General features: G+C 64.3%; 57 protein-coding genes, 1 pseudogene and 1 riboswitch (2 of these 59 running past the window's edge). Of the genes and pseudogenes, 21 read left to right on the top strand and 37 right to left on the bottom strand.

Features of this window, described 5'->3' with window-relative positions:
• Positions 1–457, bottom strand: the 5' portion of a protein-coding gene (locus tag AC4FWB_RS05140; RefSeq protein ID WP_491024714.1) for a hypothetical protein. It extends 284 nt beyond the left edge of the window; 457 of the gene's 741 nt are visible here — the first part of the coding sequence; its start codon is at positions 455–457; its stop codon lies beyond the left edge, outside the window.
• 128 nt (positions 458–585) lie between these two features.
• On the opposite strand from AC4FWB_RS05140, the gene thrC reads away from it, so the two are divergent.
• Genes thrC through AC4FWB_RS05160 form a run of 4 tightly spaced genes read left to right on the top strand, consistent with a single transcriptional unit; the run spans position 586 to position 6795 of the window.
• Positions 586–1983, top strand: coding sequence for a threonine synthase (gene thrC, locus AC4FWB_RS05145; RefSeq protein WP_491024715.1), 1398 nt, complete (start codon positions 586–588; stop codon positions 1981–1983).
• Positions 1984–1997: 14 nt separating this feature from the next.
• A complete protein-coding gene (locus AC4FWB_RS05150; RefSeq protein WP_491024716.1) occupies positions 1998–3290 on the top strand; it encodes a M16 family metallopeptidase in 1293 nt (430 codons plus the stop codon).
• 16 nt (positions 3291–3306) lie between these two features.
• Complete coding sequence (locus tag AC4FWB_RS05155; protein WP_491024718.1) at positions 3307–3903, top strand: GNAT family N-acetyltransferase; 597 nt, start codon at positions 3307–3309, stop codon at positions 3901–3903.
• Between the two features lie 3 nt (positions 3904–3906).
• On the top strand, positions 3907–6795 hold the full coding sequence (locus tag AC4FWB_RS05160; RefSeq protein WP_491024719.1) for an EAL domain-containing protein: 2889 nt from the start codon (positions 3907–3909) through the stop codon (positions 6793–6795).
• Between the two features lie 307 nt (positions 6796–7102).
• On the opposite strand, the gene AC4FWB_RS05165 is transcribed toward AC4FWB_RS05160, so the two are convergent.
• The gene (locus tag AC4FWB_RS05165; RefSeq protein ID WP_320220216.1) at positions 7103–7708 is read right to left on the bottom strand and encodes a YqgE/AlgH family protein; all 606 of its coding nucleotides are present in this window, start codon (positions 7706–7708) and stop codon (positions 7103–7105) included.
• Positions 7709–7835: 127 nt separating this feature from the next.
• On the opposite strand from AC4FWB_RS05165, the gene AC4FWB_RS05170 reads away from it, so the two are divergent.
• From AC4FWB_RS05170 to AC4FWB_RS05180, 3 genes are all read left to right on the top strand, one after another.
• The gene (locus tag AC4FWB_RS05170) at positions 7836–8642 is read left to right on the top strand and encodes a protein-disulfide reductase DsbD domain-containing protein (protein ID WP_491024721.1); all 807 of its coding nucleotides are present in this window, start codon (positions 7836–7838) and stop codon (positions 8640–8642) included.
• Between the two features lie 79 nt (positions 8643–8721).
• Positions 8722–9204, top strand: coding sequence for a peroxiredoxin (locus tag AC4FWB_RS05175; RefSeq protein WP_491024722.1), 483 nt, complete (start codon positions 8722–8724; stop codon positions 9202–9204).
• Complete coding sequence (locus tag AC4FWB_RS05180; protein ID WP_491024723.1) at positions 9204–9680, top strand: DUF2938 domain-containing protein; 477 nt, start codon at positions 9204–9206, stop codon at positions 9678–9680. The genes AC4FWB_RS05175 and AC4FWB_RS05180 overlap by 1 nt, the downstream gene beginning before the upstream one ends.
• 211 nt (positions 9681–9891) lie before the next feature.
• On the opposite strand, the gene rnhA is transcribed toward AC4FWB_RS05180, so the two are convergent.
• From rnhA to coxB, 11 genes are all read right to left on the bottom strand, one after another.
• Complete coding sequence (rnhA, locus tag AC4FWB_RS05185) at positions 9892–10422, bottom strand: ribonuclease HI (RefSeq protein ID WP_491024724.1); 531 nt, start codon at positions 10420–10422, stop codon at positions 9892–9894.
• Positions 10419–11381 carry a homoserine kinase gene (locus AC4FWB_RS05190; RefSeq protein WP_491024725.1) on the bottom strand — a complete coding sequence of 321 codons (963 nt, stop codon included), beginning with the start codon at positions 11379–11381 and terminating at the stop codon, positions 10419–10421. The genes rnhA and AC4FWB_RS05190 overlap by 4 nt, the downstream gene beginning before the upstream one ends.
• A gap of 6 nt (positions 11382–11387) precedes the next feature.
• A complete protein-coding gene (gene ispH, locus AC4FWB_RS05195; protein ID WP_491024726.1) occupies positions 11388–12392 on the bottom strand; it encodes a 4-hydroxy-3-methylbut-2-enyl diphosphate reductase in 1005 nt (334 codons plus the stop codon).
• Between the two features lie 74 nt (positions 12393–12466).
• Positions 12467–13222, bottom strand: a complete 756-nt coding sequence (locus tag AC4FWB_RS05200; RefSeq protein ID WP_491024727.1) for an SURF1 family protein — start codon at positions 13220–13222, stop codon at positions 12467–12469.
• Positions 13219–13635 (bottom strand): DUF983 domain-containing protein, encoded by a 417-nt coding sequence (locus AC4FWB_RS05205; RefSeq protein WP_491024728.1) that lies wholly within the window; start codon positions 13633–13635, stop codon positions 13219–13221. Before AC4FWB_RS05205 ends, AC4FWB_RS05200 begins: the two co-directional genes overlap by 4 nt.
• Positions 13636–13720: 85 nt before the next feature.
• The gene (locus AC4FWB_RS05210) at positions 13721–14602 is read right to left on the bottom strand and encodes a cytochrome c oxidase subunit 3 (RefSeq protein ID WP_491024729.1); all 882 of its coding nucleotides are present in this window, start codon (positions 14600–14602) and stop codon (positions 13721–13723) included.
• 1 nt (position 14603) lies between these two features.
• On the bottom strand, positions 14604–15239 hold the full coding sequence (locus tag AC4FWB_RS05215) for a cytochrome c oxidase assembly protein (RefSeq protein WP_491024730.1): 636 nt from the start codon (positions 15237–15239) through the stop codon (positions 14604–14606).
• A gap of 7 nt (positions 15240–15246) precedes the next feature.
• Entirely contained in the window at positions 15247–15429 is a 183-nt protein-coding gene (locus tag AC4FWB_RS05220; RefSeq protein WP_126101449.1) for a cytochrome c oxidase system small membrane protein, read from the bottom strand.
• Positions 15426–16370, bottom strand: coding sequence for a heme o synthase (locus tag AC4FWB_RS05225; RefSeq protein ID WP_491024732.1), 945 nt, complete (start codon positions 16368–16370; stop codon positions 15426–15428). The genes AC4FWB_RS05220 and AC4FWB_RS05225 overlap by 4 nt, the downstream gene beginning before the upstream one ends.
• A 70-nt stretch (positions 16371–16440) precedes the next feature.
• Positions 16441–18090 (bottom strand): cytochrome c oxidase subunit I, encoded by a 1650-nt coding sequence (gene ctaD, locus AC4FWB_RS05230; RefSeq protein WP_491024734.1) that lies wholly within the window; start codon positions 18088–18090, stop codon positions 16441–16443.
• A gap of 38 nt (positions 18091–18128) precedes the next feature.
• A complete protein-coding gene (coxB, locus tag AC4FWB_RS05235) occupies positions 18129–19013 on the bottom strand; it encodes a cytochrome c oxidase subunit II (protein WP_491024735.1) in 885 nt (294 codons plus the stop codon).
• A 327-nt stretch (positions 19014–19340) separates the two neighbouring features.
• On the opposite strand from coxB, the gene AC4FWB_RS05240 reads away from it, so the two are divergent.
• The 4 genes and pseudogenes from AC4FWB_RS05240 (at position 19341) to AC4FWB_RS05255 (ending at position 22442) form a co-directional block, all read left to right on the top strand.
• Positions 19341–19883, top strand: coding sequence for an invasion associated locus B family protein (locus AC4FWB_RS05240; RefSeq protein ID WP_491024736.1), 543 nt, complete (start codon positions 19341–19343; stop codon positions 19881–19883).
• Positions 19884–20015: 132 nt separating this feature from the next.
• Positions 20016–21428 carry a metalloprotease TldD gene (gene tldD, locus AC4FWB_RS05245; protein ID WP_491024854.1) on the top strand — a complete coding sequence of 471 codons (1413 nt, stop codon included), beginning with the start codon at positions 20016–20018 and terminating at the stop codon, positions 21426–21428.
• A gap of 43 nt (positions 21429–21471) precedes the next feature.
• Positions 21472–21639, top strand: a pseudogene (locus AC4FWB_RS05250) (AbrB/MazE/SpoVT family DNA-binding domain-containing protein); the annotation flags it as partial.
• A gap of 191 nt (positions 21640–21830) precedes the next feature.
• Positions 21831–22442 carry a transglutaminase-like cysteine peptidase gene (locus AC4FWB_RS05255; protein ID WP_491024738.1) on the top strand — a complete coding sequence of 204 codons (612 nt, stop codon included), beginning with the start codon at positions 21831–21833 and terminating at the stop codon, positions 22440–22442.
• Positions 22443–22669: 227 nt separating this feature from the next.
• Here the strand turns inward: AC4FWB_RS05255 and AC4FWB_RS05260 are convergent, their stop codons facing one another.
• From AC4FWB_RS05260 to AC4FWB_RS05270, 3 genes are all read right to left on the bottom strand, one after another.
• Positions 22670–25459: a caspase family protein gene (locus AC4FWB_RS05260; RefSeq protein WP_491024740.1), complete on the bottom strand. Its 2790-nt coding sequence runs from the start codon at positions 25457–25459 to the stop codon at positions 22670–22672.
• Between the two features lie 145 nt (positions 25460–25604).
• Positions 25605–26846 (bottom strand): class I SAM-dependent RNA methyltransferase, encoded by a 1242-nt coding sequence (locus AC4FWB_RS05265; protein ID WP_491024741.1) that lies wholly within the window; start codon positions 26844–26846, stop codon positions 25605–25607.
• Positions 26843–27616, bottom strand: a complete 774-nt coding sequence (locus AC4FWB_RS05270; RefSeq protein WP_491024743.1) for a TlyA family RNA methyltransferase — start codon at positions 27614–27616, stop codon at positions 26843–26845. The genes AC4FWB_RS05265 and AC4FWB_RS05270 overlap by 4 nt, the downstream gene beginning before the upstream one ends.
• 105 nt (positions 27617–27721) lie before the next feature.
• On the opposite strand from AC4FWB_RS05270, the gene AC4FWB_RS05275 reads away from it, so the two are divergent.
• Positions 27722–28123, top strand: a complete 402-nt coding sequence (locus AC4FWB_RS05275; RefSeq protein ID WP_491024744.1) for a GFA family protein — start codon at positions 27722–27724, stop codon at positions 28121–28123.
• Positions 28124–28181: 58 nt separating this feature from the next.
• Here the strand turns inward: AC4FWB_RS05275 and AC4FWB_RS05280 are convergent, their stop codons facing one another.
• From AC4FWB_RS05280 to AC4FWB_RS05305, 6 genes are all read right to left on the bottom strand, one after another.
• Positions 28182–28457 carry a hypothetical protein gene (locus AC4FWB_RS05280; protein WP_491024745.1) on the bottom strand — a complete coding sequence of 92 codons (276 nt, stop codon included), beginning with the start codon at positions 28455–28457 and terminating at the stop codon, positions 28182–28184.
• 153 nt (positions 28458–28610) lie between these two features.
• Positions 28611–30524, bottom strand: coding sequence for a 1-deoxy-D-xylulose-5-phosphate synthase (gene dxs, locus AC4FWB_RS05285; RefSeq protein ID WP_491024747.1), 1914 nt, complete (start codon positions 30522–30524; stop codon positions 28611–28613).
• Between the two features lie 231 nt (positions 30525–30755).
• Positions 30756–31676, bottom strand: a complete 921-nt coding sequence (locus tag AC4FWB_RS05290; RefSeq protein WP_491024748.1) for a pirin family protein — start codon at positions 31674–31676, stop codon at positions 30756–30758.
• A gap of 10 nt (positions 31677–31686) precedes the next feature.
• Positions 31687–31953 (bottom strand): DUF2277 domain-containing protein, encoded by a 267-nt coding sequence (locus AC4FWB_RS05295; RefSeq protein WP_491024750.1) that lies wholly within the window; start codon positions 31951–31953, stop codon positions 31687–31689.
• Positions 31954–32053: 100 nt separating this feature from the next.
• Positions 32054–32305, bottom strand: coding sequence for an exodeoxyribonuclease VII small subunit (locus AC4FWB_RS05300; RefSeq protein ID WP_292302855.1), 252 nt, complete (start codon positions 32303–32305; stop codon positions 32054–32056).
• A 3-nt stretch (positions 32306–32308) separates the two neighbouring features.
• Positions 32309–33235 (bottom strand): histone deacetylase family protein, encoded by a 927-nt coding sequence (locus AC4FWB_RS05305; protein WP_491024752.1) that lies wholly within the window; start codon positions 33233–33235, stop codon positions 32309–32311.
• 114 nt (positions 33236–33349) lie between these two features.
• Positions 33350–33529: riboswitch (cobalamin riboswitch) on the top strand.
• A gap of 41 nt (positions 33530–33570) precedes the next feature.
• On the opposite strand from AC4FWB_RS05305, the gene bluB reads away from it, so the two are divergent.
• Entirely contained in the window at positions 33571–34308 is a 738-nt protein-coding gene (bluB, locus tag AC4FWB_RS05310) for a 5,6-dimethylbenzimidazole synthase (RefSeq protein ID WP_491024753.1), read from the top strand.
• Between the two features lie 33 nt (positions 34309–34341).
• On the opposite strand, the gene AC4FWB_RS05315 is transcribed toward bluB, so the two are convergent.
• Complete coding sequence (locus AC4FWB_RS05315; protein WP_491024754.1) at positions 34342–35322, bottom strand: hypothetical protein; 981 nt, start codon at positions 35320–35322, stop codon at positions 34342–34344.
• A 117-nt stretch (positions 35323–35439) separates the two neighbouring features.
• Positions 35440–36048 carry a TetR/AcrR family transcriptional regulator gene (locus AC4FWB_RS05320; protein ID WP_491024755.1) on the bottom strand — a complete coding sequence of 203 codons (609 nt, stop codon included), beginning with the start codon at positions 36046–36048 and terminating at the stop codon, positions 35440–35442.
• A gap of 121 nt (positions 36049–36169) precedes the next feature.
• Between AC4FWB_RS05320 and AC4FWB_RS05325 the strand changes: the two genes are divergently transcribed.
• Complete coding sequence (locus AC4FWB_RS05325; protein WP_491024757.1) at positions 36170–37390, top strand: MFS transporter; 1221 nt, start codon at positions 36170–36172, stop codon at positions 37388–37390.
• A 192-nt stretch (positions 37391–37582) separates the two neighbouring features.
• On the opposite strand, the gene ribB is transcribed toward AC4FWB_RS05325, so the two are convergent.
• Positions 37583–38683: a 3,4-dihydroxy-2-butanone-4-phosphate synthase gene (ribB, locus tag AC4FWB_RS05330; RefSeq protein WP_491024758.1), complete on the bottom strand. Its 1101-nt coding sequence runs from the start codon at positions 38681–38683 to the stop codon at positions 37583–37585.
• A 92-nt stretch (positions 38684–38775) separates the two neighbouring features.
• Positions 38776–39885: a chorismate synthase gene (gene aroC / locus AC4FWB_RS05335; protein ID WP_491024759.1), complete on the bottom strand. Its 1110-nt coding sequence runs from the start codon at positions 39883–39885 to the stop codon at positions 38776–38778.
• A gap of 200 nt (positions 39886–40085) precedes the next feature.
• On the opposite strand from aroC, the gene AC4FWB_RS05340 reads away from it, so the two are divergent.
• Entirely contained in the window at positions 40086–40340 is a 255-nt protein-coding gene (locus tag AC4FWB_RS05340) for a DUF1344 domain-containing protein (protein WP_491024761.1), read from the top strand.
• Between the two features lie 274 nt (positions 40341–40614).
• On the opposite strand, the gene AC4FWB_RS05345 is transcribed toward AC4FWB_RS05340, so the two are convergent.
• From AC4FWB_RS05345 to AC4FWB_RS05360, 4 genes are all read right to left on the bottom strand, one after another.
• Entirely contained in the window at positions 40615–41202 is a 588-nt protein-coding gene (locus AC4FWB_RS05345) for a histidine phosphatase family protein (RefSeq protein ID WP_491024762.1), read from the bottom strand.
• Positions 41203–41257: 55 nt separating this feature from the next.
• Complete coding sequence (gene fabI / locus AC4FWB_RS05350; RefSeq protein WP_491024763.1) at positions 41258–42076, bottom strand: enoyl-ACP reductase FabI; 819 nt, start codon at positions 42074–42076, stop codon at positions 41258–41260.
• A 108-nt stretch (positions 42077–42184) separates the two neighbouring features.
• Complete coding sequence (locus AC4FWB_RS05355) at positions 42185–43117, bottom strand: DnaJ C-terminal domain-containing protein (protein ID WP_491024764.1); 933 nt, start codon at positions 43115–43117, stop codon at positions 42185–42187.
• Between the two features lie 119 nt (positions 43118–43236).
• Positions 43237–43701, bottom strand: a complete 465-nt coding sequence (locus AC4FWB_RS05360) for an RT0821/Lpp0805 family surface protein (protein WP_491024765.1) — start codon at positions 43699–43701, stop codon at positions 43237–43239.
• A 40-nt stretch (positions 43702–43741) separates the two neighbouring features.
• Here AC4FWB_RS05360 and pdxH point away from each other — a divergent pair, with 40 nt between their 5' ends.
• The gene (gene pdxH, locus AC4FWB_RS05365; protein WP_491024766.1) at positions 43742–44359 is read left to right on the top strand and encodes a pyridoxamine 5'-phosphate oxidase; all 618 of its coding nucleotides are present in this window, start codon (positions 43742–43744) and stop codon (positions 44357–44359) included.
• On the opposite strand, the gene AC4FWB_RS05370 is transcribed toward pdxH, so the two are convergent.
• The 6 genes from AC4FWB_RS05370 to AC4FWB_RS05395 all read right to left on the bottom strand — a co-directional run bounded on the left by AC4FWB_RS05370 (position 44356) and on the right by AC4FWB_RS05395 (position 50174).
• Positions 44356–44925 carry a hypothetical protein gene (locus AC4FWB_RS05370; protein ID WP_491024767.1) on the bottom strand — a complete coding sequence of 190 codons (570 nt, stop codon included), beginning with the start codon at positions 44923–44925 and terminating at the stop codon, positions 44356–44358. The two genes, pdxH and AC4FWB_RS05370, sit on opposite strands and share 4 nt — an antisense overlap.
• A gap of 11 nt (positions 44926–44936) precedes the next feature.
• On the bottom strand, positions 44937–45515 hold the full coding sequence (locus AC4FWB_RS05375) for a hypothetical protein (protein ID WP_491024768.1): 579 nt from the start codon (positions 45513–45515) through the stop codon (positions 44937–44939).
• A complete protein-coding gene (locus tag AC4FWB_RS05380) occupies positions 45512–46105 on the bottom strand; it encodes a hypothetical protein (protein WP_491024769.1) in 594 nt (197 codons plus the stop codon). Before AC4FWB_RS05380 ends, AC4FWB_RS05375 begins: the two co-directional genes overlap by 4 nt.
• Positions 46098–47423 carry a hypothetical protein gene (locus tag AC4FWB_RS05385; protein WP_491024771.1) on the bottom strand — a complete coding sequence of 442 codons (1326 nt, stop codon included), beginning with the start codon at positions 47421–47423 and terminating at the stop codon, positions 46098–46100. The genes AC4FWB_RS05380 and AC4FWB_RS05385 overlap by 8 nt, the downstream gene beginning before the upstream one ends.
• 207 nt (positions 47424–47630) lie before the next feature.
• On the bottom strand, positions 47631–48386 hold the full coding sequence (locus AC4FWB_RS05390) for a crotonase/enoyl-CoA hydratase family protein (protein ID WP_491024772.1): 756 nt from the start codon (positions 48384–48386) through the stop codon (positions 47631–47633).
• 18 nt (positions 48387–48404) lie between these two features.
• Positions 48405–50174, bottom strand: a complete 1770-nt coding sequence (locus tag AC4FWB_RS05395; RefSeq protein ID WP_491024773.1) for an acyl-CoA dehydrogenase family protein — start codon at positions 50172–50174, stop codon at positions 48405–48407.
• Between the two features lie 439 nt (positions 50175–50613).
• Here AC4FWB_RS05395 and AC4FWB_RS05400 point away from each other — a divergent pair, with 439 nt between their 5' ends.
• The 3 genes from AC4FWB_RS05400 (at position 50614) to AC4FWB_RS05410 (ending at position 52312) form a co-directional block, all read left to right on the top strand.
• Positions 50614–50850 (top strand): hypothetical protein, encoded by a 237-nt coding sequence (locus AC4FWB_RS05400; RefSeq protein WP_491024774.1) that lies wholly within the window; start codon positions 50614–50616, stop codon positions 50848–50850.
• Positions 50851–50871: 21 nt separating this feature from the next.
• Complete coding sequence (locus AC4FWB_RS05405; RefSeq protein ID WP_491024855.1) at positions 50872–51033, top strand: type II toxin -antitoxin system TacA 1-like antitoxin; 162 nt, start codon at positions 50872–50874, stop codon at positions 51031–51033.
• Between the two features lie 118 nt (positions 51034–51151).
• The gene (locus AC4FWB_RS05410; protein WP_491024775.1) at positions 51152–52312 is read left to right on the top strand and encodes a glycoside hydrolase family 25 protein; all 1161 of its coding nucleotides are present in this window, start codon (positions 51152–51154) and stop codon (positions 52310–52312) included.
• A gap of 3 nt (positions 52313–52315) precedes the next feature.
• Here the strand turns inward: AC4FWB_RS05410 and AC4FWB_RS05415 are convergent, their stop codons facing one another.
• Complete coding sequence (locus AC4FWB_RS05415) at positions 52316–53158, bottom strand: AraC family ligand binding domain-containing protein (RefSeq protein WP_491024776.1); 843 nt, start codon at positions 53156–53158, stop codon at positions 52316–52318.
• Positions 53159–53405: 247 nt separating this feature from the next.
• Here AC4FWB_RS05415 and AC4FWB_RS05420 point away from each other — a divergent pair, with 247 nt between their 5' ends.
• Positions 53406–54872: an alpha-glucosidase/alpha-galactosidase gene (locus AC4FWB_RS05420; protein ID WP_491024777.1), complete on the top strand. Its 1467-nt coding sequence runs from the start codon at positions 53406–53408 to the stop codon at positions 54870–54872.
• A 104-nt stretch (positions 54873–54976) separates the two neighbouring features.
• On the top strand, positions 54977–55560 hold the start of the coding sequence (locus tag AC4FWB_RS05425; RefSeq protein ID WP_491024778.1) for an ABC transporter substrate-binding protein. Its footprint extends 1495 nt past the window's final position; only the first 584 of its 2079 coding nucleotides appear in the window; the start codon lies at positions 54977–54979; the stop codon falls past the right edge of the window.

Here is a 55560-nt window from a genome sequence, read left to right on the forward strand (position 1 = left end):
CCTTGCCGGCGACCGCGATCTTCATCGTCAGCTGGCCGTTCTCGTGTGTGCAGTCGCGCGTCAGGTCGGTAATCGAAGCCTGGTAGATGATCTTGGCCGGATCGCGATTGGGATCGACCGGAGCGCCGTCGGGCCCGGTCTGCGCGGCCGCGGCGGCTGCCGCATCGGCGCCCTCGGTCGCATCGCCCTTCTTTTTCTTCGGCTTCGCGGTCGCGCCCTTGGCATAGGTATTGAAGTAGGCGGTGCCGTCGCGCAGCGTCACCTTCGGGCAGTAGGCGCGCAACTGGCTTGCCAGCACCTTGGGGTCCTGCGGCGGCGGCGGCGCGGTCGGATCCTTCTTGCCGAAGCCGAGGTTCAGGATACCGTTGTCGCTCGATTGGCAGCCGGCGGCGGCAAGCATAAAGCCGGCAAGCGCCAGACCCGCGACAAGACGACGGTTGACCGAATAAAACGTCATAAACTGCACTTCCCTCTCACAAAGCCGGTGACGTATATCAACGCCGCGGCGAAAATGCGACTGAGCCGGCTCGGAAAATTAACCAATTTGCCGTGGATGATGCGGCCGGCAACGATAGGCCTTTGACGATGCAATATGTGAGTACCCGCGGGGATGCGCCCGTGCTTGGATTTTCCGACGCGGTGCTGGCCGGGCTGGCGCGCGACGGCGGGCTTTACGTGCCGCGCGAGTGGCCGCAGTTCTCGGCTGCCGACATCCGCGCCATGCGCGGCCTTGCCTATCCCGACCTTGCCATCCGCGTCCTGACGCCCTTCCTCGACGGCGAGATTGCCGCCCCCGTGTTCGAGCGGCTGGTGCGCGAGGCCTATGCGACTTTCCGGCACGATGCGGTGTGCCCGCTGGTGCAGACCGACGCCAACGGCTTTGTCCTCGAGCTCTTCCACGGCCCGACGCTGGCCTTCAAGGACGTGGCAATGCAGCTGCTGGCGCGGCTGATGGACCATGTGCTCGCCGAACGGGGCCAACGCGCGACCATCGTCGGCGCCACCTCGGGCGACACCGGGGGTGCTGCCATAGACGCCTTCGCGGGGCGCGACCGCACCGACATCTTCATCCTTTTCCCCAACGGCAAGGTCTCGCCGGTGCAGCAGCGGCAGATGACGACGTCGGCTGCTGCGAACGTCCATGCGCTGTCGATCGAAGGCAATTTCGACGATTGCCAGGGCCTGGTGAAGGATATGTTCAACGACCACGCCTTCCGCGACCGTGTGTCGCTGTCTGGCGTCAATTCGATCAACTGGGCCCGCATCATGGCCCAGATCGTCTATTACTTCTCCTCGGCGCTGTCGCTCGGCGCGCCCGAGCGGCCGGTGTCCTTCACCGTGCCGACCGGCAATTTCGGCGATATTTTCGCCGGATACGCCGCCAAGCGCATGGGGCTGCCGGTTGAGCGGCTGATCATCGCCACCAACGACAACGACATATTGGCGCGCACACTATCGAGCGGCGAATACCGAACCAAGGGCGTGTTCGCCACCACCTCGCCGTCGATGGACATCCAGGTGTCGTCGAACTTCGAGCGCCTGCTGTTCGAGGCAGCTGGCCGCGATGCCGCCACGGTCAGGCGCTACATGAACGGGCTGAAGCAATCCGGCGCCTTCACCATCGAAGCGGGCGAAATGTCGCGCATCCGCGCCGAGTTCGACGCCGGCCGCGCCAGCGTCGACGAGGTCGCCGCAACCATCCGCAAGACGCTTGAAAAAAGCAGCTATCTGCTCGATCCGCACACGGCGGCGGCCGTGCATGTGGCGGCCGCCCACGCCCCCGGCTCTGTCCCCATGATCGTGCTCGGCACCGCGCATCCGGCGAAGTTTCCGGCAGCGGTCGAGGCCGCCAGCGGCATTGTCCCGGCCCTGCCCTCGTGGCTGGGCGACTTGATGACAGCCGACGAAAAGTACACCATACTTCCATCCGAGCTGAAAATGGTGGAAGATTACGTGAGCCGCCACACGCGGGCGGCCCGTTAGGGAGTAGTTGCCATATGGGTGTTGAGGTAAGCCGTCTGTCGAACGGCCTGACAGTCGCCACCGAAACCCTTCCAAGTCTCGAATCCGTTGCCCTTGGTGCCTGGGTGAAGTCGGGCGCCCGCAATGAACGCGATGAAGAGCATGGCATGGCCCATCTGCTCGAGCATATGGCGTTCAAGGGAACGAAGCGGCGCAGCGCCTTCGAGATCGCCTCGGAAATCGAGAATGTCGGCGGCGAGATCAACGCCGCCACCAGCGTCGAAACGACGTCCTACTACGCCAGGGTGCTCTCCGACGACGTGCCGCTGGCCGTCGATATCCTGGCCGACATCCTGCAGGAATCGGAATTCGACCCCGAGGAACTGGAGCGCGAGCAGCATGTGATCCTGCAGGAGATCGGCGCCGCGCACGATACGCCCGACGACATCGTCTTCGACCGCTTCACCGAAACCGCCTTCCGCCATCAGACCATCGGCCGCTCGATCCTCGGCACGCCGGAGACGGTCAAATCCTTCACCTCCAAGCAGTTGCACGATTTCATCGAACGGCAATATGGCGCCGAGCGGATGGTGATCGTGGCCGCCGGCGACATCAAGCACGACAATTTCGTGCGCGAGGTCGAAAAGCAGCTCGGCGGCTTTCGCGCCAAGGCCGACAGCAGCATTCCGCAATATGCCCAATATGTCGGCGGCGACTTCCGTGAGGACCGCGACCTGATGGACGCGCAGATCGTGCTCGGCTTCGAAGGCCGCGCCTACCATGTGCGCGACTTCTACGCCTCGCAGGTGCTGTCGATGATCCTCGGCGGCGGCATGTCGTCGCGGCTGTTCCAGGAGGTGCGCGAGAAGCGCGGCCTGTGCTATTCGGTCTATGCCTTCCACTGGGGCTTTTCCGACACCGGCATTTTCGGCGTGCACGCCGCGACCGGGCAGAGCGATATCGCCAAGCTGGTGCCGGTGATCATCGACGAATTGCAGAAGGCCGGCGAAAGCATCCAGCAGGAAGAGCTCGACCGGGCGCGCGCGCAATATCGCGCCGGCCTGATCATGTCGGCCGAGAGCCCTGCAAGCCGCGCCTCGCAGATCGCAAGGCAATTGCTTCTGTTCGGGCGGCCGATCGCCAAGGAGGAGTTGATGGAGCGGCTGGCGGCGCTGACCGTCGAGCGGCTGACCGATCTCTCCTCGCGGCTGTTCTCGACCAAACCGACGCTGACGGCGGTCGGCCCCGTGGGCACGCTGGCGCCCTACGAGGCGATCCTCGAATCGCTTGCGGGCCCGCAGACGACGGCCCGCAGGCTCGCCGTCTAACCTCCGTTCAAGAGCCGTGTTCGCGCTCCCTTTCTTTCGCCGCGACCTGCCGGCACTGAAGGGCGAAAAGGTCACGCTGCGCGTGCCGCTGACCAATGACTACCGCGAATGGTCGACGCTGCGCGGCGAAAGCAGGGCCTTCCTGGAGCCATGGGAGCCGCGCTGGCAGCCGGACGAGCTCGACCGCACCGCCTGGCGGCTGCGCATCAGCCGCTACCGCGAGGACTATGCGCAAGGCACGGCCATCGCCTTCTTCATCTTCGAGAAGTCGAGCGGCAAGCTCGCCGGCGGCATCACGCTCGGCAATATCCGCCACGGCGTCGCGCAAAGCGGCCATATCGGCTACTGGATCGGCGAGCGCTTCGGCGGCCGCGGCCTGATGACCGACGCGGTCAAGCTGGTGTCGCGTTTTGCCTTCGATACGCTGAGGTTGCACCGGATCGAGGCTGCCTGTATTCCCGACAACGCCCGATCGATCCGCGTGCTTGAAAAAGCCGGATTCCGGCGCGAAGGACTTTTGCGATCCTATCTCAGGATCAACGGCGTCTGGCAGGATCACTACCTCTACGCCCGGATCGCGGACGATCCGCCGGGTGATGGAACGAAGGGCTGATATGTGACGAATTTTTCGCGAATCGCGTCGCTGTTCGCCCTCATCCTGACGGCTGTCGTCACGCTCTCGGCAGTAGCACCCGCGCTTGCCGTCGAGCCGATCAAGATTGCCCGCGACGACAAGGCGCTCGACCTTTCGGGCGCCGTCGAGATCTACCGGAACCAGGGCGAAAACTTCCAGGTCTCGACCGCGCCCGGCCCCGACGGCATCGTGCGGCGCATCGAGGTCGAGGCCAATGACGCGCGTTCGACCGGCGACTGGGCGGTGTTCGCGCTCGCCAACACCACCGACCAGCAGCTCGACCGGTTGATTGTCGCGCCGCATTTCCGCCTGGTAAATTCCGGCATCTTCTGGCCGGACCTCGGCTCGACCCGGATCGCGGCGATCACCCCTAGCGAAGGCTTCGCGCTAGATCGCCAGACCAGCCCCGACGCCGACGTTTTCCGGGTGACGCTGAACCCCGGAACGGTCGTCACCTTCATCGCCGAGCTTGCCTCGCCGAAGCTGCCGCAAGTCTATCTGTGGGATCCCGAATCCTACAAGGACTCGGTCAATTCCTACACGCTGTTCCGCGGCATCGTCATCGGCATCGCCGGCCTGCTGGCGCTGTTTCTGACCATCCTTTTCGTGGTCAAGGGAACCTCGATGTTCCCCGCCACCGCCGCGCTCGCCTGGGCGGTGCTTGCCTATATCTGCGTCGATTTCGGCTTCCTCAACAAGGTCATCGAGATCTCGCCCGGAAACGAACAGATGTGGCGGGCCGGCACCGAGGTGGCCTTGGCCGCGACCTTCGTGGTGTTCCTGTTCGCCTATCTCAACCTCAACCGATGGCATGGCCATTTCAGCTATGGCGCGCTGGTCTGGATCCTCGGGCTGCTCTTGATTGCCGGTGTGGCAATCGTCGACCCGGCGGTCGCCGCCGGCATCGCCCGCATCTCCTTCGCCGCCACCGCGCTCACCGGCCTCGGCCTCATCATCTTCCTCGGTATTCGCGGCTATGACCGCGCCATCATGCTGGTGCCGAGTTGGGTGATGGTGCTCCTATGGCTATGCGGGTCGTGGATGGCGATCACCGGCATGCTGGACAACGACATCGCCCAGCCGGCGCTGGGCGGCGGCCTGATCCTGATCATTCTGCTCATCGGCTTCACCGTCATGCAGCACGCCTTTGCCGGCGGCGCGCTGCACCAGGGCCTGTTCTCCGACCTCGAGCGCCAGGCGCTCGCCGTCGCCGGATCGGGTGACATCGTGTGGGACTGGGATGTGCTGCGCGACCGCGTGGTGACCAAGCCCGACATCAGCCTGCAGCTCGGCCTCGCGCCAAACAGCCTGTCGGGTGCGGCGCGCAACTGGCTGCCGGTGCTGCATGCCGACGACCGCGACACCTTCCGCACCACGCTCGACGTGGTGCTGGAGCACCGCCGCGGCCGGGTAGCGCAGAATTTCCGTCTGCGCGGCGCCGACGGCCACTATCACTGGTTCTCGCTCAGAGCGCGGCCGGTGATCGGCTCGGATGGCGAAGTGATCCGCTGCGTCGGCACCATGGTCGACGTGACCGAGCAGAAGAAGTCCGAGGAGAGGCTGCTGCACGACGCCGTGCACGACAATCTGACGGGCCTGCCGAACCGCGAGCTGTTCATGAACCGGCTGGAGGCGATCATCTCGATCGCCCGCACCGAGGACAAGGTGCGCCCGACCGTGTTCGTCATCGACATCGACCGCTTCAAGCAGGTCAATGACGGCCTCGGCATCTCGGCCGGCGACACCATTCTGCTCACCATCGCGCGCCGGCTGCACCGTTTGCTCAAGCCCAAGGATTCGCTGTCGCGCTTTGCCGGCGACCAGTTCGCGCTGATGCTGCTCTCCGAGCAGGATCCGGCCCGCATCGCCGCCATGGCCGACGCCGTGAAACATGCCATCAACAACCCGATCACCTTCGCCAAGCGCGAGATCGTGCTCACCGCCTCGATCGGCCTGATCACCTGGACGACGGCGCAGACCTCGTCAGAGGACATGGTCAAGGACGCCGAGCTCGCCATGCACCAGGCCAAGCGCTTCGGCGGCGACAGGATCGAGCCGTTCCGGCCGGCCTTCCGCACCGTCGGCACCGACCGGCTGCAGTTCGAATCCGATCTTCGCCGCGCCATCGAGCGGCGCGAGTTCACGCTTGCCTACCAGCCGATCGTGCGGCTGGAGGACGGCAGCGTTGCCGGCTTCGAGGCCTTGCTGCGCTGGGATCATCCGCGACGCGGCATGATCCCGCCAGGAGACTTCATCCCGGTGGCCGAGAATTGCGGGCTGATCGTGCAGCTCGGCCTGTTCGCCATGCAGCAGGCGGCCGAGGATCTGGCGGCCTGGCAGAAGCAGATCGGCGACGCGCCGCTGTCGGTCTCGGTCAATCTGTCCAGCCGGCAGCTCATCCGCCGCGATCTGGTCAGCGATGTCCGCTCGGTCATCGCGCGCGCCAATCTCAAGCCGCGCTGCTTCCGGCTCGAGCTCACCGAATCTCTGGTGATGGACAATCCCGAGCAGACCGCGCATGTGCTGACCAAGCTCAAGCAACTCGGCATCGGACTGTCGCTCGACGATTTCGGCACCGGCTATTCCTCGCTCTCCTATCTGACGCGCTTCCCCTTCGATACGATCAAGATCGACAAGAGCTTCGTCGACGACGACACGCCGAAGCGGGCGGTGCTGCTCAAATCCATGGTCAACATGGCGCATGAGCTCGGCCTGTCGGTCGTCGCCGAAGGCATCTCCGACGAGAGCGACGCGCTGGAGCTGCGCCAGATGGGCTGCGAATATGTCCAGAGCTTCATGTTCGGCGCGCCGATGCCCGGCGACCAGGTGCTGAAGACCTTGAGGGAGCAGTACCCGCTGACGCAGGCCTGATCAGGTACGCCTGATGAGGCCTGTCGTCCTGGTGGAGTAGCAGAGCCCTCGGCAATTGGCCGTGACATCCATCGCGTCGTCATCCTCGGGCTTGACCCGAGGATCCATTCCGTGACGCTAAGGCGTTGAAAGCGGTGCAGAATTCTGCTCCGTTGCGCTTCACTTGAAGGTCACGGAATGAATCCTAGGGTCTCCGCGACGGAGCTTCGCTCCTGCTTCGCCCTAGGATGACGAAGGCTTGGGCGTCTCAGCTAACCTTCAACGTCTGCGAGGCTCCATGCCACGGCCCTTCGCTGTGCACCTGTCCCTAAGCGTGGCCGGCGGCGGCGCTCAAATGGGCGAGATCGATGCCGATCGAAGCGAGGATACGGTCGTATTTGCGCTCGATGTCGGCGTCGAACAAAAGCTCGGTCGTGGCCGGACAGGTCAGCCAGCCATTCTCGGCGATCTCGCTTTCGAGCTGGCCTGCGCCCCAGCCGGAATAGCCGAGCGCCATCAGCGCGTGACGCGGCCCGCGGCCCGTCGAGATGGCACGCAAGATGTCGACCGTGGCGGTCAGGCAGATGTCGTCGGAGACGCTGAGCGAGGATTCCACGCGATAGTCGCCGGAATGCAGCACGAAGCCGCGGCTGCGATCGACCGGCCCGCCATTGCGCACGACGAAGTCGCGGGCATGCGCCGGCAGGCGGATCGCCTCCTGCTCGTTCATTATGCCAAGCTGCACCAGAAGGTCAGGGAACAGCATCTGCTGCGTCTGGTTGATGATCAGGCCCATCGCGCCCTCGTCGCTATGGGCGCAAATGTAGATGACAGAGCGCGTGAAACGGTCGTCCTTCATGCCGGGCATGGCAATCAGGAACTGGTCGTCGAGAAAGCCGCGGCCGGCCCTCTTCTTGTGGCGCAATAGGTCCATGAGGCTGAGCGTAACGCGTTTCCGCCGCGCCGAAAAGATGGTGAGGCTGCCGGATGTCACGCAAATATGATACCGGCAGCAGCATGAAATCATTGCGCGGCCAAGAACGGGCGATCAAATCAGCGCCATGCGATACCTGAACATTGTGGCGCTCGGCGCCGTCATCGGCCTGGGTGCGGGCTTGCCTGCAGAGGCATCGTCCTCGGCCTGGTACAACAGCGAAGGCGGCAAGGTGCGGCTGGTGACCAGCGGCAAGCCGGACGAGGCGGGCAAGATCCACGGCGTGCTTGACATTGTGCTCAAACCCGGCTGGAAAACCTATTGGCGCGATCCTGGCGATTCCGGCGTGCCGCCGCAACTCGACGTCTCGGCCAGCACCAACATCGCCAACGCGCGGCTGTCGTTTCCGCCGCCGCAGCGCCACGACGACGGCTACGGCAAATGGGCCGGCTACGATCGTCCCGTGTCGCTGCCGGTGACCTTCACGCTGTCGTCGCCCGACCAGCCGGCGACCATCGATGCCAACGTCTTCCTCGGCATATGCGAGACGATCTGCATTCCGGTGCAGACGCGGCTCAGCGTCGATCCGGCGTCCGATCCGGACAACGCCACGGACGCGGCGCTGGTGAAGACGGCGCTTGCAACGCTTCCCTCGCCCGCGCGGCCGGATTTCGGCGTCCGCGTGCTGCCCGGCGACCACGAAACCCTTGTCGTCGAGGCGCATTCGCCGGGCGATCCGGATTCCGTCGATTTCTTCATCGCCGGCGAGCGCGACTACATGTTCGGCGCGCCGGCGCGCAGCGAGAAGGACGGCAAGGTCGTCTTCACCGTGCCGATCCTCGACCGGCCGTCGGCGACGCCCACGGATGGCGGGCTCTACTACACGCTGACCAGCGCCGAGGGTTCGGTCGACGGGGTGCTGCCTTTCCCTTGATCCAGGCTTGCTGAACGGTTGCGGGAAGTCGCTCAGTCCGATACGCACAGATCCTTCCAATCTCCCAAGCGAGGAACCCATGACCATTTCGGTTGGCGAAAAACTGCCCGAGGCGACCTTCAAGATCATGACCGCCGACGGCGCGAAGCCGATCAAAGGCGCCGAAATCTTTGCCGGAAAGAAGGTCGTGCTGTTCGGCGTTCCCGGCGCCTTCACGCCGACCTGCAGCAACAACCACCTGCCGGGCTATCTCGAGAACCACGACGCCATCCTGGCGCGCGGCGTCGACACCATTGCGGTCGTCTCGGTCAACGACGTCCATGTTATGGGCGCCTGGGCGCGCTTCACCGGCGGCGAAGGCAAGATCCTCTTTCTGGCCGATGGCAGCGGCGACTTCGCCAAATCGGTCGGGCTCGACAACGACCTTTCCGCAAACGGCATGGGGCTGCGCTCGAAGCGCTTTTCGATGATTGTCGACGACGGCAAGGTCGTGGCGCTCAATGTCGAAACCAAGCCGGGCGTCGACGAGAGCGGCGCGGCCAAGATCCTCGAGCAGCTCTGATGCTCGATATCGTCTGGCGTGCGGTGACGATCGGCATCGGCGCCACGGTGTTCATGGACGTCTGGGCAATCGTCCTCAACAAGGCGTTCGGCCTGCCCCGGCCGAATTGGGGTCTGGTCGGCCGCTGGGTCCGGCACCTGCCCGAGAAGGTGTTCCACGACGACATCGGCCAGGCCGCGCCCTATGCGCATGAGAAGGCGCTGGGCTGGGCGTTCCATTATCTCGTCGGCATCCTCTACGGCGTCATCCTGGTCGTGCTCGCGGGAGCGGGCTGGCTGGCGGCGCCGACCTTCCTGCCGGCCTTCATCCTCGGCATCGTCACCGTCGGCGCCGGCTGGTTCCTGCTGGCGCCCGGCATGGGCGCCGGCTGGGCGGCATCCAAACTGCCCAACCCGATGCTGGTCCGCGCGCTCAACCTCGTGTCGCACACGGTGTTCGCGCTCGGCCTGTTTTCCACGGCGCTGATGATCCGCTGAGCGGATAAACGGGCAGCTCGGTTTCACGAGCTAACAGCCCTTCGGCTCCGCTTCCGTCAGTTTCTTCCGAGCTTCCCTTCGGAGGGCGTGAAAATCTAAGCGCTCTGGTTTACCGCTCGCCTTGCCCTCATCCCAGAGTCGCCGCAGCTGGCGAAGGTCTTCTTGATCCAGTTCGCGCTTACCAAACCAACTTGGCATCGGTGCGTACATGTCAGTAGCTCTGCGTCGACCGTCGGGGCGCTGGCTTCCTGGCCGGAGCGCCTTCGGGCTTCGGTGCAGCAACTGGCGCCGGCCTCGCCGACTTCGGCTTGAACGGCGCCATGCCTTGCCGCGCCAGTTCGTCGGCGCGCTCGTTCTCCGGGTGGCCGGCATGGCCCTTCACCCAGTGCCAGATGACCTTGTGGCGCTTGTTGGCCTCGTCGAGCGCCTGCCAGAGCTCGCCGTTCTTGACCGGCTTCTTGTCGCCGGTCTTCCAGCCGTTCTTCTTCCAGCCATGGATCCATTTGGAGATGCCGTCCATGACGTATTTGCTGTCGGTGTAGAGGTCGACCGTGCAGGGTTCTTTCAGCGCATTCAGCGCGGTGATTGCCGCAAGCAATTCCATGCGGTTGTTGGTGGTCTCCGCCTCGCCGCCCGACAGCTCCTTGGTGACGCCGTTGTAGCGCAGCACGGCGCCCCAGCCGCCAGGCCCCGGATTTCCGGAGCAGGCGCCGTCGGTGAATATCTCGACCTCTTTGCTCATGTCAGTCCGTATTCGGAAGGAGATTTGATCGCGCGGTGGAAGCGCATGCGGCGGATATATTCGGTCGGATCGCGCTTCATCACCAGCCCGCCATTGGGAATGGTCAGCCAATCGTACAGCCTGGTCAGCATGAAGCGCAGCGCCGAGCCGCGCGCCAGCATCGGCAGCGCCGCCCTTTCCTCGCTCTCCAGCGGCCGCACCGACTGGTAACCGGCAAGCAGCGCCGTGCCCTTGGTGAGGTTGAAGGAAAAATCCTTCTCGAAGCACCAGGCGTTGAGGCAGGTGGCGACATCATAGGCATAGAGGTCGTCGCAGGCGAAATAGAAGTCGATCAGGCCGGAGAGCTTCTCGCCGAGGAAGAAGACATTGTCCGGGAAGAGATCGGCATGGATGATGCCTTGCGGCAAGCCGGCCGGCCAGTTGCGCTCGAAGTCGGCGAAGTCGGCGTCGACCTCTGCCGCCAGCCCCGGCTCGACCTCGTCGGCGCGGTCGCGCGATGCGGCCCAGAGCTTGCGCCAGCCTTCGATGGCAAGCGCGTTCGGGCGCTTCATCGGGAAATCCCGGCCGGCGAGATGGAGCGCGGCCAGCGCCTTGCCGACCTCGGCGCAATGCGCGGCCGTCGGGCGCCTGAGCGACAGGCCCTCGAGGAAGGTGATGATGACGGCGGGGCGCCCGGCGAGCGTGCCGATGACGGTGCCGTCATGCGCGGTGACCGGAAGCGGGCAGGAAATGCCTTTCCGCGCAAGATGACCCATCAGGCCGAGGAAAAAGGGCAGATCGGCCTTGTCGACGCGCTTCTCGTAGAGCGTCAGGATGTAGGAGCCGGTGGAGGCGTGGACAAGGAAATTCGAGTTCTCGGTGCCCTCGGCGATGCCCTTGTAGGACAGGAGCTCACCCACCGGATAGGCTTTGAGAAACGTGCTGAGCTCGTTTTCGTTGACGTCGGTGTAGACAGCCATTTGGGTTTACGAGGCTCCGTTGACGAAGGCCATATCGGCCGCCGTCAGTTCGACATCGCGCAACACCCGCATCACCGGAAAATCCTCCGTTTCCGTGGCCGTGATGGCCAGATCGATGGTGACGTCGAAGCGCTGCCGGAACGCGTCGATGATCTCGTCGACGATGATTTCCGGCGCCGAAGCGCCGGCCGACAGACCCAGCGTCGAGATCTCGCCGATCTCATCCCACGGAATTTCGGAAGCCCGCTGCACGAGAAGCGACATCGCGGCACCCGCACGCTCCGCCACTTCGACAAGGCGCCGCGAGTTGGACGAGTTCGGCGCGCCGACGACGAGGAAGAGGTCGGCGCCGGCGGCCGTTTCCTTCACCGCCTCCTGGCGGTTGGTGGTGGCATAGCAGATCGATTCGGCCGCCGCCGCGTGAAGCTCCGGGAACCGCTGCTCGAGCGCCCGGATGATGCCGGCGGTGTCCTCGACCGACAGCGTCGTCTGGGTGACGAAGCCAAGCGCCGCCGGATCCGCCGGCACGAAGGTTGCTGCGTCCGCCTCGGTCTCGATCAGGGTGACCGCACCCTCCGGCAGCTGGCCCATCGTGCCGATCACTTCCGGGTGGCCGGCATGACCGATCAAAAGCACGTGGCGGCCGAGCCGCTGGTGGCGCATCGCCTGCTTGTGCACTTTCGACACCAGCGGACAGGTAGCGTCGAGATAGAAGAGGTTGCGCGCCTCGGCGTCGGCCGGCACCGATTTCGGCACGCCATGCGCGGAAAAGACGACCGGCGACTGGCGATGCTCGGGCGGGATCTCCGAGAGCTCCTCGATGAACACCGCGCCCAGGCTCTGCAGCCCCTCGACGACGTAGCGGTTATGCACGATCTCGTGGCGGACATAGACCGGCGCGCCGTATTTCTTCAGCGCCAGCACGACGATCTGGATGGCGCGGTCGACGCCGGCGCAGAAGCCGCGCGGCTGGCAGAGCCTGATGGTCAGCGGTGGCTTTTTCTGAATCATGAGCACTAGCCGGATGTTTCGAACCTGACGGCGAAATGATGTGCGCACCCCTGCCCTGTCAAGAGCGGGGGCGTTCACCCGTCTTTCGCCGGGCGGCGGAGCCTGAGGATCAGCACGGCGGCAAGGGCGGCTGCAAGGCCGTACCAGGTGACGGCATATTGCAGGTGGTTGTTCGGCAAATCGATGATGGTGACGCCGCCGACTGGCAGGCCGCCGGGATTCGGCGTCTTGTCGGCGTCGATGAAGAACGGCACCAGCACGGCGCCGGCTGGCAGGCCCGCGGTTGAGGCCATGACGTCGCGGTCCTTCCAGTAGAAGATGTTCTTGGCGACATCGTTGTCGGGCAGCATCATCGAGGGCTTGCCCGGCAGCGGATTGCGGGCGAGCCCGGTCACCGTCACCTTGCCGGCGACATCGCCCTGCCGGCGCTTGGCCGGATCCTTGAGGTCGTAAGGAACGAAGCCGCGATTGACGAGCACGAAACGGCCGTCATCGAGCTGCAAGGGCGTGTAGACGTTGAAGCCGGTGTCGCCTTCCCAGGTCGAGAAGAAATGCCGCTCACCCTGGTGCAGGAAGGTGCCCGTCACCGTCACCGGCGTGTAATCGACATCGTGGGAGGCGGCGAACTCTCTCTCGACATCGGCCAGCGGCAGGGGCGCCGCATGGGTGCGCCGGTCGATGGTGCCGAGCAGGCCTTCCTTCCAGTGAAGGCGCTGCACCTGCCAGGTGCCGAGACCGAGGAGAATGGCGAACAGGACAAGGCCGAGCCCAAGCAGCAATGCGTTGCGCGGCCGCGAACGGCCGGCTGCCAAACTGGTCGCGTCGCTCATTGGCCGCTGTCCAGCCTGCCTTCCGCGGCTTTCTTCGAATATTGCAGAGTGATCAGCACGCCCTTGATCAGGCGCAACGCCGTCAGGCACAGCACCAGCGCCAGCGGTATCCACAAGATGAAATGCAGCCAGAGCGGCGGGCTCAGCGTCACCTCCATCCACAGCGCCAGGCCGACGACGATGAAGCCGATGATCAGGATGACGAAGACGGCCGGGCCGTCGCCGGCATCGGCAAAGGAATAGTCGAGGCCGCAATTGTAGCAGCGCTTGCCGACGGTGAGGAAGCCGGAGAACAGCTTGCCCTCGCCGCAGCGCGGGCAACGGCCGTGCAGTCCGGCCGAAACCGGGTCGATGGGCGGCCAGATCGCCCTGTCTTTGATCGCCCTGTCTTCGATGGCCTTGTCTTCGCTCATGTCCGCACCGTAGCCCCTTTCACTCAAAAAGATAAGGCGGCCACGTCGCCGCAGCCGCCCTTTTGGAATTCCGAAAGCCGTTGATTTAGTGGGCTTCGATCAACGCGCCGTTCGACGCCCAGACATAGATGCAGCTGAACAGGAACAGCCAGACCACGTCGACGAAGTGCCAGTACCAGGCGGCCGCCTCGAAGCCGAAATGCTGCTTCGGGGTGAAGTCGCCGCGTATCGCGCGCACCAGGCAGACGAACAGGAAGATGGTGCCGATGATGACATGGAAGCCGTGGAAGCCGGTCGCCATGAAGAAGGTGGCGCCGTAGATGGAATCCTTGAACGCGAACGGCGCGTGCATGTACTCGTAGGCCTGCACCATGGTGAACAGCATGCCGAGGCCGACGGTCAGCACCAGGCCGTTGATCAGGCCCTTGCGGTCGCCATGGATGAGCGAGTGGTGCGCCCAGGTCACCGTCGTGCCCGACAGGAGCAGGATGATGGTGTTGTAGAGCGGCAGGTGGAAGGGGTCGAGAACCTCCAGGCCCTTCGGCGGCCATACGCCGCCGGTGAAGGTGGTGCGGGCATATTGCGTGGCTTCGCCCGGGAACAGGCTGGCGTCGAAGAAGGCCCAGAACCAGGCGACGAAGAACATCACCTCGGAGGCGATGAACATGATCATGCCGTAGCGCAGGTGCAGCGACACGACGCGCGTGTGGTGGCCCTCATGCGCTTCCTTGATGGTGTCCGACCACCAGGCAAACATCGTATAGAGCACGATGATCAGGCCGATGAAGAACAGCCACGGATTGGCGATGTTGTGGCCGAAGACCGGGAAGTTGCCCGCCTTCAGATACTGCATCAGGCAGACGCCGCCGATGGCCGTGACCAGCGCGCCGATCGAGCCGAGGAAAGGCCAGGGGCTGGGATTGACGAGATGGTAGTCGTGGTTCGGTTTTGCGTGCGCGTCTGCCATATCAACCCCCGAGGCTTGCTTCGGAATCTGGAACTTTGTTGTTGCTGCTGCCAGCGGCCGGCGCGGACGAAGCGACCGGCTGTTTCTTCTCGACCGGGAACATCGTGTAGGACAGGGTGATGGTCTTCAAGTCCTTCAGTTCCGGCACGTTGACGATGTCTGGATCGACATAGAACACGACCGGCATGTCCAGCGTCTCGCCGGGCTTCAGCGTCGTGTCGGTGAAGCAGAAGCACTCCACCTTGTTGAAATAGGCGCCGGCCATTTCCGGCTGCACGTTGAAGGAGGCGCGGCCGGTGATCGGGCGGTCGAACTTGTTGGTCGCGCTGTAATGCGCCTGCGTGGTCTCGCCGATCTTGATCGTCACCGAGCGGGCGACGGGCTCGAACTGCCACGGAATGCCGTTGGTGTTGGCGTCGAAGCGGATGGTGATGTCACGGTCGAGCACGCGGCCGGCATATTGCTTCTCGGCGCGCTGCGTCGTGCCGCCATAGCCGGTGGCTTGGCAGAACATCTTGTAAAGGGGCACCGCCGCGTAAGCCATGCCGACCATGCCGGTGAAGAAAGCCAGGCAGACCGCCACGATGACGCGGTTGCTGTTCTTCCTGACGGGCCTGGAGGTGATCTCGCCGTTCATCGCCGCCTCACATCAAGTTCGTAGGCGTGAGGCCAGAAGCATTGTGGCCGAACTTCACGATGGTCGCGACATAGAAGATGATGACGAGCGCGGCCAGCGCCACGCCGATGGCGACCGAGCGGTTGCGCCGCGCCTTCCGCTGGCGTTCGGTCAAAGTGACCAGTTCGAGGTTCTTGTCGGCCACGATCATGCTCCCCCCGTCATGAGGGCGCGCCCGACCACGCTGTCGACGAGATAGGCGGCGAAGATTGCGAAAAGATAAAGCAGCGAATAGCCGAACAGCGCCTTGGCCGGCTTCATCGCGCGGTCGTCGTCGCTCATGCCCAGCACCTTCCAGGCATACCAGACGAAGCCCAGGCCGAGCGCCATGGAGACGATCCCGTAGGCGGCCGTGGTGTAGCCGAGCACCCAGGGCAGCACGCCCACCGGCGCGAGGATCAGCGCATAGGCAAAGATCTGACGCCGGGTCGAGGCGTGACCGGCGACGTTCGGCATCATCGGGATACCCGCGCGGGAATAGTCATCCGACTTGAACAGCGCCAGCGCCCAGAAATGCGGCGGCGTCCAGAGGAAGATGATGAGGAACAGGATCAGGCTTTCGAGACTGACCGATCCGGTCACGGCCGCCCAGCCGATCACCGGCGGAATGGCCCCGGCGGCGCCGCCGATGACGATGTTCTGCGGCGTCCAGCGCTTCAGCCACATCGTGTAGATGACGGCGTAGAAGAAGATGGTGAAGGCGAGCAGCGCCGCCGACAGCCAGTTGACCAGCACGCCAAGCGTCATCACCGACAGCACGGAGAGCACCAAGCCGAAGCTCAGCGCCTCGCCGGGCGTGACGCGGCCGGCCGGCACCGGACGGCTGGCGGTCCTCGTCATCACCGCGTCGATGTCGGCGTCATACCACATGTTGAGCGCGCCCGAGGCGCCGGCGCCGATGGCAATCGCCAGGATGGCGATCACCGCCAGCAGCGGATTGATCGCGACCGGCGCCGCGACCATGCCGACGAAGGCCGTGAAGACGACCAGCGACATGACGCGCGGCTTCAGGAGGGCGAAGAAATCGCCCGCGGTCGCTTCCGACATGTGAAAGCCCGCTTTCTCCATCAATCTGTCGTCGGCAAGGGCCATGCGTACTTAAAGTCCATCATTCCGTTGGCCAAGACCGCCGGCTGACCGGCGGCCTCGCATGCGTTGCTGCTTACTTGATCTTCGGCAGCTGTTCCCATTGGTGGAACGGCGGCGGCGAAGGCAGCTGCCATTCGAGCGTGGTGGCGCCCTCGCCCCATGGATTGGCGCCCGCGACGCGCTTCTTTTGGAACGCTTCGAACACGCCGTAGAGGAAGATCGCGACACCGACGGCCGCGATGTAGGAGCCGTAGGACGAGACCATGTTCCAGCCGGCAAAAGCATCCGGATAGTCGACGGTACGGCGCGGCATGCCGGCGAGACCGAGGAAGTGCTGCGGGAAGAAGATCAGGTTGACGCCGACGAAGGTGACCCAGAAGTGGGTGTTGGCGATCACCGGCGAGTACATGTAGCCGGTCATCTTCGGGAACCAGTAGTACCAGCCGGCGAAGATGGCGAACACCGCGCCCAGCGACAGCACGTAGTGGAAGTGTGCGATCACGAAATAGGTGTCGTGCAGCGAGCGGTCGAGACCGGCATTGGCGAGCTGAACGCCGGTGACGCCACCGATCGTGAACAGGAAGATGAAGCCCAGCGCCCACAGCATCGGCGGCTTGAAGCTGATCGAGCCGCCCCACATCGTGGCGATCCAGGAGAAGATCTTCACGCCGGTCGGCACCGCGATGACCATGGTGGCGAACACGAAATAGCGCTGCGTGTCGAGCGACAGGCCGGTGGTGTACATGTGGTGCGCCCAGACGATGAAGCCGACGGCGCCGATCGCGACCATGGCGTAGGCCATGCCGAGATAGCCGAAGACGGGCTTCTTCGAGAAGGTCGAGACGATGTGGCTGATGATGCCGAAGCCCGGCAGGATCAGGATGTACACCTCGGGGTGGCCGAAGAACCAGAACAGGTGCTGGAAGAGCAGCGGGTCGCCGCCATTGTCCGGCACGAAGAAGGAGGTGCCGAAGTTGCGGTCGGTGAGCAGCATGGTGATGCCACCAGCCAGAACCGGCAGCGACAAGAGCAGCAGGAAGGCCGTGATCAGCACCGCCCATGCAAACAGCGGCATCTTGTGCATGGTCATGCCAGGCGCGCGCATGTTGAAGATGGTGGTGATGAAGTTGATCGCGCCGAGGATCGACGAGGCGCCGGCGATGTGGATCGACAGAATCGCCAGATCCATCGCCGGGCCAGGCTGGCCGGAGGTCGAGAGCGGCGGATAGATCGTCCAGCCGCCGCCGACGCCGAAGGCGCCGGGCGCGCTCGGCACGAACATCGAGCAGAGCAGCAGGATGAAGGCCGGCGGCAGCAGCCAGAAGGAGATGTTGTTCATGCGCGGGAAGGCCATGTCCGGCGCGCCGATCATGATCGGCACCATCCAGTTGGCGAAGCCGCCGATGAGCGCCGGCATCACCATGAAGAAGATCATGATCAGGCCATGCGCGGCGCCGAAGGCATTGTACATGCTCTTGCCGCCGTCGATGGCTGCATCGCCCTGCATGCCATAGACCATCTGCGCCAGACCGCTGAATATCTGGATGCCCGGCTCCTGCAGCTCCATGCGGATGGCGACCGAAAGCGCGCCGCCGACAATGCCGGCCATGATCGCGAAGATCAGGTAGAGCGTGCCGATGTCCTTGTGGTTGGTCGAGTACACCCAGCGGACCCAGCCGTGCGGCCTATGGTCGTGGTGGTCGTGAGCTGCAGCCTCTGCCATATTCCGCTCCGTTCCCTAAATCTTGCTAACCCGCGGCGTCAGTTGCCAGCGGCCGCTACCTTGTTGGTACCATCGATCTCGGCCATCAGCGCCTTGTTGGCGGCAGGCACGTCGGTCTTGGCCGTCTCCAGCCAGGTCTTGAACTGCGCGTCGGAGACGACACGGACCGCGATCGGCATGAAGGCGTGATCCTTGCCGCAGAGCTGCGAGCACTGGCCGTAGTAGAGGCCTTCCTTCTCCGCCTTGAACCAGGTCTCGTTGGTGCGGCCGGGCACGGCGTCCATCTTGATGCCGAAGGAGGGCACGGCGAAGGAGTGGATGACGTCGGTGGCGGTGATCAGCACGCGGGTCATCGTATTGACCGGCACCACCAGCTCGTTGTCGACGGCGAGCAGCCGCGGATAAAGGTTGCGGTCTTCCTTGCCGGCCTTGGCGCGGTCACCATCCTGGAGGATCGCCGAGTTGAAGGAGAAGCTCTTGTCGACCTGGTACTCGTAATCCCAGTTCCATTGGTTGCCGATCGCCTTGACGGTGAGCTTGGCCTCCTCCTGTGGCGTGTATTGCGCGGTGAGCAGCTGGAAGGAAGGAATGGCGATGAGCAGCAGCACGATGACCGGCCCGACCGTCCAGATCACCTCGATCAGCGTGTTGTGGCTGGTCTTGGAAGGAACCGGGTTCACGCTGGCGCGAAATCTCAGGACGCAAACGGCAAGCAGTGCCAGCACCAGGACTGTGATCGGGACGACGAACCACATCGTGTAGTTCCCGAACCACTCGATCTGCCGCATCATTTCGGTCGCGGGCGCCTGGAAGGCGGTCTCCCATGGCCGCGGCTGATCCGCATAGGCGGGCACGCCGGAGAGGAGCGCGCCGGCAGCCGCGGCACCTGCCAGAAGTCCGGCGCTTGCCATGAATTTTCTCATCGCCCTCTCGTCTCCCACTTCCTGCGATCGGATCGCACCAATAACGAACGACGCCGGGATTGGGAATCCCGGTCTGTCCCTGGCTGGTTCAAACCATACTCTAATTCCCTCCGCAAGGAAGGAGCGGGCGAAACCGTGCGGCATTTTTGCGCGCAATGGGAAGGGCATCCCCGGCCATCGGGGCGGTGCGCGCCGGGCGGTCGCAATTCGGGCGAATTTGCTCTGGAAAAGCGCGTAATTGCCGGTATCTGGGCGGGCCGGCGACGGTCTCGTCCTTTACTTGGCCTTGGCGCAGCTTAAAGTGCCGTGATTCGCAATGGAGCCGTCATGACTTCCTGGCTTTCGAGACCCCTGGCGAAGGTCGTCTTCCTTGCCGCCTTGCTTGGCGCCGGCCTGAACGGCGTGGCGAGCGCCGCGCCACCTCAGACCGCCGCGCCGCCCAGCGGCACGGTCAAGTCGACGCATGGAGCGTGGTCGATCATCTGCGACACGCCGGCCGGTGCGACCTCGGAGCAATGCGTGATGATGCAGAACGTCGTCGCCGAGGACCGTCCGGAAATGGGGCTTTCGGTCGTCGTGCTGCGCACCGCCGACAACAAGGCCGAGATCCTGCGGGTGCTGGCGCCGCTCGGCGTGCTCTTGCCCAACGGGCTTGGCCTCAATGTCGACGGCAAGGACATCGGCCGCGCCTATTTCGTGCGCTGCTTCCAGGACGGCTGCTATGCGGAAGTGATCCTCGAGAAGCCGCTGCTCGACACGCTGAAGAGCGGCACCTCGGCCACCTTCATCGTCTTCCAGACACCGGAGGAAGGCATCGGCATTCCCGTCGATCTCAAGGGCTTCGCCGAAGGCTTCGCCGCCCTGCCCTGAGCTCGGCGTTGCAATCGGGTCGTCCACCGGTTCACGGCGATGACAATCGCGTGTGAATGCTGCCGATTGTCTTGACGTGCCTTCGCCCCTACATCGGGTGAAACGATGAAACCGCCAGTGGACAATCCTGCCATGAACAGCCTGATCGGCCAATTCGATATTTCCGACGACCGCGTCAAAGAGATCGTCGCCGACACCATCAAGGGCGCCGACGACGGCGAACTGTTCCTCGAATACAGCGAGAGCGAAGCGCTGATGTTCGACAACGGCCGGCTGAAGACGGCCAATTTCAACACCGACCAGGGTTTTGGCTTGCGCGCCGTCGCCGGCGAAGCCAGCGGCTATGCCCATTCCAGCGATCTTTCCGAAGCCTCGCTGCTGCGCGCGGCCGACGCCGTCTCGGCGGTCAAGGGCGGCTATTCCGGAACGCTCGCCGCGGCACCCGCCCGCACCAATCGCCACCTCTATGGCGACGAAAACCCCATCCCCTCGCCTACCTTCGAGGCCAAGGCCAAGCTGTTGCAGGAGATCGACGCCTGGCTGCGCGCCGCCGATCCGCGCGTGCGCCAGGTGACGGCTTCGCTCGCGGCCTCGTGGCAGCATGTCGAGATCGTGCGCGGCGACGGTCAGATCGTGCGCGACATCCGCCCGCTGGTCAGGATCAACGTCTCGGTGGTGGTCGGCGACGGCGACCGGCAGGAGAGCGGCTCCTACGGCATGGGCGGCCGCAAGAGCTTTGGCGAGTTCCTCACAGAAGAGAGCTGGCAGCATGCCGCGCGCGAGGCGCTGAGGCAGGCGCTGGTCAATCTCGAGGCCGTTCCGGCGCCGGCAGGCACGTTCGACATCGTGCTTTCGAGCGGCTGGCCGGGCGTGATGCTGCACGAGGCGGTCGGCCACGGGCTGGAAGGCGACTTCAACCGCAAGAAGACATCGGCCTTCGCCGGCCTGATGGGTAGCCAAGTTGCGGCAAAGGGCGTCACCGTGGTCGATGACGGCACGATCGCCGAGCGGCGCGGCTCGCTCACCGTCGACGACGAAGGCACGCCATCGGCGCGCAACGTCTTGATCGAGGACGGCAAGCTGGTCGGCTACATGCAGGACCGCCAGAACGCGCGGCTGATGGGCATGAAGGCGACCGGCAACGGCCGGCGCGAGGGCTACGCACACCAGCCGATGCCGCGCATGACCAACACCTACATGACCGCGGGCGACATGAACCCTGAGGAGATCATCGCCTCGGTCAAGAAGGGCATCTATGCCGTCTCCTTCGGTGGCGGCCAGGTCGACATCACCTCGGGAAAATTCGTGTTCGGCTGTACCGAGGCCTACATGATCGAGGACGGCAAGGTGACGCAGCCGATCAAGGGCGCGATGCTGATCGGCAACGGGCCGGACGCCATGCATCGGGTGACCATGGTCGGCAACGACATGAAGCTCGACAACGGCATCGGCATGTGCGGCAAGGCCGGACAGGGCGTGCCTGTCGGCGTCGGCCAGCCGCATCTCAGGATGAACCAGATGACGGTGGGCGGCACCAGGGTTTGAGGCTGCGGGGACGTTCTGATAGACGTTCCCCGCTATGTCCAAACTCGAAGACACGCCGGAGAGCATTCTTCCAAAGCCAGCACCGGCCTTTGCCCCAACGCGACCCGCAGATGTCTTTGGAATACTGCCGCACAGCGGCAAGCCAAAGACACCGGAAGAAATGGACGCTGGCGTCCTTGCCGAAGCGCGGCGGCGCCATGCTCGTGATTGATAGCGATCTGCAAGAGGCGTAGTGGCCTCCGTCGGGCGCGAACACGATCGTGTTAGCAAATTATTAATTGTTCAATTGCGTGGGCCGCCGTTTCCGCATTTACTGGCAGCAGTCTTCTCGTTGCGGTGGTGTTGGCATTGTTGCGTTCCCCTCACGTCCTGACCCCTTCTTTCCTCCTTGGCCTTGTTTCGTTGATCGGCGCGACGTCGCTCTCAATCGACCCGGCGGCGGCGCAGTCGACCTTGTTCAAACGGCCATCGACGCAACCTTCCGCAGATGCGGCTCGTTCCGTCGCGGTTGGAGGACGCACCAGCGTTCCCTATGGCTGGCTCGATTTCTGCGGCCGCCGGCCGAAAGAGTGCAAGGTGGCGGCTCTGCCGGCCACGAACGTCAAGCTGACCGCGCAGAACCTGCGCACCCTCAAGCGGATAAACCAGAAGGCGAACCGCGCCATCAAGCCCGTCAGCAATTACGAGCATTGGGGCACGATGATGGACCACTGGGACTATCCGGTGGACGGTAAGGGCGACTGCAAGATCTATGCGCTCTATAAGCGCAAGCTTCTCATGGCAGCGGGATTTCCCAGGCAGGCGCTGCTGATGACGGTGGTGCGCGACCTCAACAATGAGGGCCACACCATCCTGACGGTGAAGACCGACAAGGGCGATCTCGTGCTCGACAATCTGGTCGACGAGGTCAGGCCCTGGAACGCGACCGGCTATTATTTCCTGAAACGCCAGTCGCAGCAGAACCCGAACATCTGGGTGTCGATCAACCAGCGCGGCGGCACGCCGAAAACCTGACGCATGCCGCCAAGGGTTGTAGGCTGATTGGCCTGCTCCAACGCGTCGACAAGACAGGCAATCGCTCCTCGCTAAAAGCGCGTCGCGCTGAAACGGATACAGGCGACGCGCTTTTAAGTCTTTGTCTTGATGCATGTCGTTGTCCCAAAACCGCTGCAAACTTCTGGGCGACATGCATTGGTTCGCGAATTGGAAGGTCCAGCCCGAATTACGGCCTCGGCGACCGCCTACTCGTTGCAGGGCGGCTCGCCCGGATTCCCGCAGGCAAACTTCTTGTTCCTTCGCGGCGCCTGCTGCTCCGGCTGCTGCGGCAGTCGCCGCTCCTGGACCTCAGGCCTCGGTTGCGCGCGGAACTCCGGCCTCTGCCGTCTGGAGAACGCCTCGCCGTTGGGCTTTTCCTGGAACCGGCGCTGCGCGTTGTCGTTCGGCCTGTTGAAGCGCTGGACGTTGACCTCCGCGCCGCCGGAACCTTCTTCGTTCTGCAGCCTGCGGAACTTCCTTCCCTGATTCTCATCGGAGAACACGCTCGGATTGTTCCTCCTGAGCCGCTTCTGCATGCTCAGCTCGTTGTCGGCCGGCTCACCGTTGACGGTCGGCAGCCTGCGGAACTTCCTGCCCCTGTCATTCCGGCTGGCCGAGCCCTGATTCTCGTCGGAGAACACCTCCGGATTGTTCCTCCTGAGCCGCTGCCGCACGCTCGGCTCATTGTCGGTCGGCTCGCCGTTGACAGTCGGCAGCCCGCGGAACTTCCTGCCCCTGTCGCTCCGGTTGGCCGAGCCCTGATTCTCGTCGGAGAACACGTCCGGATTGTTCTTCCTGAGCCGCTGCCGCACGCTCGGCTCATTGTCGGCCGGCGCGCCGTTGACGGTCGGCAGCCTGCGGAATTTCCGGCCTTTGTTCTTTCCGCTGGCCGAGCCCTGATCACCCGGCTCGACAATGGGCTGGCCCGCCGACAAATCCTTGCGCGTCAGCTTCTTCGGTTCGCGGTTGTCCTGGCCGGACAGCGCGTTCGGATTGTTCTTCCCGAATCTTTCCTGGGCGCTCTGCCCGTTGTCGGCCGGCATGCCGTTGACGGTGGGCAGCTTACGGAATTTCTTGCCCTTCTGCTGACCGGTGCCCTGCTCTCCGGTCGCCGCGGCACCGGCATTTCCCGTCGCCTCCTGGTTGCCGCCCACAATGCCTTGCCTGACGAGCTTCCTGGATTTGTTGCCTGGCAAATTCTGGCCATTGAGCATCGGTTTGCCGTTGACGAGCGGCAGCGTTTTGCCGTCGGCTCCCGGCAAGGCGTGGTCGGTTCCAAGCCTGCGGGGGGATAGGTTCTTCGACAGCGGAGTCTCAGCACCAGGCTGCTGGCCCTGCATCACGCCCTGGCCGGGCTTCAGCGGCAAGCCGCTCTGCTCCTGATTGAACTCGGCGCGACCGGACGTGGCCGCCCTCTTCTTCAGCATGGGCGGCAGCGCGACCCTGGCCGCCAGCGTCGCGCCGGTGCCGACGGCAGCTCCGGTCATCTTCTGGCGGGTGGTGAGGCCGCCCTCGGCACCGCCGTTTGGCTGTCCGGCCTGATTGATGGTCTCGTTGTTGATCACCGTGTTGTTGATGACGGTCGCGTTGTGGATGTTGTTGAAGATGATGTTGTCCGGCGGCGACACGATGTCATGCGGCGGCCTGACCCATACGGGCACGGGCACGAAGACCGGCACCGGCAGGACGAATATCTCGACCGGTGGCCGCGGCGGCGGCAGCACGATGAAATCCGGTGGCGGTGGCGGCAGGAAGATGATTGTGATCGGCGGCGGCGGTTCGAAATCGAAGTCGGGGTCGTCGAAATAGAGCACCGGACGGTCGACATAGACGATCTCCTCCGGCGGCGGCGGCGGCACGTCATAGATAATCACGGTGAAGCTCGACGGTGGCTCGAGCACGGCGTCGAAATGCCTTAGCCGGCGGCGCGCGTCCCAGGCATGCGGTCCATGCGGATAGCGGTCCAGGTAGGACCAGTAAGCTTCCGGCGTATCCTGCATCCAGGTCTCGCGCCAGGTGATCGCCTCGCGCCGCGCTGCGATGATGGCGCGCACGCGCTTGGCCATCGGATCGTGCGGATAGGCGACGAGGAAATCCTGGTAGCCGCGCAGCGTGTCGCGATCGAGGGCCGCGACATAGGCGTCGTGAGCATCAAAGTCGCGAATCTCCCTGGTCCGGTTGGCCTGGGATTCGGCCTCGGAAACCTTGGGCGCGGGCGCATCCGGCGCGCGGTCGAAAAAGACGAAGGGCACGCTGATCTTCGAGGCGTCCCAAGGCACTTCGGCCCCTTGCGTCACTTCGTTGACGCGCAGGCGCGTACGGTCGAACACGTCTTCAAGCGGCAGGCCGCCCTCGCGCATCATCTCGGCCAGCGCCTGGGCATAGGCGCCATAAGGACCCTTGCCCTCTGGCGCGACGGTTCCCGGAGCGGCATTGAAGGCAATCAGCATGTTCGGATCGGGATCGACCAGCGCGAGGCCGCCGGCCAGCGGCTGCTTCCACTTCGGAAAGGCATTCGGCCGCGCCGCATCGAGCACTACGATGCTGACCTTCGTCGGCAGGGCCGCGAGCGGCCGGGTGAGGTCGGAGACCCGAATGGCCTGGATCGGCACATCTGCAGGATTGGCGATCTTGGCGTCGACCGGCAGGAAATAGTTCTCGCCTTCGAACTGCGCACCGTGACCGGCCAGGTAGACGAAAACGACCGCGTCAGGGCCGGCGGCCGAAACTTTGGCGAGGAAATCGCGGAAGGCGCCGCGCAGGGATTCCTGGTCCACGTCGCGCGCGCCGACCACATCAAAGCCGGCCGCCTGCAAGGTCTGTCCGATCAGGCCAGCGTCGTTGGCGGGCGTCGCGAGTTCGCCGGACTGATAAGCACCGTTGCCGATGACGAAGGCCAGCCGCTTTTCACCTTGCGCAAGCGCCCCGGTAGCGGAACCGACCGCGAATATGACGAGAACAACGACGAGTCCAAGGAATTTTCGAAGCGTCCGCATTGCAATCCGCCATCCATTCAGAATGGTAAACGCTCGAGAGGTCGAAACGTTTCCCAGACTGGGTGAATCTAAGGATGGCAAAAAGGCGGCTTTAGGGCGCAATTTCGTCGAAAGAACAGAGGCTTCACAAATTTCTGGTTGTGAACTACCGGCGTCGCCTCGGCTTCTCCAGCAGCGCGACTGCCTCGACATGCGGCGACCACAGGAACTGGTCGATCGGCGTCACGCTCTTCAGTTGATAGCCGCCGTCGAGGAGGATGCGCAGGTCCCGCGCCAGCGTCACCGGATTGCAGGAAACGGCCGCGACCAGCGGCACGTCCGAGCGGGCGATCTGCTTCGACTGGTCCTCCGCGCCGGCGCGCGGCGGATCGAAGACCAGGCCATCGAAGCTGTTCAACTCCTTGAAGGTCAGCGGCCGGCGGAAGAGGTCGCGGCGCTCGACGGTCACGCGCTTCAGGCCGCTGGCGAAACGGAAGGCGCGGTCGAGCGCCGCAAGCGCCGGCGCGTCGCCTTCCACGGCGTGCACCTCCGACTTCGCCGCGAGCCTGAGCGCGAAGCTGCCGCAACCGGCGAACAGGTCGGCTACCTTCTTTGCGCGCGAAAGGTGCTGGCAGACGAGGCCGGCCATCGTCTGCTCGGCGGCCTCGGTCGCCTGCAGGAAGGCGCCGGGCGGCACGGCGACGGCCACCGACCCGAACTGCACAACCGGCTTCTTCGGCTCGACGATGACCTCGCCGTCGACGGAAAGCCTCGCCAGGCCCTCGGCCATCACGAAATTGGAGGCGATGCGGCGCTGGTTTTCGCCGAGCTTGCCGGCATCCTGGACCGCGATATCTAGACCCGAAGCGGTGACGGTGACCGTCATGTGGAAGGCTTTCGACGTGGCGCAAACCAGATCGGCCAGCCTCCGCAAGCGATCGAGCGCGGCAACGATCACCGGCAGCGAGATCGGGCATTCCTCGATCGGGATGATCTCGGAGGAAAGTGCGCGCACGAAGCCGAGCAGCATGCCGGCCTCGGTGCGCCGGGCACTGAAGACCACGCGGCGCCGGGTGTGCGGCGCGCAAGGCACCAGCGCGTCGATTTCGCCGGTGATGCCCTTGGCCTTCAGCGCCTGCACCACTCGCTCGCGCTTCCATTTGCGATAGGCCTCGGCCTCGAAATGCTGCAGCGCGCAGCCGCCGCATTCGGTGAAATGGCGGCAGGCCGGCTCGACCCGGAGCGCGGACGCCTCCAGCACCGACATCAGCGTCGCGCGGTCCTTCTGCCGCGCGGCGGTGACCGTCTCGCCCGGCAGCGTGAACGGGATAAAAACCTCGCCGCCCTCGGCAGCGGCGATGCCGTCGCCCTGCGCGCCAAGCCTGGAGATGGTGAAACGCGCGCTCATTGCGATCCACCGTCCTTGATCGCGGCAAGCAGGAACTCGCGATTGCCGTCGCCGCCTTCGATCGGCGACGGATGCAGCCCGAGCACGCGCCAGCCAGGGATGGCGGCAAGCCAGTCGCGCAGGCCGGCGGCGATGCGCTCGGCATCGCTTGGGTCCTTGAGCAGGCCGCCCTTGCCGATCGCTTCGCGGCCGGCCTCGAATTGCGGCTTGACGAGCAGCAGCGCCCTGGCGCCTTCGCCCGCCAGGGCGAGCGCCGGCGGCAGCCCCAGTTTCAGCGAGATGAAGCTGACGTCGCAGACGAGGAAATCCGGGATACGGCCGCCGAGATCGGCAGCCTTCAGGTCGCGGGCGTTCAACCCCTCAACGACCGTCACGCGAGGGTCGCCGGCAATATCGGGATGCATCTGGCCATGGCCGACATCGATCGCCGTGACATGGGCAACGCCGCGCTCGAGCAGAACCTGGGTGAAGCCGCCGGTCGAAGCGCCGATGTCGAGCGCTTCGCTGCCTGACGGGTCGAAGTTGAAATGGTCGAGGCCGGCTATCAGCTTCAGCGCCGCGCGCGACACATAGGCCTGCGCCGGATCGTCGATGGCGACGAGGCAGTCCGGCGCGACGGACTGGCCGGGCTTGCGGGCAACAGCACCGTCGACGGTGACCGTGCCGCGCTCGATCGCGTCACGGGCGCGCGAACGGCTGGCGAACAGGCCGCGCTCGACGAGCAATTCATCGAGTCGCTGGCGCTGGCTGGCTGGCAACGGAGAATTCATCGGCCTTCATTGGCGAAAGCAGGACGCGAAGGCAATGGTAGCCTGTTGAATATGGCGCGGGACGCGGCAGAATGCGGGCCGTTTTGTCCAACCGAGGAGGAGGCAATGCTCAAGGGGACTTGCCATTGCGGCGCGGCGCACTGGACCCTGGAAGGCGATCCTGGGCCGGTCACGGCCTGCAACTGCACGCTTTGCCGCCGCTACGGCGCGCTCTGGGCCTACGACTATGTCGACGAGCGCATCCGCGTTGCGGGACCGGTGAGCTCCTACACGCGCGCCGAAGTGACCGATCCCGCGCTCGAGATCCTGTTCTGTCCGACCTGCGCCTGCGTGCTCGCCTGGCGCGGTTTGCGCTCCAGCTCCGATAGCCGTACCCGCATTGCCGTCAATGTCAGGCTGGCGCCGCCGGAAGCCGTCGCCGACCTGCCGATCGACCATTTCGACGGTCTCGACACTTTCGACGACCTGCCGCGTGACGGCCGTTGCGTCCGCGATATGTGGTTCTGATTTTTGTTTGAAGCATGTCGTTGTCCCAAAACCGCAAGGCACTTTTGGGCGACATGCATCAGAAAATAGTCCGCGAGACCGGGCGATCGACGGCCGGCATCAGGCCGTCATTGTTGGAGGCCTGCTTGCGCGGCTCGACCGGAACCGGCGCGGCTTCCGGCAACACCACCAGCTGAGGAACCTGCTTGTAGGAAAAGCCGCCGCGGATCTCGCCCATCTTGCCGGCGACGATGTCGACCACCGCCTTTTCCAGGTTGCGGTCGTAACGCGTTTCGGCTGCCACCGGCGCGGCCATGACCATCACAAGGGCCATGCCACTGAGGAACGACTTCATTGTTCTTATCCCTGCCTGATTAGGACCAAGGTCTTAGCAGGGCGTCGTTGAAAATCGGCCAAAAGACAGGGTAACCGAACCGCCAAACGGAAGCGTTAACAAAAGGTTACGGTTGGAAGCCTGCAAACTTATTCGGGCGGCTGAAGTTTCGATTCAGGCGCGCTGCGCCTGAACGCCGTGGCCAAGGGCGGCGAAGACCGTGCGCACGATGCCGGCCGTATCGAGGCCCGCGTCGGCATACATCTTCTCGGGCTTGGCGTGATCGGTGAATTCGTCGGGCAGGACCAGCGGGCGGACCTTGAGGCCGCTTTCCAAAAGCCCCTCATGGGCGAGGAAATGCAGCACCTGGCTGGCGAAGCCACCGACAGCGCCCTCCTCCACCGTCACCAGAACCTCGTGCGAGCGGGCAAGGCGGCGGATGAGATCCTCGTCCAGCGGCTTGGCGAAGCGGGCGTCGGCGACCGTGGTGGAAAGGCCCGCCGCGCCGAGCTCTTCCGCAGCCAGCAGGCAATCCTGCAGCCGCGTGCCGAAGGAGAGAAGCGCCACCTTGGTGCCCTCCCGCAGGATGCGGCCCTTGCCGATCTCGAGCACCGAGCCGCGCTCCGGCATGTCGACGCCGACGCCGTTGCCACGCGGATAGCGGAAGGCAATCGGGCCGCCATCATAGTCGGCTGCGGTGCGCACCATATGGCGAAGCTCCGCCTCGTCGGCGGCGGCCATGACGACGAAGCCAGGCAGCGAGGCGAGGAACGTCGTATCGAAGGCGCCGCAATGGGTGGCGCCGTCGGCGCCGACGAAGCCGGCGCGGTCGATCGGGAAACGCACCGGCAGCTTCTGGATCGCCACGTCATGGACGACCTGGTCGTAGGCGCGCTGCAGGAAGGTCGAATAGATGGCGGCGAAGGGCTTGTAGCCTTCAGTGGCGAGGCCGGCGGCGAAGGTCACCGCGTGCTGCTCGGCAATGCCGACATCGAAGGTTCGGGTCGGGAACACCTCGCCGAAGAGGTCGAGGCCGGTGCCGCTCGGCATGGCGGCGGTGATCGCCACGATCCGGTCGTCCTCGCGCGCTTCCTGGATCAGGCTCTCGGCGAAGACCTTGGTGTAGCTCGGCGCGTTGGCCGGCGCCTTGGCCTGCGCGCCGGTGATGACGTCGAACTTGTTGACGCCGTGATATTTGTCGGCAGCGGCTTCCGCCGGCGCGTAGCCCTTGCCCTTCTGGGTCACGACATGGATCAGCACCGGGCCGTCGGCATTGTCGCGAACGTTCTTCAGCACCGGGATCAGGTGCTCCAGATTGTGTCCGTCGATCGGGCCGATGTGGAAAAAGCCCATTTCCTCGAACAGCGTGCCGCCGGTGACATAGCCGCGTGCGTGCTCGACGGCGCGCGTGATGGCGTTGTCGGCGCGCTTGCCGAGATAGGAGGTCAGCTTCTTGCCGAAATCGCGCAGGCCGAGATAGGCCTTGCCGGAGGCGAGCCGCGCCAGATAGGCGCTCATCGCGCCGGTCGGCGGGGCGATCGACATGTCGTTGTCGTTGAGGATGACGATGAGGCGGGCATTGAGCGCGCCGGCATTGTTCATCGCCTCATAGGCCATGCCGGCTGACATGGCGCCGTCGCCGATGACTGCGATGACGTTGTTGCGGCCACCCGAAAGGTCGCGGCCCATGGCCATGCCGAGGCCGGCGGAAATCGAGGTCGAGGAGTGCGCGGCGCCGAAGGGGTCGTATTCGCTCTCGGCTCTCCGGGTGAAGCCGGAGAGGCCGCCCTCCTGGCGCAGCGTGCGGATGCGGTCGCGGCGGCCGGTCAGGATCTTGTGCGGATAGGCCTGGTGGCCGACATCCCAGATCAGCCGGTCTTGCGGCGTGTTGAAGACGTAGTGCAGCGCAACCGTCAGCTCGACGACGCCCAGCCCGGCGCCAAGATGGCCGCCCGTGTGCGACACGGCATCGATCAGCTCGGTGCGCAGTTCGCTCGCCAGCTGCGGCAGCTCGCTTTCCTCGAGCGCCCGCAAATCCGCAGGAATGCGGACCCTGTCGAGGAGCGGCGTATCGGGCTTCGGGTTCACTCTGTTGCGGCCTGCTGAAATCTTAACCTTGCATCAGAGCGGTTAACCGTTTCACGGGACCGCTCTGTCTTCTTGTTTCACGCAATTCCGGACGGAAAACCGTTTCACACTTTTCCCGGAATTGCTCCAACCTTCACAAATATGCGCCTTGATCATGCGCGAAATATGCTGCCGGCGAGCGAATGTAAATGCGTGTCAGTGACGCGGCTGGCGCACGATGTCCATCATGCTCTAACCTTCCGGCAGCGGAATGAATTCTTCCTCATCGCCAGGAACGATATCGAAGCGGCCTGTCTTCCATTCTTCTTTGGCCTGTTCGATGCGTTCCTTCGAGGACGAAACGAAATTCCACCAGATATAACGCTTGGAACCCAGCGACGCTCCGCCGAACAGCATGAAATGCGCGCCGCGCTCGGACGAGACGACGATTTCCTCGCCCGGCTTGAACACCAGAAGCCGCTCAGCCGGAAAACGATCTCCGGCGATCGAAACCTCGCCTTCCAGCGTATAGATGGCGCGTTCCTCGGCATCGGCGGGGATCTTGACGCTGGCGCCCGTCGCCAGCCGCAGATCGGCATAAAGCGTCTCCGAGGCGGTCGCGACCGGCGAGCGCAGCCCGGAAAATTCACCGATGACGAGGCGGCCGCTGATGCCTTCGGCGTCGATCTCGGGCAGGCGGATCACCGACGTGTTCTCAAAAATCGGGGCGATCTCTTCCCTGCCGTCGGGCAGCGCCAACCAGGTCTGCAGGCCGGAGATCGACATCGGCGCGCCGCGCAGCTCCTCGGGCGTGCGCTCGGAATGAACGATACCGCGACCGGCGGTCATCAGATTCACGTCGCCTGGCGCGATCACCATTTCGGTGCCGAGCGAGTCGCGATGCCTGATCTTGCCGTCGAACAGATAGGTGACGGTGGAAAGCCCAATATGCGGATGCGGGCGCACGTCGATCGCATGGCCGGCGCGCAGGATGGCCGGTCCCATGCGGTCGAAGAAGATGAACGGGCCGACCAGCCGACGCTTTGCCGTCGGCAAGGCGCGGCGAACCTCGAAACCGCCAATATCTTTGGCGTTGGGGATGACCATCAATTCGATCTGGTCGCAGGCGAAGGCGTCGCCGGCCTCAGGATCATTGCCCGGGAAAAAACTCATCGATGCATCCTCAGGCGAAGCGGAGCGCGGACCTGGCTTTCGCCTTGGCGGCCTCTTCCTCGCGATTGCGCGGCTCCTGGGCGGTTTCGAGCGAATCGATGAGCTCGCGCGCGGCGGCGGCGATCGCCTCGACGGCGTGGTGGAAGGCATGCTCATTGCGCTTGGACGGCTTGGTCGAACCACTCAGCTTGCGCACGAACTGCAATGCCGCGTCATGGACCTCGTCGTCGGTCGCCGGCGGTTCGAAATTGAACAGGGTCTTGATGTTTCGGCACATGCTTGCTCGCCTCCTGTCTGTCGTGTCCCGCCGTCGAGATTATGCACCAAGGTGTGTTGAGATTCAGGTCAGGCCGGCTTCACCTGAATATCAGTACAGCTTACTCAGCGTCGAGCGGCTCCGTTCCCACCGGCTTGCCGTCGCGCGAGAGCCTGATCTTCTCGACCTTGTCCTCGGCGGCCTTGAGCAGCCGATCACAATGCGCCTTCAGCGCCTCGCCGCGCTCGTAGATGCGGATCGACTGGTCGAGCGGGACATCGCCGCGCTCCAGATCATCGACGATCTTCTCCAGCGCGTCGAGCGCCTGTTCGAAGCTCATCGTTTTGACGTCTTCATTGCCTTCGCCAGCCATATCCTATCCCTTCATCAGCCGCCCGACATGGGCGGCGACCGAAAATGCCAGTCCCTGCAGATCGTAGCCGCCCTCCAGCAGGGAAACGAGCCGGTTGCCGCTGTGGCGCCCGGCGCGATCCATCAACTGGCCGGTCGCCCAGTCGAAATCCTCCTCGGTCAGGTTGATCTCGGCCAGCGGATCGCGATGGTGCGCATCGAAACCGGCGGAAATGATGATCAGGTCCGGCTTGAATGCATCGATCGACGGCAGCACGCGCGACAGGAAGGCGTCGCGGAACGTCTCGCTGCCGGTGCTGGGCGCGAGCGGCGCGTTGACGATGTTGCCGGCGCCGGTTTCGCTCTTGGCGCCGGTGCCGGGATAAAGCGGCATCTGGTGGGTCGAGCAGTAGAGCACCGACGGATCGTCCCAAAAGATGTCCTGCGTGCCGTTGCCGTGATGGACGTCCCAGTCGACGATGGCGACGCGCTCGACCTGGTGCTTTTTCTGCGCGTAGCGGGCGGCGATCGCCGCGGTGTTGAACAGGCAAAAGCCCATCGCGGTCGTCTTTTCCGCATGGTGGCCGGGCGGCCGCGCGGCAACGAAGACATTGGCGGCGCGGCCCTCGAAGACGTCGTCGACCGCAGCATTGGCGGCGCCGATCGCCGTCACCGCGGCCTGCCAGCTCTTCGGACTGGCGCTGGTGTCGGCATCGATCGAGACGATGCCGCTCTCTGGGATGGCCGCGCGGATGCGGGCGACAAAGTCTTCCGGATGCGCATAAAGGATGGTCGCCTCGTCGCCTTCCGGCGCCTTGACGCGGTCGAGAGTCGAAAAAGCCTCGTCGTCGAGCACGCGCTCGATGGCGCGCAAACGGTCGGGCCGCTCGGGGTGGCCGGGCGGCGTGAGGTGTTCCAAGAATACCGGATGGGTGTAGAGACGGGTGGTCATGGCGCCTAATCTAGGCATGCGTAACCCGGATGACCATGTTTGAGCGCCGAATGGCTGGGGAAAATCGCGTCTTGATGTGTCGCCGATGGCATTGGCGCGGCTGAAGCTTCGCGATAAGATCGCGCCGCTGCCTGGTGCCCGCAACGCGGGAGAATCGGGAACACGGTTGAAATCCGTGGCGTGCCCAACGCTGTAAGGGGGACCGCGCCGGCAAAAGCCACTGTCTCAGACGGGAAGGCGCCGGACGCGGGACGATCCCGAGCCAGAAGACCGGCCCGGCAGACATGGTCGTCCGCATGGTCAGGCGGATGATTGCTGTCGCAAGGGGAAAAGCGATGCAGGCACGAGCGGCCGCCACCGGCGGCGATGACTTTGACCAATTGGCGCGGAACGCCGTCTATCGGACGATTTTCACCAGGCGCGACGTGCGCAGCCATTTCGTTTCGGACGATCTCGACGATGCCGTGCTGGCGCGATTGCTGACGGCCGCGCACCACGCGCCATCGGTCGGCTATATGCAACCGTGGAATTTCATCGTCATCCGCGATGCCGAACGACGGCGGCAGGTGCGCGACCTGTTCCTCGCCGCGCGCGAGCAGGAATTGCCGGCGATCGAGGCGGAGCGGCAGGCGCTCTACCGCAAGCTGAAGCTCGAAGGCATCTGCGAAAGCGCGCTCAATCTATGCATCACCTGCGACCGGCAGCGTTCGAAGGACTCGCCGCTCGGGCGCTGGCACAATCCGGAAATGGACCTCTACAGCACCGTTTGCGCCGTGCAGAATTTCTGGCTGGCGGCGCGGGCCGAGGGCGTCGGCGTCGGCTGGGTAAGCATCATCGAAACGGAAGCATTGAAGCGGCTCTTGTCGATCCCCGAGCATGTCACGCCGATCGCCTATCTCTGCGTCGGCCGCGTCTCGGAATTCGCGCCGAAGCCGGACCTCGAAGCGCATGGCTGGGGCAAGCGCCTGCCGCTGCCCGAGCTGGTGATGAGCGAGACCTTTTGCGGCGCCGGCGAGGCGCCGCTCAAGTCGGCGATTGCAAAGCTTCGCGGCGTCGAGCTGCCGAAGCCGTGATCAGGCGACCTTCGTAGGTTAAGGGGCTGCTGATCAAGCAGGCCGGGGCGTGTCCCAGCGCGAGCCGCCGAAGGAGCCGAGCGCCTTGTCGCGGAGTTCCCTGAATTTCGACGAGGTCTCGGCCAGGCGCCGGTCCCATTCCGGATTGGGAACCTGGCCCTCGATGGTGGCGAAATAGACCTGCATCAGCGAAGCGATGGCGAAGGGCTCGATGAAAGCCGCCTTGAAGGCCCAGGCGAAGACGATGGCCAGCACGAAGGCCCAGCCGGCGAGCTGTCCGGGCATGACCCAGAGAATGGCGCCGGCAGGCGCCAGCATCAAAAGGAAGATGACGAAGGACACGCCCCACATGATCACCGCCAGCCAGACGGCGTTCTTGACCATGCGCTTGCCGTTCTGCGCGTAGAGCACGACGCCTTGCCTGGCGGTCTCGAAAGGCGAGTTGGAATTGATGCGGATGTTGTAGCCGAGGATGATCTCGTCGACATAGGTCAGCGACAGGCGGATGACCGTGTTGATGAAGCTGACGAGGCCGCTCAAGCCCGGAATGGGCAGGAAGGCGGCGATGCCGCCGATCAGGCCGGTGATGGCGCGGATGGCGCCCTTCACCAGCTGATCGACGACGAAAAGGATGTTGGCCTCGGCGAAGCGCTGGGTGACCACTTCCTTCGCATAGGCGATCTGGCCCTGGCCGTCGGGAACGTCGTGGCCGTCGATCAGATGGACCATCACGGCGATATGGCCGGCCTTGAGGACATAGAGGATGTATTCGCGGATCCAGTAGACGGCGATCGAGACGACGCCGAAGCCGACAACCCCGCCCCACAACGCAAACGACATCGGCCCGTCCGGGTCGGTCGAGATGTGGCCGACGCCATAGCCGACGCTGGCGCCGGTGCCGGTCGCCATGATGTAGGCCACCGTGATGCCGAAATAGACGATCATGCGAAAGACGATGAACGGCCATGTCCGCATCATGATGGACACCGACCGGCCGATGCTGAAGTCCCACATGGCCCCGACTCTCCCACCTCAGAGTTGGCCGGAGAGGATGCGCCCACCCCGATCAAAGTCAATTGCGGGCAGGGCCATTCAGACATCAAACCGGTGCACAAGTCCGAGCGACGCTGCTTATCCGGCCGGTTCGTCTGCTTTCCTCAGCAGACCTTCGAGCAGTTGCTTGAACGCAGCTATCGCCTTCTTCGACGTCGCCTCGGGATCGTTCGAATTGGCGATGCGTTGCGAGGCCTGGCTGCTGGCGCCGTTGATCAGCCGCGCCGCGGTCTCGGGATCGAGATCGGGCACGACCACGCCCTCTTCCTGCAGCCTTGTCAGATGATCCGTCATCGACGCCGTGCAGGCGTTGGCGTTCGGCCATTGCGCCGGATCCCCCAGCACCGCCGGGCCGTCGCGGAACATGATGCGCTGGATCTCCGGCTCCAGCGCCATCTCGATATAGGTGGTGCATTCGTCGACGAAATGCTGCCAGCGCGTCGGCGCCCGCGCGGCCACCTCGTTCACCCGCGCCGCCATCTCGCCGTCGATCTCGGCAATCACTGCCTGCAGCAGCCCCTTCTTGTCGCCGAAATGATGGTAGAGCGCGCCGCGCGTCAGGCCCGCCGAGGCGGTGAAATCGTCCATCGAGGCCTCGGCATAGCCGATCGTGCCGAAGGCGTGGCGAGCGGCGGCGATCAGCTTGGCGCGCGTCTCGGCGATCATCTCCTTGCGGGGTTTGTGCATGGCTTCTGGCCCTATTCACATACGTCTCGTATGCCAATTGACATACGCGACGTATGAACTATCTGACATTCATACGCTGCGTATGTAATTGCGGCGCCTTCCCTTGTCGAGGAGCAGGACCATGCGAAACCCCTATTCGGAAATCTTCCGGGCTCCCGGCACGAAAGGCTTTGCGGCGGCCGCCTTCATCGCACGGCTGCCGATCGCCATGGCGCCGATCGGCATCGTGGCGATGCTGTCGCAGGCGCATGGCGAATACTGGCTGGCCGGTGCCGTCTCGGCCACCTACGCGCTGGTCAATGCCTTCCTGTCGCCGCAGATCTCGCGGCTGGTGGACCGGCTCGGCCAGAGCCGGATTGCCGTGCCGACGACCTTGGTTTCGGTGCTTTCCTTCGCGGCCTTGATCGCGGCGGCCAACCAGCACTGGCCGGCATGGACCTTGTTCCTGTCGGCATTGCTCGCCGCCGCCATGCCCAGCATCCCGGCGCTGGTCAGGGCGCGCTGGACCGAGATTTTTCGCAACCGCCCCGAACTCAACACCGCCTTCGCCTTCGAATCGGCCGCTGACGAGCTGGTCTATGTCGCCGGCGCCTCGCTGTCGGTCGGCTTGAGCGCTGCGCTGTTCCCGGAAGCCGGCATGTTGGTGAGCACCCTGTTGCTAGCCTTCGGCTCGGCGGCATTCCTGCTTCAGCGCTCGACGGAGCCGCCGGTGCGTCCTGCAGACCATGGCGCGGCCGGATCGGCGATCCGCTTGCGGCCGGTCCAGATCATCACCTTCGCCTTGATCTTCGTCGGCGCGACTTTCGCCACCACCGAAGTCACCACGGTGGCGATCACCAAGGCGCTCGGCCAGCCCGAAGCAGCCAGCCTCGTCATCGGCGTCTACGCGCTCGGATCCTTCGTGCTCGGCATCATCGTCGGCGCGCTCAGTCTGAAAGCGCCGCTGCAGCGGCAACTGGCGATCGCGGTCGCCGTTATCGCGCTCACGACGCTGCCGCTGCTCTTTGCCGATACGGTGCCGACGCTGGCGCTTGCAGTCTTCGTCAGCGGCGTGGCGATCTCGCCGACCTTCATCACCGCCTTCGGGCTGATCGAGCGCCACGTGCCGGCCGCGATGCTGACCGAGGGCGTCACCTGGGTGACGACCGGGATCGGCATCGGCATGGCGCTTGGCTCCTTCGCCGCCGGCTGGATGGTCGACACTTTTGGACCGCAGAACGGGTTCTTTGTGTCCGTCGCGGCAGGCGCGATCGCGCTGGCAACGGTGCTCGCCGGTCAATGCCGGCTGGCGACGGACGATTGCGACGCGGATAGGGGCGAAGCGGTAGTCCCGGCAGAGTGACGGTACGAGCGTCAGCCATCCGATGATCATTGCAGAGGTCGGAAGTTGGCCGCGGCCTCAGGGACTTCGTCATCCACGGGCGGAGCGACGCGAAGCGGAGCGCAGACCCGAGGATGACGACGTCGCGGAGGCTCCGGCCAATCAGCAGCGCGGCAGGCTGCCGCCAAGACCGCCGGCGCGTCCCTCGGCAGCCTAAAGAATCTCGGTCTTGGCGATATGGATGCCGAACCCTTCGAGGCCGACATAGTGGCGCTCGCGCGAGGCGATCAGGTTGATCGAGGAAATGCCGAGATCCTTGAGTATCTGGGCGCCGAGGCCGATCTCGCGCCACTCGTTCTCGCGCCGGCGGGCTTCTTCGTGATCCTCGCGGTCGCCGCTCTGCGGCCGCTTGCGCTCCTGATGGGCGACGCCGACCGAGCCTTCACGCAGATAGACGATGACGCCGCGCTTGCGCTCGCCCATCGCCTTCATGATGCGGTCCAGGCGGTGGCTGGTGCCGAAGACATCGGTCACGACATCTTCCGAATGCAGCCGCACCGGCACCTCCTCGCCGTCGCGAATGTCGCCGAAGACGACCGCGACGTGGTGCATGGAATCCCAGGGCAGCGTGTAGGTGAAGACCTGCGCCTTGCCGCCGGGGGTGTCGATGTCCGAGCAGGCGACGCGCTCGACCAGCGTTTCCTTGCGCTGCCGGTAGGCGATGAGATCGGCGACCGAAACCTGCTTCAGGCCGTGCTGCTCGGCGAAAGCCTGAACCTCGGGCCCGCGCTTGACCGTGCCGTCGTCATTGACCAGCTCGGAAATGACGCCGACCGGCGGCAGGCCGGCGAGCTTGCAGAGATCGACCGCGGCCTCGGTATGGCCGGAACGCATCAGGACGCCGCCTTCGCGCGCGATCAGCGGGAAGATGTGGCCCGGACGGACGAAATCGGAGGCGCCGACATTGCCGTTGGCGAGATTGCGCACCGTGAGCGTGCGGTCGTCGGCCGAAATGCCCGTCGTGGTGCCGTGCTTGAAGTCGACGCTGACGGTAAAGGCCGTGGTGTGGGCGGAATCGTTGTCGGCCACCATCGGCGCCAGATTCAGCCGTCTCGCATCCTCGCGCAGCATCGGCGTGCAGACGATGCCGGAAGTGTTGCGGACGATGAAGGCCATCTTCTCCGGCGTGCAGTGGACGGCGGCGACGATCAGGTCGCCCTCGTTCTCGCGCCCATCATCATCCATGACGACGACGATCTCGCCGCGCTCGAAAGCGCGGATCGCTTCGACGATCTTTTTTTGGTCGTATGGCATAGGTGCTCGCTTCACTCGCTAGGGGAATAGGGGAGTAAGGGAGTAGGGGAAAGGCAAAGCTCCGCGTCGGGGGCGCCACACCACATACTCCCCTACTCCCCTACTCCCTTACCCGTCTGTCCTCTGTGCCGCAGATAATGATCCGCAATCGCGCAGGCAACCATGGCCTCGCCGATCGGCACGGCGCGGATGCCGACGCAGGGATCGTGGCGGCCCTTGGTCATCACCTCGACGTCCTTGCCGTCCTTGTCGATCGATTTCCGCGGCGTCAGGATCGAGGAGGTCGGCTTGACGGCGAAGCGAGCGACGATCGCCTGGCCGGTCGAGATGCCGCCCAGGATGCCGCCAGCATTGTTGGACAAAAACACCGGCTTGCCGTCATTGCCGATGCGCATCTCGTCGGCGTTCTGCTCGCCGGTGATGCGTGCCGCCTCGAAGCCGTTGCCGATCTCGACGCCCTTGACGGCGTTGATCGACATAAGGCCGGAGGCGATGTCCTGGTCGAGCTTGGCGTAGATCGGCGCGCCGAGGCCAGCCGGCACGCCGTCGGCGACGATCTCGATGACCGCGCCGACCGAGGAGCCGGCCTTGCGGATGCCGTCGAGATAGGCGGCGAAGACGGGGACCGAGGCCGGATCGGGGGTGAAGAACGGGTTTTCGGCATCGCCAACGAAATTCCAGTTCCAGTTGGCGCGATCGATCGATTTTTCGCCCATCGAGACCAGCGCGCCGCGCACCACCATGCCAGGCACCACCTTGCGGGCGAGCGCGCCGGCCGCCACTCTAGCTGCGGTCTCGCGCGCCGAGGAACGGCCGCCGCCGCGATGGTCGCGCAACCCGTATTTGACGTCGTAGGCGTAGTCGGCATGGCCCGGCCGGTACTGGCGGGCGATCTCGCCATAATCCTTGGAGCGCTGGTCGACATTTTCGATCAGCATCGACACCGGCGTGCCGGTGGTGATCATGGTCTCGCCGTCCTCGTCGAGGATGAAGCCGGAGAGGATCTTCACCTCGTCGGGCTCACGCCGCTGGGTGACGAAACGCGACTGTCCGGGGCGGCGGCGGTCGAGCTCGGCCTGGATATCCTCGCGCTTGAAGCGGATGCCGGGCGGGCAGCCGTCCACAACGCAGCCGAGCGCGGCGCCATGGCTTTCACCCCAGGTGGTGACGCGGAACAGATGGCCGAATGTGTTGTGCGACATGGAAAACGCCCTGCCCGGCGGCGAGCCGGTTAAGGCTGCGTTCTATTGGCGTTTTCCACAGCGGTCAAACGGTGATCGGCTGCATCAATCTGTGATCCGGCGGATTTAGTTTTGACACATTCGGTTGGTTTCTGCTCTCTTCCATCCGCCGTTGAGGATCCGCCGCTAACCAGCCGGCGCAATGACCAAAGAGGACGACGATGCGTACCCTGATTGGCGCCGTTGGCGCCATGCTCATGATTTCCACCGCCGCATTCGCCGGCCAGACCGAGGGCCTGATTAAGAAGGTCGACAAGGACACGCTGACGCTGACGCTGGACGACGGCAAGTCCTACAAGCTCAACGCCGAAACCGATCTCGACGCGCTGAAGCCCGGCATGGATATCGTCATCGCCTTTGACGTGACCAATGGCGAGAACGTCGTGACCGATATGCAGCTGCCGGACAGCGACTAGAATTAGTTCCTGGACGCGAAGTCGCATTGGCAGAGCGCAGCCTCAAAAATTAGCCGAAACGCCGAAAGCTTCGTCATCCTAGGGCGAAGCAAGGAGCGCAGCGACGCGCGCAGACCCTAGGATCCATGCCGTTACCTATGAGCGTTGCGGCGGTGTAGGACGACCTCCGTTCTGCGCCGTTCCTACGCTATGCCCGAAGTCACGGCATGGATCCCAGGGTCTCCGCGACGGAGCTGCGCTCCTGCTCCGCCCTGGGATGACGACGTTGCGGCTTTCAAAGCCACTCCAGGCTCCGGCCCTCCAGCCGGAGCAGGCGGTCCTGCGGGACCTCCAGGCTCGCCGCGTCCTTCTTGGACATGCCTTCGACAAAGCGGAACAGGCAGCGCATGACGCCGCCATGGGTGACGCAGACCGTCGGCCCTCGAAGCGCGTCGAACCACGGCTTTATCCGCTCAAGCAGCATTTCGTAGCTTTCCGCGCCCTCGCCTGGCGGCTGGAAATCCCATTTGGCGTGCCGACGTCCGTGGGTCGAACCCGGAAGCCTGGCCTCGAGCTCGGCAAAGGTGAAACCCTGCCAGTCGCCGAAGCTCATTTCGACAAGGCGCGGATCCGTGCGGTAGGCGAGCCGATCGAGCCACATCGCGGCGCGCATCAGCTCCATCGTGTCGCGCGTGCGCCGCATCGGGCTGGCGACAAAGTCGAAATCCGCAGGATTTCTGACGAACTCCGCCAGCCGATGGCCATTACGCGTCGCCTGCTCGCGGCCAAGCGCGTTGATGTCGGTGTCGGCCTGGCCCTGCAGCCGACCCTCGGCATTCCACTGCGTCTGGCCGTGGCGCACGATGTAGACGAGCGGATACATCATATCTCCCGGAGGTCGGGCCAGGGCCTGGGCGGAGAAGAAATAGGCGGGGATTTTAGTCCTTGACGGTCGAGATGTCCGGCGCGTCGACCGCCTTCATGCCGACGACGTGGTAGCCGGAATCGACGTGATGGACCTCGCCGGTCACGCCACGCGACAGGTCCGACAGGAAGTAGACGCCGGAATCGCCGACTTCTTCCTGCGTCACCGTCTGCTTCAGCGGCGCGTTGTACTCGTTCCACTTGAGGATGTAGCGGAAGTCGCCGATGCCGGAGGCGGCGAGCGTCTTGATCGGGCCGGCGGAGATCGCGTTGACGCGGATCTTCTTGGCGCCGAGGTCGACGGCGAGATAGCGCACACTGGCTTCGAGCGCGGCCTTGGCAACGCCCATCACGTTGTAGTGCGGCATCACCTTCTCGGCGCCGTAATAGGTCAGCGTCAAAAGCGAGCCACCTTCGGTCATCAGCGGCTCGGCGCGCTTGGCGATGGTGGTGAAGGAAAACACCGAAATGTCCATGGTGCGCAGGAAATTGTCGCGTGTCGTCTCGACATAGCGGCCGGTGAGTTCATCCTTGTCGGAGAAAGCGATGGCATGCACCAGGAAGTCGAGCTTGCCCCAGTGCTTTTCGATGTCGGCGAAGACGGCGTCGAGGCTTTCCGGATCTGTCACGTCGCAATGGCCGGCGACATGCGCGTTGAGCTCGGCCGCCAACGGCTCGACACGCTTCTTGAAGGCCTCGCCCTGATAGGTCAGCGCGATTTCAGCGCCGTGATCGACGCAGGCCTTGGCAATGCCGAAAGCGATCGACCGATTGTTCGCGACGCCGAGAATAAGGCCCCGCTTACCGGCCATCAGGCCCTGTCCACCCGCCATGTGCGCGTTCTCCGCAAGAATGTCTGCTTCGTGTGGAGCCCTATCGCACAGGCACAGAGCCCCTTCAAGCGTCGAAAACAGACTGGCTTGAGGAGAAAATCGCCTCGATCAGCCTTTTCGGTTGCGCATCAGGGCTTCGAGATCGGCGTCTCCCCCGTCATGCAGCATCAGCCGCACATGGGCATAGAGGTCGCCGTGGCCGCCGGCTTTTTCCGGCAAACCCCTGCCCTTCAGGCGCAGAACCTTGTCCGAGCTCGACCATGCCGGAACGTTGACCGCGAGCTTGCCGGTCGGCGTCTCGACCGCGACTTTGGCGCCCAGCACCGCGTCGGCGAGATCGACGGGCAGGTCGACATGCAGGTCGCGACCCTCGATGCGATAGCGCGGATGGCGGCGGATATGGATCTTGACCAGCGCGTCGCCGGGCTGGCCTGGCCCCTGCTCACCCTGCCCCTTGAGCCGGATGGTCTGGCCATCCTCGACATAGGCCGGAAGCTTGACCGCCATCTTGCGGCCATCGGGGAACATCGCCGTCACCTTCTCGGCGGTGGCCGCCTCTTCGACGCTGATATCCAGCGTGACGTTCAAATCGGCAGCCTGGACAGGCTGGCGGCGGTCGCCCCTACCGGCGCCGCGAGCGCCCGAAAAGGTATCGCCGAAGATCTGGCTGAAAATGTCGCTGTTACCGTCGAACGGATCGCCACCCGGACGGCCGGTGCGGAATTCGAAATGGTGCGCACCGCCCGGGCCCTGCTGGCGGCGGAACCCGGCGAACGGATCGCCGCCGCCAGCCGTGCCCTCGAAGCCCTGGAATCTCGGCTTGCCGTCGGCGTCGATCTCGCCGCGATCGTAAGCGGCGCGCGTCTTCTCGTCGCCGACGATCTCGTATGCCTGGTTGGCGGCGGCAAAACGCTCCTTCGCCTTCGGATCATTCGGGTTCTGGTCCGGATGATGCTGCTTGGCGAGCTTGCGGTACGCCGATTTTATGTCCTTGGCCGATGCGTTTCTGGCAACGCCCAGCACTTCATAGGGGTCGCGCATGCTTCCTGCCTGAAAGAGAGAATGGGTCCACGGTTGCCCCCTATATGCGCTTGGATAGGAAGAAATTCCAGTGGCGCAAGTGGGATCGGCGAGCGAAAATCAGAGTGCCCCGAACTAAATCAGAGCGCCTTGAACTCTTGCATGCGCCAGCCGCCGGCGCCAGCCATGCAAAGCTCGCCCTTATACAAGGCAACGCCGTCGAAGCTCTCACGCGTAGCGGTGAAGCGACGGCAGCTGAGGCCGCCATCCTTGAGTTCCACCAGCTCGGTGATCGCGCCGCGTGAGCCGGTGCCGGCATTGGCCCATGGCACGGCCTGGCCGCCGAGCTCCTGGATGTCGGCGGAAGAGACCGCGTTGCCGATGGTGGTCTGGTCCGAATCCTTGTCGCTGCTTGCCGGCTGGGCAGGCGAATAAGGCGCGCTGGAGGTAATGATCGAGCGGTCGACTTCCGCCTTCTCGAGGCTGAAGCCGCCGGCGCCGCAACCTGCAAGGGGGAGCGCCAACGTCAGCAGCGCAGCCTTGGCACTGGCCGAAGCGATAACGCTCCATTGCCCGCTGTCAAAAGCTTGCGCAATACGCGACAATCGGCGAACTCCTCCCGCAATGTTAAAAGTTTGGAAAACTATGAACGAAACCGAGTTAACAAGCAGTGACTTCACCGAGGCGGCGGAGCCGTTCCGGCTTTTTGCCGCATGGCTGGAGGATGCCACCAAGAGCGAGCCCAACGACCCCAACGGCGTTGCGCTGGCAACCGTCGATGCCGACGGCATGCCGGATGTGCGGATGGTGCTGCTCAAGGGGTTCGACGAAAAGGGATTTGTCTTCTATACGAATTTCGAGAGCGCCAAGGGCCGCGAGATTCTTGGCAGCATGAAGGCGGCGATGTGCTTCCACTGGAAATCGCTGCGCCGCCAGGTGCGCGTGCGCGGGCCGGTGGAGATCGTCAGCGACGCCGAGGCCGATGCCTATTACGCGACGCGGCCGCGCGGCAGCCGCATCGGCGCCTGGGCCTCGAAACAGTCGCGGCCGCTGGAAAGCCGCTTCGCGCTGGAGAAGGCAGTGGCCGAGTACACCGCACGCTACGCGATCGGCGATATCCCGCGGCCGAAACACTGGTCGGGCTTCCGCATCCTGCCGCAGACGATCGAGTTCTGGCACGATCGACCGTTCCGGCTGCACGACCGCGTGGTCTTTTCGCGCAACGCCGCCGGCGACTGGGACAAGACCAGGCTGTATCCCTAATCTTTTTCCATCTGGAACAGCAGGAAATGCGGCCGCTCGCTGGCGACACCGACGGCCGGGCGTATCGATTTGGTCGCCTCCTTCGGGACCAGAAACGTCTCGCGCAGATTGAGCGTGTCACCGCTCTTGGCGCCGGAGAAGATCGCCGACGTGCAGGTCAGCACGTTGTCCGGCGCCTTCAGCGACACGACGGAAGTCGGCAACCAGCGCCGGCCGTCCTTGTCGATCAGCATCACCTTGCAGCCGAGCCATCGGTGCTGCAGATCGGGATCGCCGATGTTCACCGAGAAGTCGGCCAGCACCGGCACTGTATCCGGCGGCAGGTTCGCCATGCCGAAGGCGCCGCGCAGATCCGTCAGCTTCCAGTCGCTACCGCCGAAACGGGCGCTTTCGCCCCAGGCAACGCGGCGCGGGAAGAGGTCGTTGCCGCCAAGCAGTGCCTTGACGCTGTCATAGGACTCGATGGCCAGGCCCAGCGGGATGAGCAGGACAAGCGACCAAAGGCTGCGGCGGCGCCATTTCCGCTCGCTCGTCCTGCTCTCGCCATCCAGAACCTCTACCGTCATCCGCTACCCCCTCAGATCGGCTGCGCCATATCCAGCGTGCCGACCGTGCCGGGCGGCATGCCGTCGGGTCCAATGGCGACGGGCCCGAGCGATATCTCGGCTTGCGAGTCGAGCGCGGACATCAGCTTTTCCGAAATCAGCAAAGTGGCATCGCTGACCTCATCGGGCCGCAGCTCGAAGATCAGCTTCGCCTTCTTCGGCAGGCCGGGATCGATGGCCACGGGAAGGAGCCCATCGGCGAACGACAGCCGCTCGGTCTGGTCATAGGTCAGGCCGGTCGCCCCGCGCCAGGACGCGACCGCCACCGTCGTCGATTGCGCCCGCGCCGCGAACTCCACCGTGACAACAGCCCAGATGCCGCCGGTGGTCAGAACCTTGCTGTCGCCGAACCTGTCGACTTTCAGGTTGCGGGCGAATTCCACCTTTTCGGCCCGCACCTCGAAGCCGCGCCCGACGACCGTGTCGCCGAGCTTGCCGCGCGCCGGGATCGGTCCGATCAGGTCGCCGTAATGCGGCTTCGACACCTGCAGGCCGTAGCAGAGCGACACCGCGACGAGCAGCAGGACGATGTTGGCGAGCTTGCGCATCATGGCTGGATATCCGCTGTGCCGGGTCCGCTGCCAACGGGCAGCTTCAGCGTGCCGATCGGCGCAGGATTGAACCAGCCGGGCAGGCCGTAGAGGTTGTCGCGCTGCTTGTAGGTCTTGCGGATGACCGTCAGCTCGAGGCTCGCCGGCGCCGCCGCTCCGTCCGGCAGTTGCCAGATATAGGCCATGCGTTCCGGCATGCCGGGATGCAGTTCCGGCGACAGTGTGGAATCGCGCGTCAGCGCGATAAAGGGTTTCGTCGCCGCATCGACTGTCGTCTGGTTTGCCTGCAGGACGTCGAAATAGTCCTTTGTCGATTTGGCCGTCCGGTTGGTCATCTCGACCTCGAGGACGAGCGCCTTCGCGCCGGGCTTGAGCGGCACGCCGTAGAGATTCTCGCCTTCGGCGGCATAAGCCTTGAGCGGTCTCAGCAGCCATTCACCCGTTTCAATCTGGCTGGCCGGCGCCAGGGCAGGCAGCGGCTCGTGCCTTGCGCCGAATGCGCCCATGACACCGGCGACGGCAATCGCCGCCGCGCTGCCGATGCCGGCGACCAACAAAGCTTTCAGACGGGACCGGGCATTCTCAAGCATTCTGCGCCTTTACTTCCGCACCGCCCGGCGAGCCGGCCGGTTGAGCGTCTTCGCTGGTCCGGCGCTTCGGCAGCGCAAACGCCGTTTCGAGGATCGCGGCGAGGAAGCAAATCCTGAGCGGCTCGACAAGAATGCCGGTCGAGGAGTCCTGGAACGGGCTGCCGAAGAGCAGCGAGACGCCTTCGGAAAGCACCTGCCAGGTATCGAGCTGATGCGGGCCGATGAGGCGCGCCATGCCGAGCCATGCCCAGGCCGCCAACCAGTCGATCAGCCGGTAGCCGACGATCAGCGTGACGATGAGCACCACGCCCGAGCTCAGCGTGATGCGCACGCCGTTGGCGATCGGCAAATAGCGCGAGCGATAGCCGGAGATGAAATGCTCGGCGAAGTCGCGCAGGAATTTAGGGATGGCGCGGTAGCGCTCGCCAAAATGTTCGACGCGCCGGTGCATGCGCATCAGTTCCTTGTCGTCGCGCACGTCGTAGCCGTAGATCAGCGCGGCGAGCACCAGCCAGATCACCGGCAGGAGCATGTAGAAGAACAGGTTGACCAGCCTGGCGGTCGTGTCGATGGACGTGACTTCCACCGGGACCATGGGATCGGCGAAGGCGCTTGCGATCGGATTGGCCATGCCGTCCGCCGCGGCCTGCAGGACGGAAAAGAAATTGCGGCTCATGATCCAGCCGACGGCCTCGTCCTTCCAGCGCGAGATCACATAGAGACCGATGAAGATCCAGTTGGTCTCGCAGATGACCACGACGATCTGCCAGAAGGAGCGCGATGCGCCGCGCGCCTGCACCATGATGGCGAAGCGCCTTATTAGCCAGGAGATGACGACCGAAACAATCAGCCAGCGCGAATCGAGCACATCGAGAACATTGCCCGCCCCTTCGCCGAAGGGCGCCATGTCGAGCGCGACGCGGGAATATTGCCGCACCGTGTCGCCGAGAAAGCCCCAGGCGGCGTAGTAGGCAAAGAAGGGCAGCAGCGCGACGGTGACCATGCGCGCCAGCCGCGCGCCACCGTTGCGCTGCTCACTGGCGCTTTCGCCACGCGCCGCCTGCTGCGCGGCGCGTGTCGCCGGCAGGGCCGGCAGCAGCGTCTGGAACATGGCGACGGTGACGATGAGCTGCGTCAGCGCGACCAGCGTCAGCAGGGCGAGCCCGGCCATGTGATTGACAAGGGCGGTGCGCGCGGCAAGCTGCATGAACAGGTCGCCGAACACGATGCCCAACAGCACCATGGCGACCAGTTGCGGCCAGAAGCGCCACCAGAGCTTGAAGGTCAGCGCCAGCGGCTTTGCGGCATCGGCAAGCATGTCGAGGCGTTCAATGCGTCAATGCAAGCCCCGGATTGTTTTCAAAGCTTGCACATCGACGGCAATGTTGCGGGCCATGTCCTCTCCACCGACCGGGCCCCCGCCCGCAAGATTTGTCAGATAGGGGGTGAAGACCCGTGTGTACAGACAAAAATCGCGCCAGACGCGAGTTTCCCCTGGACAAGGCACAACCTGCCCGTGCCGAAATCAGGTCGCCTTCTTGCGCGTCATGAAAGCCGTGAGCGCGGCGCGCGCCTCGTCGGACTTCAGCCGCTCATGGAAATGCTCGCTTTCTACCTTGATGCGGGCGACGAGTTCTTCCCGCGGTTCACGCATCAGGTCGCGGGCGATCTTCAGCGCCTGCGGCGGCTTGGCGGCGATCTCATTGGCAGCGGCGAGCACCGCGCCTTCCAGCGCGTCTTCCGCGACCACCTCATAGATCAGTCCGGCGGCCTTGGCGCGCTCTGCCGAAAAACCTTCGCCGAGCCCAAGCAACGCGAAGGCGCCCTGCCGGCCGAGGGTCTGCGGCGCCAGCAGGCTTGACCCGGCTTCAGGCACCAGACCAAGATCGACGAAGGGCGTGCGGAAGAGCGTGCGCGGCGTGGCGAACGTCAGGTCGCAATGCAAATTGAGCGTGGTGCCGATGCCGACCGCGATGCCGTCGACGCCCGAGACCATCGGCTTCTCAGCCTTGGCCAGCGCCATGAGGAAATCCCAGACCTCGTTGCCGCCCTCGCCGCCGGTGGCAATGACCAGGAAGTCGGCAAGATCGTTGCCGGATGAAAAGGCGCCCGGAACGCCGAGGAAGACATGGACGCGAACCGCCGGATCGGCGTCACCTCCGGCAAGAGCGGCCGACATTTTCGCGTACATGGCGCGCGTCAGCGCATTCTTCTTGTCGGGACGGTTCATGCGGATGATCTGCACTGCGCCCCGGCGCTCGATGAGGATATGGTCGGTCACGGTCGGTCCTTTGGATGTTCAGGCGGAGATCAGCGCCTTCCCGGCGGCGGCGAGGCTGTCGGCGCCTCCGATGACGCGCTCCTTCAGGGCGCGCGTCTCGCCGAGCAGGTTTTCGGCGAAGAAGCGGCAGAGCGCGATGCGGCCACGGTCGGCCAGCCCGCCTTGCGCGAGATAGGCGCCGCCGGCGGCGAGCGAGATCAGGCGCAGATAGGGCGTGGCGCCGGCCAAGGCGGCGTCGGCCTTGCCGTCGGCCATCAGCTTCTGCAGGAAGCGGGTCGCTTCGTCGAGATCAGTGAGCGCACGATCGAGATTGTCGGCGGTGCGCCCAAAACCCTCGATGTTGGAGGTGCGCACGCCGTCGGCCACCGCTTTCAGCTCGCCGATATAGCGATGGACATGCTCGCCGCCGCCGAGCGGCAGTTTTCGCGAGACGAGGTCGATCGCCTGGATGCCGTTGGTGCCTTCATAGATCGGCGCGATGCGGGCATCGCGATAAAGCGCGGCAGCGCCCGTCTCCTCGATGAAACCCATGCCGCCATGCACCTGCAGCCCAAGCGATGCAACCTCGACGCCGACATCGGTCGAGAAAGCCTTGGCCAAGGGCGTGAGCAGATTGGCGCGGTCGCGCCAATTGGCGGCTGCCTCGCGCTCGGCGACGCGCGCGCGGTCGATGGCGTGCGCGCAGGAATAAGCGATGGCGCGTGCGATCTGGGTCAGCGCCCGCATGGTCAAAAGATTGCGCTGCACGTCCGGGTGATGAATGATCGGCGCCATGCCTGAGCCGGCATAGTCCGAGGCTTTGCCCTGGCGGCGCTCATTGGCATAGGCGATCGCCTTCTGCGTCGCGGTCTCGGCCACCGCCACGCCCTGCATGCCGACGGCAAGGCGGGCGTTGTTCATCATGGTGAACATGCAGGCGAGCCCCTTGTTCTCCTCGCCGATCAGCCAGCCGATGGCGCCGGGCGCCGCGCCCGAAAAACCGTCGCCATAGATCATGGTGCAGGTCGGCGAGGCGTGGATGCCGAGCTTGTGCTCGAGGCCGGAACAGAAGACGTCGTTGCGCGCGCCGAGCGAGCCGTCGTCATCGACCAAAAATTTCGGCACCAGGAACAGCGAGATGCCGCGCGTGCCGGCCGGCGCGTCGGGCAACCTCGCCAGCACCATATGCACGATGTTGTCGGTGAAATCGTGCTCGCCATAGGTGATGAAAATCTTCTGGCCGAAAATGCGATAGGTGCCGTCGCCGGCGGGCTCGGCGCGGGTGCGTAGCGCTGCCAGGTCCGAGCCGGCCTGCGGCTCGGTCAGGTTCATCGTGCCCATCCACTCGCCGGAGACGAGCTTGGCGAGATACTTCGCCTTGAGCGCCTCCGAGGCGTGCTTGTCGAGAGCTTCCACCGCGCCCATGGTGAGCGTCGGGCCGATGCCGAAGGCCATGGCAGCCGAGTTCCACATTTCGAGCGCGGCGACGGCGAGCATCGTGGGCAAGCCCTGGCCGCCGAATTCCTCCGGCCCGGACAGCGCGTTCCAGCCGCCCTCGATCCAGCGCCGGTAAAGCTCCTTCCAGCCGGGCGGCGTGGTGACGGCGGCGTCTTTCAGCACCGCGCCGTGCTCGTCGCCGATCTTATAGAGCGGGGCCACTTCCTCGCTGGCGAAGCGACCGGCCTCGGCCAGGATCGCGTCGACCAGATCTTCGCCGAGATCGCCGAAGGTGCCTGCCTCCAGCGCCGGCTTCAGGCCGGCGACGTGCTTCAACGTGAAGGCGATGTCCTCGACCGGTGCGCGATACATGTTCCTGCTCCTCCTCCGTTCCGGCCAACCGTAGTCGTGCGGCCGAAGCGAGGCCATCCACCTTTGGGTCGGCCAAGCACCTTCTTTTTACGTAAACGTCAAACTTTGTCACGCGGATTTTGCAAGCGTAGACTTCGTCATCCACGGGCGGAGCGGGAGCGAAGCGGACGCGTAGACCCGAGGATCCATTCCGTAACATTGCGCGAAAGGTGCAGCGGAGCAGATTCTGGATCGTAGAAAACGCCTTAACGTCACGGAATGGATCCTATGGTCTGCGCTGCGTCGCTCCGCTCCTTGCTCCGCCATAGGATGACGAGATCGCGAAGGCTTTGGCCAATTTTCAAGGCTGCTATCACGTCTCAAAATTTCGCAACATGAAACTACAGCCTGCTGGTATGATCTGCCGAGGCAGATCACAGACAGATTGGACCGGAGCATCATGCTTGCCAGACCCGACGCCTATCGCTGCATCGAATGCGGCCTCCCCTATCGGGCCACGGGCTTCTGGTATCATGAGGGCAAGATGGAGCATGGACCGGCCTATTGGTCGGATCGCGGTATATTATGCTCGCCGCAATGCTCGCTGGCGCATCACAAGAAGCGCGCGGCCGAAGGCACGTTGGCACAGGAGCCGGCGCCCGATCCGTTCGAGGTGCAGTCGCTGTTTCGTCGCTAAGCGCATATCTCGGTGACCGTGATGCCAACCCAACAAACTCGAATCCAGAAGACTTCAATCATCCGCCTGTCGGTCAAAGATCAGCGCGTCCTGATGGAAGTGATTCTCAATCCGCCCGAGCCCAATTGCGCGCTGCGTAAGGCTGCCGAAGCCTACAAACGGCTGGTCGTCGAATCCCGGTAAAGTCTGTATCGACCATTCGCGTCATCTGATCTGCGCGCCTCAGTAGCTTCGGGCTTTGAAAGCACTTCCTTAACCATAGCGGTTCAGGATCGTCCCCTGGTCAGTGGGGACACCCTGATTGAAAAAGCCGGCGCGCCCTCTTCGCCGCCTGGCGCTTCTCGCGGCTGCGGTTGCGCTGGGCACGGCGGCAAAGGCCTCGGATTTCTCCGAGCCGTGGAAGAACGCCGACCGCGCGCTGGTGATCGACGCCTACGAATACAACACGATCGACTGGGCGCAGCTTGCCACCGACAAGCGCATCGTAGGCTTCATCAACAAGGCCTCGGACGGGCTGCCGCCGCCCTATTTCTGCTTCGGCGGTGAGACCGACGTCAAACTCTGCAAGGCGCTGTGGAAGCGCTATGCGGTGACGCGCGAACTGTTCCAGACGCGCAAGGTGGTGGCCAAGGCGCTCGGCCTGAAATGGGGCGCCTATCATCTTGCCCGCCCCGGCAATCCGGTCGAGCAGGCGAACAACTTCGTCGATTTCGCCGAGCCGGCGCCGGACGATCTCATTGCCCTCGACATCGAGGGCATCGACCCCACGCAATGGATGTCGCTCGAGGATGCGGAAGAATTCGTGCGCCAGGTGCATCGCCGCCTCGGCCGCTTCCCGGTGCTCTACTCAAACGGCAAGACCGCCCAGTACATCGCCGACAACCGCTACACTTACCGGCTGCTCTCCAGGCTGCCGCTCTGGTATGCGCGCTACAAGCCGGACATCGACGTGCATTTCCCGATGGGCAACTGGCAGGGCTACGCGCTCTGGCAGTTCTCGGCGAAGGCGAATTGCGGCCGCTTCAGTTGCCCTTATCGCGTGCCGGGCACGCCCAACGACATCGACGTCAGCGTCGCGCCGATGAAGGCGGAAGAATTGCGCCAGCAATGGGCCTTTGGCGGGCTGATCGATGTGCCGCCGGATTACCTGGCCTCTATCCCGGTGCCGATCCCGCGTGAAGCAGGCCTCGCCGGCAAGGTCACCATCACTTATGCCGACGTCGCGACGCCGCCGACCATCGAGGAACTGGTCGCGGTGCTCGGCGCGCGCTGGGTGAAATTCCGCGACGGTTTTCGTATGCCGGTGGTGAAGACGGTGCCGCAGCGCCCGGGTTTCGGCATCGTCCAGTATGTCGCCTGGAAGCGGGCCGGGCAGCGCACCCCCGAACAGCTCGACGCCGCCTTCGCCGCGGCCGATCCGGTCAGCACCGCATCGACGACAGCCGATCGCAGCCGGCGCTGACTCTCAGCGATGGTTGCTCAGGCTGGCATACATGCCGGTGGTGCGAAACTGCGTAGGCGTGATGCCGTAGGCACGGCGGAAAACCTTGGAGAAGTAATTCGCGTCCTCGAAGCCGCACAGCACGGCGACCTCCTTCACCGGCAGGAAATCGGCTTTGGTCAGGAGCTTCGCCGCGCGCTGCAGCCGTTGCTGCAGAACGAACTCGGCCGGCGGCAAGCCTTCGCTCTCGGCGAAGCAGCGCGAGAAATGGGCGCGGCTGAGGCCGCTGATTTCGACCAGCTCCGCCACCGGCAGCGGCTTGTCGAGATTGGCGTTGATGTGATCGATGACCGGCTGCATGGCGCTCTGCTTTTCGGCGAAAGCGTGCGAGCCGAAGACATCGTCGTAGAGCGCCATCGCCGCCTCATAGGCGATGGCCGATGCCGCGCCCGGCGAAGCGGCTCCCTTGATGAGACGCAGGCTGCAATCGGCAAGGTGATCGACGGTGGCCGGCTGCAGCCGGAACACGGGCCCTGAGACGCTCAAGATGGATTTGTGGATGCGCAGCGCCTCCTCGCCGTTCATCGAGATCCAGAAATATTCCCAGCGGTCGCCCTTGGCCAACCAATAGCGATGGTTGTGCGGCACCAGCACCAGCAGCGTGTCGTTCGCCTGCAGGCGATAGTTGCGGCTTTCGTAGCGCAATTGGCCGGTGCCGCTGATCGTATGCTGGAGCACGGTGAACGGGGTCTGGCCGCGCTTTCGCCCGTCCCAGTCATAGGTCTCGTCCTCGCGCACCTCATAGCCGGTGCTGGTCGGCATGGCATGCAGGCGCTGGCGGCCGCGCGGCAGCGAGATCGTGCGCATCAACTTTCCATTGGCGATCAGGTCCCGCAGCACAAAATTACCCTCGAAAGCATAATCCTTCTCTGGCCGCGCCGGCGAATAAGCGCATAATCAGGCCCTCAAGAACGGGAATGACCCGCGGTCGAGGAGCGGGCGGGAGGAGAAAAAGCCGGATTTCCGGCTTTGATTGGCACGCGCGCCATGGCGCGCGGCCAAATCCTCCCTTGCTGCTCCTTGCCTAGCATTTGATCGGATCGAGGTGAAGGTGATGAGCTTCAAAATCGCTATTATCGGCGCCGGCAGCGTCGGATTCACCAAGAAGCTGTTCACCGACATTCTGTGCGTGCCGGAGTTCAAGGACATCGAATTCGCGCTGACCGATGTCAGCGAGCACAATCTCGGGATGATCAAGGCGATCCTCGACAGGATCGTGGAAGCAAACAATTTGCCGACCAAAGTGACGGCGACCACGAACCGCCGCGAGGCGCTGGAGGGCGCGCGCTACGTCATCAGCTGCGTGCGCGTAGGCGGCCTCGAAGCCTATGCCGACGACATCCGCATTCCGCTCAAATATGGCATCGACCAATGCGTCGGCGACACGATCTGCGCCGGCGGCATCCTATACGGCCAGCGCAACATTCCGGTGATCCTCGACTTCTGCAAGGACATCCGCGAGGTCGCCGACACGAACGCCAAATTCCTGAATTATGCCAACCCGATGGCGATGAACACCTGGGCGGCGATCGAATACGGCAAGGTCGACACGGTCGGCCTCTGCCATGGCGTCCAGCACGGCGCCGCGCAGATCGCCGAGGTGCTCGGCGCGAGATCGCCCAGGGAGCTCGACTATGTCTGCTCCGGCATCAACCACCAGACCTGGTTCATCGAGTTGCGGCTGAACGGCCGGCCGATCGGCAAGGACGAATTGATCGCCGCCTTCGAGGCGCATCCGGTCTATTCGAAGCAGGAAAAGCTGCGCATCGACGTGCTGAAGCGTTTTGGGGTCTATTCGACCGAAAGCAACGGCCACCTGTCGGAATATCTGCCCTGGTATCGCAAGCGCCCCGACGAGATCACGCGCTGGATCGACATGTCCGACTGGATCCATGGCGAGACAGGCGGCTATCTGCGCTACTCGACCGAAACCCGCAACTGGTTCGAAACGGAATATCCGCAGTTCCTCGAAGCGGCATCGAAGCCGATCGACCCGGCCAAGCGCTCCAACGAGCATGCCAGCCACATCCTCGAAGCGCTGGAAACGAACCGCGTCTATCGCGGCCACTTCAACGTCAAGAACGATGGCGTGATCACCAACCTGCCGCAGGACGCCATCATTGAATCGCCCGGCTTCGTCGACCGTTTCGGCATCAACATGGCGGCCGGCATCACGCTGCCGGAGGCCTGTGCCGCCACCTGCATGTCCTCGATCAACGTCCAGCGCATGTCGGTGCATGCCGCGATCGCCGGCGACATCGACCTGCTCAAGCTCGCTGTGCTGCACGATCCGCTGGTCGGCGCGGTGTCGACGCCGGAGGAGGTCTGGCAGATGGTGGACGAAATGGTCGTCGCCCAGGCCGCCTGGCTGCCGCAATACGCGCATGCCGTTCCGGCGGCCAAAGAGCGGCTTTCGAAATCGAAGGTCAAGACCCGCGAATGGGCGGGGGCTGCGCGGCGAAGCGTGCGCTCGATCGAGGAATTGCGCGCCGAAAAGGCGGCTTTGAAACAGGCCGGCTGAGATCCGGGGCAGGTACGCGGACGCGCAGGAGGACGTCCGCCAAAATCAGCCGTCCGGAACAAGAGGCGGGCAGCAGCAGGCGTCCAAACAACTGGGAGGAGACGATGAGGACCTTACGCAGAATTGGCTTTGCCGCCGGACTGGCGATGAGCGTTGCCGTTCCGGCACACGCTTTCGCATCCGAGCCGACGATCCCGCCCGAGCCGGCGACGTTCCCGGCCGAGGGCAAGATCAACTATGTGGCGCGCGACTCCATCCTGGAGTTCAAGGCGCTGCCCGAATACCACGAGCCGGACTGGGTGACGGAGAAATACGTCAAGGCCGGCAAGCTGCCGCCGGTCAAGGACAGGCTGCCGAAGGAGCCGCTGGTCTTCAAGACCGCCAACATGCCGGACGGCGTCGGCGTCTATGGCGACACGATGCGCCATGTCATCGGCGGCCGGCCGGAAGGCTGGAACTATGGCGCCGGCCAGACACAAGGCTGGGGCGGCATCGACATCGGCCTTTCCGAATGCCTGACGCGCACGGCGCCGCTGTTCCAGGTCGAGGCCAAAGACACCGAGCCGCTGCCGAACCTCGCCAAGAGCTGGGATTGGTCCAGCGACGGCCACAAGCTGACCATGCATCTGATCGAAGGCGCCAAATGGTCCGACGGCGCGCCCTTCAACGCCGACGATGTCATGTTCTA

It is taken from the genome of Mesorhizobium sp. LEGMi-168a, from assembly GCF_058312955.1.

Excerpts from the sequence above, each read along its gene's own strand:
- thrC (WP_491024715.1), top strand. The coding sequence starts at position 586 with ATGCAATATGTGAGTACCCGCGGGGATGCGCCCGTGCTTGGATTTTCC.
- AC4FWB_RS05150 (WP_491024716.1), top strand. The coding sequence starts at position 1,998 with ATGGGTGTTGAGGTAAGCCGTCTGTCGAACGGCCTGACAGTCGCCACC.
- AC4FWB_RS05165 (WP_320220216.1), bottom strand. The coding sequence starts at position 7,708 with ATGGACCTATTGCGCCACAAGAAGAGGGCCGGCCGCGGCTTTCTCGAC.
- AC4FWB_RS05170 (WP_491024721.1), top strand. The coding sequence starts at position 7,836 with ATGCGATACCTGAACATTGTGGCGCTCGGCGCCGTCATCGGCCTGGGT.
- AC4FWB_RS05175 (WP_491024722.1), top strand. The coding sequence starts at position 8,722 with ATGACCATTTCGGTTGGCGAAAAACTGCCCGAGGCGACCTTCAAGATC.
- AC4FWB_RS05180 (WP_491024723.1), top strand. The coding sequence starts at position 9,204 with ATGCTCGATATCGTCTGGCGTGCGGTGACGATCGGCATCGGCGCCACG.
- rnhA (WP_491024724.1), bottom strand. The coding sequence starts at position 10,422 with ATGAGCAAAGAGGTCGAGATATTCACCGACGGCGCCTGCTCCGGAAAT.
- AC4FWB_RS05190 (WP_491024725.1), bottom strand. The coding sequence starts at position 11,381 with ATGGCTGTCTACACCGACGTCAACGAAAACGAGCTCAGCACGTTTCTC.
- ispH (WP_491024726.1), bottom strand. The coding sequence starts at position 12,392 with ATGATTCAGAAAAAGCCACCGCTGACCATCAGGCTCTGCCAGCCGCGC.
- AC4FWB_RS05200 (WP_491024727.1), bottom strand. The coding sequence starts at position 13,222 with ATGAGCGACGCGACCAGTTTGGCAGCCGGCCGTTCGCGGCCGCGCAAC.
- AC4FWB_RS05205 (WP_491024728.1), bottom strand. The coding sequence starts at position 13,635 with ATGAGCGAAGACAAGGCCATCGAAGACAGGGCGATCAAAGACAGGGCG.
- AC4FWB_RS05210 (WP_491024729.1), bottom strand. The coding sequence starts at position 14,602 with ATGGCAGACGCGCACGCAAAACCGAACCACGACTACCATCTCGTCAAT.
- AC4FWB_RS05215 (WP_491024730.1), bottom strand. The coding sequence starts at position 15,239 with ATGAACGGCGAGATCACCTCCAGGCCCGTCAGGAAGAACAGCAACCGC.
- AC4FWB_RS05220 (WP_126101449.1), bottom strand. The coding sequence starts at position 15,429 with ATGATCGTGGCCGACAAGAACCTCGAACTGGTCACTTTGACCGAACGC.
- AC4FWB_RS05225 (WP_491024732.1), bottom strand. The coding sequence starts at position 16,370 with ATGGCCCTTGCCGACGACAGATTGATGGAGAAAGCGGGCTTTCACATG.
- ctaD (WP_491024734.1), bottom strand. The coding sequence starts at position 18,090 with ATGGCAGAGGCTGCAGCTCACGACCACCACGACCATAGGCCGCACGGC.
- coxB (WP_491024735.1), bottom strand. The coding sequence starts at position 19,013 with ATGAGAAAATTCATGGCAAGCGCCGGACTTCTGGCAGGTGCCGCGGCT.
- AC4FWB_RS05240 (WP_491024736.1), top strand. The coding sequence starts at position 19,341 with ATGACTTCCTGGCTTTCGAGACCCCTGGCGAAGGTCGTCTTCCTTGCC.
- tldD (WP_491024854.1), top strand. The coding sequence starts at position 20,016 with ATGAACAGCCTGATCGGCCAATTCGATATTTCCGACGACCGCGTCAAA.
- AC4FWB_RS05260 (WP_491024740.1), bottom strand. The coding sequence starts at position 25,459 with ATGCGGACGCTTCGAAAATTCCTTGGACTCGTCGTTGTTCTCGTCATA.
- AC4FWB_RS05265 (WP_491024741.1), bottom strand. The coding sequence starts at position 26,846 with ATGAGCGCGCGTTTCACCATCTCCAGGCTTGGCGCGCAGGGCGACGGC.
- AC4FWB_RS05270 (WP_491024743.1), bottom strand. The coding sequence starts at position 27,616 with ATGAATTCTCCGTTGCCAGCCAGCCAGCGCCAGCGACTCGATGAATTG.
- AC4FWB_RS05275 (WP_491024744.1), top strand. The coding sequence starts at position 27,722 with ATGCTCAAGGGGACTTGCCATTGCGGCGCGGCGCACTGGACCCTGGAA.
- AC4FWB_RS05280 (WP_491024745.1), bottom strand. The coding sequence starts at position 28,457 with ATGAAGTCGTTCCTCAGTGGCATGGCCCTTGTGATGGTCATGGCCGCG.
- AC4FWB_RS05290 (WP_491024748.1), bottom strand. The coding sequence starts at position 31,676 with ATGAGTTTTTTCCCGGGCAATGATCCTGAGGCCGGCGACGCCTTCGCC.
- AC4FWB_RS05295 (WP_491024750.1), bottom strand. The coding sequence starts at position 31,953 with ATGTGCCGAAACATCAAGACCCTGTTCAATTTCGAACCGCCGGCGACC.
- AC4FWB_RS05300 (WP_292302855.1), bottom strand. The coding sequence starts at position 32,305 with ATGGCTGGCGAAGGCAATGAAGACGTCAAAACGATGAGCTTCGAACAG.
- AC4FWB_RS05305 (WP_491024752.1), bottom strand. The coding sequence starts at position 33,235 with ATGACCACCCGTCTCTACACCCATCCGGTATTCTTGGAACACCTCACG.
- bluB (WP_491024753.1), top strand. The coding sequence starts at position 33,571 with ATGCAGGCACGAGCGGCCGCCACCGGCGGCGATGACTTTGACCAATTG.
- AC4FWB_RS05315 (WP_491024754.1), bottom strand. The coding sequence starts at position 35,322 with ATGTGGGACTTCAGCATCGGCCGGTCGGTGTCCATCATGATGCGGACA.
- AC4FWB_RS05320 (WP_491024755.1), bottom strand. The coding sequence starts at position 36,048 with ATGCACAAACCCCGCAAGGAGATGATCGCCGAGACGCGCGCCAAGCTG.
- AC4FWB_RS05325 (WP_491024757.1), top strand. The coding sequence starts at position 36,170 with ATGCGAAACCCCTATTCGGAAATCTTCCGGGCTCCCGGCACGAAAGGC.
- ribB (WP_491024758.1), bottom strand. The coding sequence starts at position 38,683 with ATGCCATACGACCAAAAAAAGATCGTCGAAGCGATCCGCGCTTTCGAG.
- aroC (WP_491024759.1), bottom strand. The coding sequence starts at position 39,885 with ATGTCGCACAACACATTCGGCCATCTGTTCCGCGTCACCACCTGGGGT.
- AC4FWB_RS05340 (WP_491024761.1), top strand. The coding sequence starts at position 40,086 with ATGCGTACCCTGATTGGCGCCGTTGGCGCCATGCTCATGATTTCCACC.
- AC4FWB_RS05345 (WP_491024762.1), bottom strand. The coding sequence starts at position 41,202 with ATGTATCCGCTCGTCTACATCGTGCGCCACGGCCAGACGCAGTGGAAT.
- fabI (WP_491024763.1), bottom strand. The coding sequence starts at position 42,076 with ATGGCGGGTGGACAGGGCCTGATGGCCGGTAAGCGGGGCCTTATTCTC.
- AC4FWB_RS05355 (WP_491024764.1), bottom strand. The coding sequence starts at position 43,117 with ATGCGCGACCCCTATGAAGTGCTGGGCGTTGCCAGAAACGCATCGGCC.
- pdxH (WP_491024766.1), top strand. The coding sequence starts at position 43,742 with ATGAACGAAACCGAGTTAACAAGCAGTGACTTCACCGAGGCGGCGGAG.
- AC4FWB_RS05370 (WP_491024767.1), bottom strand. The coding sequence starts at position 44,925 with ATGACGGTAGAGGTTCTGGATGGCGAGAGCAGGACGAGCGAGCGGAAA.
- AC4FWB_RS05375 (WP_491024768.1), bottom strand. The coding sequence starts at position 45,515 with ATGATGCGCAAGCTCGCCAACATCGTCCTGCTGCTCGTCGCGGTGTCG.
- AC4FWB_RS05380 (WP_491024769.1), bottom strand. The coding sequence starts at position 46,105 with ATGCTTGAGAATGCCCGGTCCCGTCTGAAAGCTTTGTTGGTCGCCGGC.
- AC4FWB_RS05385 (WP_491024771.1), bottom strand. The coding sequence starts at position 47,423 with ATGCTTGCCGATGCCGCAAAGCCGCTGGCGCTGACCTTCAAGCTCTGG.
- AC4FWB_RS05395 (WP_491024773.1), bottom strand. The coding sequence starts at position 50,174 with ATGTATCGCGCACCGGTCGAGGACATCGCCTTCACGTTGAAGCACGTC.
- AC4FWB_RS05400 (WP_491024774.1), top strand. The coding sequence starts at position 50,614 with ATGCTTGCCAGACCCGACGCCTATCGCTGCATCGAATGCGGCCTCCCC.
- AC4FWB_RS05405 (WP_491024855.1), top strand. The coding sequence starts at position 50,872 with ATGCCAACCCAACAAACTCGAATCCAGAAGACTTCAATCATCCGCCTG.
- AC4FWB_RS05415 (WP_491024776.1), bottom strand. The coding sequence starts at position 53,158 with ATGCGCACGATCTCGCTGCCGCGCGGCCGCCAGCGCCTGCATGCCATG.
- AC4FWB_RS05420 (WP_491024777.1), top strand. The coding sequence starts at position 53,406 with ATGAGCTTCAAAATCGCTATTATCGGCGCCGGCAGCGTCGGATTCACC.